The sequence below is a fragment of the Micromonospora globosa genome (genome assembly GCF_000717585.1).
Taxonomy (GTDB): domain Bacteria; phylum Actinomycetota; class Actinomycetes; order Mycobacteriales; family Micromonosporaceae; genus Micromonospora; species Micromonospora aurantiaca.
Genome location: NZ_JNZR01000002.1, coordinates 1 through 57,671, shown reverse-complemented (window position 1 = coordinate 57,671; position 57,671 = coordinate 1). Strand labels below are relative to the sequence as shown.

Below are 57,671 nucleotides of genomic sequence, written 5' to 3'. Positions count from 1 at the left end.
TGCTCCGTTCGTTGTCGAGGGCGGGTCAGGCCGCCTGGCGGGCGGTGGCCCGACGGGGCCGACGGGCGAGCCCGTGCCAGTACGTGAGCTGCCCGCTCCGATAGGCGTCGAGATAGAAGTCGGTGGCCATGCGCCACTCCGCGAGTTCCTCCGCCGTCACCACTGCGGCGAGTTCGCCGGCCCGCTCGGTGGTCGCGTCGGCGATGGTCTGGAAGCAGGCGACGGCGGTGTCGGTCGCGTCGACCAGGTGCACGTCCACCAGGCCCGCCGCGGTGAACAGGTCGTCCGACCGCGAACCGCCGGGCAGCGGGCGCAGCCCGTCGAGGTCCCAGGCGCGGCGTTGCGTCGCCGCGGTCATCTCCGGCCCCGCCAGGGTGTCCGCGAAGACCAGCCACCCGGCCGAGCACAACGCCCGGCGGGCGTTGCGCAGCGCCGCCACCGGGTCCGACAGCAGGGACAGCGAGTCGACGACCAGCGCCAGGTCGTAGAGCCGGTCCGGTTGCCACCTGGTCACGTCGCCCTCCACGAACGACACCCGGGCCATCCCCGGGCCCGCCTCGGCGCGTGCCCGGCGGGCGCAGGCGAGCTGGGCGGCGTTCAGCTCCACGCCGGTGACGGCGCACCCGGTCCGCTGGTTGAGGTACCGTGCGACCGCGCCGGTGCCGGAGCAGAGTTCGAGCACATGGGTCAGCGGGCCGACCCGGAAGGTCGCCGCGACGTCGTCGAGCAGGCGTGCCCCGGCGATGTTGGTGAACTCCCACCCGCCGTGGACCGGCTCGTAGACGGTCGTCCGCCAGAGCGGGCCGGTCACGGTGTCGTAGATGCGGTTCTTGTCGTCCTCGTCCGGGGCGGCGTTCTCCCGCGACGCCCCCGGCGGTGCTCCGGTCATCTCCTGCTCCTCCTGTCACACGCGTCGGCTGATCGCGCGGTCATCGCCCACCCGACCGGATGGGACGGCGTCACATCCGTCATCTGCGGCGGGTGTCGACGGGGCTGCGCACCGGACCGAGCGGCGGCTGCTCGATCACCCCCGCCGGCGCGGTCGCGGCGACCAGCGGGCGGCCGAGCGGCGCGAGCGGCGAGTCGGCGGCCCAGACGTTCTCCGCGAGCCAGTACTCGACTGTGGTGCGGGTACGGGTGAAGAGCACCTGCTCGCCGTCGGCGGACGGCACGGGGTAGCGGACGCCCGGCCCCGCCTCGGTCACCACCCGGCCGGTGCCGTCGGGTAGCTGCTCGTACAGTTCCTCGACCTTCGAGGCGACCATCGTCGACAGGATCCGGCCGTCCGCCGTGGACCGCGGGTTGTTCCGCTCCACGTAGTCCGGACCTGCCAGCGTCAGCAGTTCGCCGCTGTCCAGGTCGATGCGGTAGAAGCCCCAGGTCCAGTTCCCTCCCCGGGTGGACATGAAGACGACGCCGCGCCCGTCGGGGGTGAAGGCCGGCGCCTCGTCCCACCAGCTGTCCTCGGTGAGGTTGGTGATCCGGCCGCTGTCGAGGTCGAGGACGAGCAGGTTCGCCTCGAACGGCTCCGTCTCGCTGCGGAACACCAGGCGCCGCCCGTCCGGCGCGAAGGAGACGGGCGCGTGCAGTCCCCGCAGGTCGTCACGGTCGGCCGTCCAGACGCGCGGCTGCCCGCCCGCCACGTCGACCGTCGCGATCTCCCATCGCGAGGTGGGATCGGGCCGGAGCGCGCAGGCGATCGTCCTGCCGTCCGGGGACCAGGAGGGGAAGGCGGCCTCGCCGGCCGGCACCGGCTGGGACACCCCGGTCGCCAGGTCCAGGATGCGCAGCGCCGAGCGGCCGTCCGCCTCGGTGCCGTACACGATCCGGCGGCCGTCCGGCGCGAAGGACGCGTACCGGGGCTTCTCCTCGGCCGGCACGAGTTCCCGTACCGCCTTCGTCCGCCGGTCCCACACCGCGATGCCCGCGCCCTCGTCGACCAGCCGGTGGAAGAAGAGGTGGTTCCCGTCCCGGGTCCAGGTGGGCCACCGGTCGTCCGCGCCGGTGACGACGAGCGGCCGGCCCACCCCGTCGGCGAGCCGCTGCACCCAGATGACGGACCGCCCCTCGTCGCTGCGGGAGAAGGCGACCGCCGGCCGGGTCGGGCAGATGGTCGGCTTGTAGTCCCACGAGGAGCCGTCGGTGACCGGGATCGCCTCCCCGGTCCGGCTGTCCAGCAACCACACCGCTCCCGCGCCGGTGTCGTACGAGTGGCAGACCAGCCAGCGTCCGTCCGGCGCCCAGGAGCAGGCGCCGGCGCGGCCGGGCTCGGTGGTCACCCGGCGAGGCGCGCCGCCGTCGGCGGACACCACCAGGAAGTGCCGCCTGCCCCAGGGCCCGCCGACGTAGGCGACGGTCCGGCCGTCCGGCGACCAGGAGGGGTACTCCTCCTCGTGTCCGGCCGAGGTCAGCTGGCGGGTCTGGCCGTCGCTGAGCCGGTACAGCCAGATCGCCTTGTGACCACCGCGGGAGGAGGTGAAGGCCAGCTGCTCGTTGTCCGGCGACCACTGCGCCTCGATGTCGTCACCGGTACCCCAGGTGCCCTGCTGCCATTTCCCCGTACGCAGATCGAAGAACCACAGATTGACCGATCCGTTTCGCTTGGAGGAGGCGACGAATCTGGTTCCGTCGGGCGATATCGCCCCGTCCCCGGAACCGTTCGGATCGGCGGCGAGAAGCCGGAGGCGGAATCCGTCCGTTCCCGCTCCGGCGATTCCTGCGCCCCGGGCCGCCCGCTTCACGACACCGGCCGGTCACGACGGACCGAACCATCGGATCGGCGACGGGCCGCTGAACTGAATCGCACGCCAAACCTCCCTGAATCACACGTCACTGGCTTGCGGCGGCATCCCGGCGCAGCGATCAATTCGTACCGGGGCGACGCGAGCCCGAACTTCTCGGATCTTGCTCGCATCGACGGACGACGCTTGAGCAAGATGCGAGTGGAACGCCGTCGTCCGGCGGCCTTGAATGGTGCGGAACCGCCGGGCGTCCGGCCGGCCGACCAGGGAGGGATCTCCACGCGTGAATGGACTTTCGGCCACGAACGGCGTGGTGCACCCGTTACTCACGCCCCCGGCCAGCACGCAGATCTTCGACGGTTCGGCGCTGCCCTGGACCCGGTTGGCGGGACTGCTGGAGGCCGCCCGGTGGACCGCCTCCAGCTGGAACCGGCAGCCCTGGCGCTTCGTCGTCGGGCGCAACGGCGACCGCACCTTCCAGGAGATGCACGGCGCGCTCACCCCGGCGAACCGCACGATCGCCGGCGACGCCGGGGCGCTGGTCCTGGCCCTGCGTCAGGTCCGCGGCGTCGACGGCGCTCCGCTGATCGGCACCGAGTACGAGCTGGGCCTCGCGGTCGCCCGGCTCAGCGTGCAGGCACGGGCCACCGGCTGGCACACCGTGCAGCTCGGCGGCTTCCGCCGTCGTGCCCTGGTGGCGGCGTTCGAGGTGCCTGCGGAGTTCGAGCCGTTCGTCGTACTCGCCGTGGGGCGGGCCACCGCCGACCCCTCCCGGACTCCCGTGCCCCGCTCCCGGCTGCCGCTGGCGGACATCGTCTTCACCGGCAGCTGGGGCGCGCCGTCGGACGGAGAGGGGCTCTCGTGACCGGCACGCCCGACCCGGCCGCACCGGCCACCGCCACCCCGGCCGCCTGCGCGCCGGCCTGGCCCGGCGACTGGGCCACCGACGGCCTGTGGCGGCTGATCTGGTTCGGGCCGGCCCATCAGGGCTGGGAGTTCGGCTCGTACGCCGGTCCGGCACTGCTCGACCGGGCGGTCGAGGAGCTGCCGCTGCACGCCTCGGACCGGGTCCTGCACCTCGGCTCCGACGGCGGGGAGACGTCCCGGTACCTCGCCCTGGGGGCGGGCTGTGCGGTGACCGCTGTGGAGCCGGACCCGGTCCGGCGCGGTCACGCCCGGCGCCGCGCCCGGGCGTTGCCGCCCGACGTCGCCGCGCGCGTACGGATCGCCGGATCCACGTCGGAGGGCACCTCCGGCCCGCCCTTCGACCGGGTGCTGGTGCTGCAACCGGCCCGAACCGGGGACGACCTGGCGGCAGTGCTTCGTCAGGCCGCCCTCGCGGCGCGCCCCGGGGGACGGATCCTGCTCGGCGAGCTGGTCCACCATCGTCCCGGCCGGCCCCGCGGCGCCGCCCCGAACGGGTTGGAGGTCCGGCTGCGGCAGGCCGGCTTCGCCGGACCGCGGTCGGTCGACATCACGGACGAAGCGGTGGACGCGCTGCGCACGGCGCAACTGACCCTGATCCGGCGCCGCCACGAGGTGCTGCGTCACCTCCCGCCCGCCGCCGCCGACCAGTTCCTCGCACTGATCCTCACCGCGCAGGCCGACCTGCGCGAGGGCCGGTCCCGGTTCTGGGCGGTGAGCGCGACCCGGACGTCCCCGGTACCCGGCCGGGTGTGACCCGTCGCCGTGCGGGCGGGCGCCGCGTCAGCCGACCGGCTCGTCCTGCCACACGCTGCGCTGCCAGTCCTGGCCGGACGCGAGCATCCGTTGCAGGTCGATGAGGAAGTTCTCCCAGCCGATCTGGTGTCGATCGGCCGGGCGGCCGCCCAGGTCGTGCTGCACCCGCACGGTGGTGCCGCGCCCGCAGGGACGCAGCGTCCACCTCACGACGCTGTCCCGGTGCCCACGTTCCCGCCAGGTGTACGCCAGCGACCGGGAGGGCTCCAGGTCGACGATGGACCGGGGACCGAGGTCGTCCCCCCAGCCGAAGTCGTACCGGCCGCCGACCCTGGGCGAGACCACCGCGGTGGCGGCGATCCACCGCTCCAGCTCCGCCGGCACCGTCAGCGCCGCGTACACCCGCCGGGCGGGGACGGCCAGTGTCGCCTCTGCCCGGGCCGTGCCGCGCCGGGGCCGCGCGAAGTCGTGCCGGACGACCGGGCGGCCCTCCAGGTGGTTGGCGAGGTTGCCGGCGGCCAGGCACCAGAAGTCCAGGGCGGAGGGGTCGTCGGGGCCGCCGCCCGGAGGCGACCACTGGACGAACCGGACGCCGGTGCGCCCGGTCGGCACCGACACCAGCTCGATCTCCACCGGCGAACCGGCGCCGGCCTCCCAGCAGAGCGCCAGCCGCCGGCCCGGTTGCGCATCGATCGTCCGCAGGGCGCCGCTGGCCCATCTCGGGGTGAAGCTTCCATCGGTACGGAAGCAGCCCGCGTCGGGCTGCGTCTCCACCCGCTCGGCGAACCAGCCGGCCAGCGCCTCGTGATCGGTCAGCGCGGCGTAGACGGCCGACCGGCGGGCGTTGACGGTCGTGGACACCATCAGACGTGCCGGTGCCATGGCAGCTCCCTCCACCGAGCGGTCCGACACGAGGTGGGAAGATCCTCCGGCAACTTCGCATCCCGCCGAGCGCCGCACTAGGACTAATAGTCATAGTGGAAGCCGCAGCCGCCCACCGCAAGGAGGACATCGTGGCAGATCCCCATCGGCCCGGGGCGCCCGGCCTGCCGGCCACCGCGTACGCGGTTCTCGGTCTGCTCTCCTTCGGGCGCGAACTGACCGGTTACGACCTGCGCAAGTGGTCCATGAACATGCGCTTCTTCTACTGGAGCCCGGCGCAGAGCCAGGTCTACAGCGAGCTGCGCCGGCTGCTGGCCCAGGGCTACATCAGCGAGCGGCAGGAGACGCAGCGCGGCTCGCAGACCAAGCGCCACTACCGGATCACCGACACCGGGGTGGCGGCCCTGCGGGCATGGCTGAGCCGGGACGAGGTGGATCCGCCGGTGATCAAGCACAGCGTGATGCTGCGCCTGTTCTTCGGTCACCAGGCGGACCCGGAGGAACTGCACCGCGCGCTGCACGGCTACCTGTCCTGGCTCCGGGAGCAGCGTGCCGACCTGGGCGAGGTCGGGCGTGGGCTGCTGCCCGACTTCCGGTACCCGCATCTGGTGGCCGTGTGGGGCCAGGCCTACTACGCCGCGGAGACCGCGGCGGTCGAAGCGGTGCTGGCCGAACTCGAACGTCTCCGGCCGCCGGCGACGCCGGCCGGGCCCCCTGCACCGCCGGGACCGCAGGACCACTGAGACCCTGGGCGCGCGACCGGGGCCCGTCCGTCCGGACGGGCCCCGGCGGGTCCGGCGTCAGTCCCGGGCGGATGCGCCACCCGGTGCCGGCCGGGAGGCCGCCGCGCCGGCGGACGAGCCGGCGGTGCCCGACGTCGGCGGCGCAGTGGCCGGGCCCCCGGCGGGCGCGGAGGACCCGCCCGCCTCGGGGCCCAGCAGCTGCGCGGCGAGCGCCGCACCGTCGTAGTAGACGCGCCACCGGAAGATCCGCCCGTCCCGGAACTCGAAGGTCTCGGCCACCTCGGCCTTCACCAGCCGGTTGGTCGGCGGGACAGTGCCGCCCGGCACCTCCAGCGGGCCGGTCTGCAGACCTCCGCCGGCGTGCTCACTGGCCACCTTCTCGCCGTCGGCGATCAGGTTGGTGATGAACAGCCGCGCCTCGGGCAGCGCGGTCTTGGAGATCGAGAACCAGCGGCGCAGTCCGTCCGGCCCGCGGTAGATCTGCCCGGCCGGCACGTCGTGCAGTTCGAAATCGTCGGTGACGCTCTCCACGATGGAGTCGAGGTCACCCTGGTTGTACCACTCGAAAATCTGGTGGATGAGTCGGCTGTTGCGCTCCGGTGCGCCGGGGTCCCCGAATCCCAGCAGCCCACTGAGCAACGTCCGGAGTTGTTCGCCGAACACGCGCAGGTCATTCACGTGGCTCTCCTATTCTGCTGTGCCGCTCCTCCATTCGTACGGCCGCCGCGGTCATCGAACTTCTCGCAGCTTGCCGCGCTTTCCGGGCCGGACGCGGACGGCCGGCGGACGGCCGCGCAGCAAGGGGGAAGAAGCCGCACGGGCGGTGCGCACCTACCAATGGATGGAGATCGGTGTGCCACGTCTCCGAACGGAGATCGGTAAACGATTCTTCAAGTCGGCTGAGGAGCGGCCCCGCCGATCTTCCTGGGGAAGCGCCCGCCCACGGCCGCACAACTGTGAGGAAGGACAGAATGCCTGCACTGCTGCATTCCCACGAAGTCAGCCAACTTCTCGAACTGGTCCAGGACCAGCCTGGTTCCACCTCCGTCTTCCTCGACCTGCTCGGCCAGATCAAGGACCGGGTGGCCGCCGCCATCGACGCCGACCCCCTGGTCGCCGAGCGTCTGGGCGGCAACCGGCACCGGCTGATCGACATCGAGTTCCGCGAGGAGGAGCAGAAGGTCGCCGACGCCCAGGTGTCGGTCCGCCTCGCCGAGGCGGTCATCTACGACTACGACCGCAGCGTCCTCATCATCGCCGTGCTGGACCTGCGGGCCGGCGTGGTGGAGGCGATCGTCGAACGGCCGGGCATCCAGCCCGCGCTGACCGCGGAGGAGCGGGAGGAGGCGTACGAGCTGGTCGTCACCGACGACCGGTACGAGGCGCTGCGTGCCCGCGGCCCGGTCGACATGGTGGCCCTGCCGGCCCGGGCGGCCCAGATCGAGGAGAACCCCCGCTTCGGCCACCGGCTCTTCCAGCTCTACTTCTGGTCCCGCGGTGACGCGCCGGCCCGGGTCGGGCAGGCGGCGGTCGACCTGAGCACCCGCGAGGTCGTCCCGACCGACGAGGCGCGGGGCACCGCGTCGGGGCCGCAGACCCAGGCTCCCCACAACTGACGAGGAGACAACCAATGCCTGGCGGTTACATCACCCACGCCAACTGGACCTTCGGATACTCGATCAACACGATGCAGGGCACCGGGCTGCGGCTCGCCCACGCCCACTTCGACGGCCGACCCGTCCTGTTCCGGGGCGAGCTGGCCTTCACCCTGGTCGACCACGGCCCGACCCACGGCGTGGCCAAGAACGGCCTCGGCGCCCGGGGCGGCGGGTCGCCCCTGGTGCCGCTGCTGCCCACGGCGCCCAACGCGGCCGGGAGCGACCTGCCCCCGACGGCGATCGCCACCAACGACAGCCAGTACGACGCGGCCGCCAATCCGACCGGCGCGGTCCACGTCGAGCGGTACGGCCCCAGCGGCATCGAGCCGGCGAAGGTCGCCTTCTGGGCGAAGTTCCAGGCCGGTGACTACCAGTACGTGCACCGCTGGGAGCTCTTCGAGGACGGCGTCATCGCCGCCTCGGTGGGTGTCGGCGGGCGGCCGGCCGCCGGCCCGGTGGCGGGTCTGCCGCACACCCATCACCACTACTACCGGCTCGACCCGGACGTGGCGACGATCGGCGGGAACACCGTCCAGCTCGGCACCCGGGGCGGGGCCGCCGCGACCCAGTGGCAGAACGTGGCGCGTGGCGCCCACACCCTGGAGCCCGGCTCCCGGCTGCGAGTGGCGAGCGAGGCGCCCAAGCCCAACGGCCTGCTCCGTTCCTACGAGCTGCTGCCGGGGTCGAACATCGGCCCGGACGGCCGCACCAGCAGCGCCGACCTCTGGGTCGCGCCCTACCGGGGCAACCTGGACGACGGCTACGAGGTCGGCACCGACGACAGCGTTCTGACCTCGAGGTACGCGGCTGAGACGGGCGCCTCGGTGGGCGAGGAGAACGACCTCAGCCTGTGGTACGCGCTGCGGCAGCACGTCGAGCCGCGGACGGCGGGCGAGGAACACCGGATCGTGCCCTACCGCTTCACGGGCTTCCGGCTGGACCCGCGCGACTTCCTCGACGACACTCCGAACCGGCTGTACCGGACCTCACCGCCCTCGCCGTGAGGCGGGCGGCCTGATCCGAGGTCGAAAACAGGGGTGGGGCCCTCGGCGGCCCCACCCCGTCGTCGCGTCCCCGGACGGTCAGCCCGTCGGCGGCTTGAGCCGGTCGGGGGCCGGCTCCCACAGCTCGATCCGGTTGCCTTCGGGGTCGATCGCCCAGCCGAACCGGCCTTCCGGATAGTCCTCGGGCTCGGGGCTGACCTCCACGCCGGCGGCCCGCAGCTGCGCGAGCATCGCCGCCATGTCCCGGACGCGGAAGTTGAGCCGTACCGCCTGCCCGGTCTCCTCCTCGACGTCGGCGCCGTACGGCGCGAAGACGGTGGGGCCCTGCTCCTGCCACCAGTCCCGGTCCTCGTCCGGAGTGGGCGGTGGCGTGAGGCCGAGGTGGTCGACGTACCACTTCGTCATCGCCGTCGGGTCCTTGACCCGGAAGAAGAGACCACCGATGCCCGTCACACGTTCCACAGGGAACCTCCGTCTGATCCGCCCCGCACCCGGCGGGGCCGGGCGCTCACGTCTCGTGCACTATGACTGTCAGTCATAGTGCACGAGACGCACGATCCACGCCAGCCGGACACGGGTGGGCGGGCCGTCAATCTCCGGAGCCGCGCCCAGCCGGCACCAGACCGGCGAACCGGAGCAGTTCCACCATGCCGAAGACACCGTTCTGACCGGCCAGAGTGGGTCGCCAGGCGGGGTAGGCGGAGCAGTACGACATCGGGTCTCCCTTCAGGATCCCCAGCAACACCTCCGCCACCAGCCGCCCGCCGACCGGGCCGAGCCGGTGCCCGCCGGTGAGCACCTCCGCCTCCTTCAGGATGTAGTACCAGAGGTAGGCGGGACCGTCGAAGTCCAGCAGCTCGTCGGAGAGCGGCACCTCCCCCATGGCGCGTGCGACGTCCTGGCCCGACGGCAGCTGCTGCGCCTCGCTGCGCAGCATGTTCCGCACGGCCAGCGAGCCGAGCGACTTCGCGAGCGCGCCCTCCTTCGCTCCCGGCACCGCGCTCACCGGCAGGTTGAGCAGCGCCGACGTGAGCGAGGCGCCGAACGCCTTGGCCCGCTGGGGTACCCGGTTCGGGTCGGTCCGGAAGAACAGCGACCAGTCGATCGAGTGCTCGGGCAGGATCCGCCCGCCCCGCAGGTCCGCCCGCGGGCTCGGGGGCGCGTTCCGATCGGCCGGGAACAGCGGCGCGCTGAACTTCTCGTTGATCTGGTAGCGGGGCAGGATCGTCGAGTGCATCACCCGGAACGCGGCGACCGCGAACTCCACCGGGATGTACGGCACCGGACGGGGGTCGTAGAAGCGCAGGCCGTTCTCGAAGATGTCGTCGACGATGTGCTGCCCGACGAAGAGCGGCAGGTACTCGTGCACCACGATCCACTGGAAGTGCCAGCGGACCAGCTGCTGTGCCTTGTAGGTGAGTTCGTTGTAGTAGTTGTCGAGGGAGAGCAGATCGTCGAGCCGGCCGGCCGGCGCGTCACCCGGGGCCGCCGGTCGTGACCGGACCCGGTCGCCGACCGCGTCGGTGAGGCTGCCGTCGGCCAGCCCGTCCACCACGCGGTTGTGGAACTTGATGAACGCGAGGTGGATGTGGGCGATCAGCATGTTCTCGTCGTTGCGCGGATCCCCGATCAGCGGCACCCCCTCGGCGGTTCGCGCGAAGTCGGTACCGCCCGGCCCGAGTACCAGTTTGGTGCCGTGCGACGCCTGGTCGTAGAGGTAGGGGTCGACTGTCGGCCCGGCGCCGTAGAGCGCGTCGAGGTCGAGCCGCGGCGGCCGGAACGCCTGGATGGCCTCCGGGTCGACCTGCTGGTTCAGGACGGTGGTGGGGTCGAAGGTGATGTTGTGGTCGATGAACTGGGCGAGGTAGACGAAGCCGGTGTCGACCGGGCCGAGCTTGTCCGGGGTGATCTCCCCCGCGTCCAGCCGGCCTCCCGGAAGCCCGTACTCCTCGGCCAGCGGCAGGCCGGTCGGGCGACGGGGCGGCAGGTTGGGAAACATCCGGCCGAACCGGCCGTGCTGTGCGGTGTTCCCCGGGGGAACGTGGAGGCCGCGGTGCTGTGTGACGCCGTGACGCATGGCAGTCCCTTCATGAGGCTGACGCGAAGGGGCGCGACACCTGGTCGCGCCCCTTCGCCATTGATAGCCACCGTCGGGTGCCGGGGTCTTCTCCCGGCTTGCGGATCCGCCACGCAGCCGCGGACGCGCCCGGCCGCTCAGCCGGCGAGGAAGCCGCCGTCCACGGCGAGCACCGCGCCGGTCACGTAGCTCGCCTCGGCCGAGGCGAGGAAGACGGCCGCGCCGACCAGGTCCTCCGGCTCCGCCACCCGGCCGATCGGGATCCGCTGGGCCAGCATGGCCTGGACCTCGGGGGCCTGCAGGAGCGGCTCCATCATCGGCGTCCGGGTCGCTCCGGGGATCAGCTCGTTGACTCGTACGCCCTGCGGGGCGAACTCGGCGGCCCAGCTCACCGTCAGCATGTGCAGCGCCGCCTTCGCGGCGGCGTACACCGCACCGCCCGGAGAGCCCCGGTGGGCGCCCGCGGTGGTCACGTTGACGACCGACCCGCCGCGCTCCACGAGGGACGGCAGAGCGGCCCGGGTGACGAACAGCGGCGCCTTGAAGTTGATCGCCAGGACCTCGTCGACGTTCTCCTCGGTCACCTGGCCGGCGGTGCCCATGCTCATCACGCCGGCATTGTTCACGACGACGTCGACCCCGCCGTGGCTGTCCAGCACCGCCCGCACCAGCCGGCCGGCCTCACCGGGCCGGGACAGGTCCGCGAGGACCGCCTCGGCCCGCCCTCCGGCGGCCGAGATCCGCTCGACCACGGCGTCGGCGCGTTCCTTGTCCCGGCCGTGCACGACCACAGTGGCGCCCTCGGCCGCGTATCCCGCGGCGATGGCCCGGCCGATGCCGGAGGTGGAGCCGGTGACCAGCGCTACTCTTCCCTTGAGACGGTTCATGACGGCACTCCGATCGACGTGTGGTCCGGGCTGTCGGTCCGGTCCGGCGACGCGGCGGGTCGCGGCGGCCGGATGACGAGGGTGAGCAGCGCGGCGGCGACGAGGATCACGGCCGCGACCTGGAAGGCGAGCACCGTGCCGCCGATGGCGGCGGCGTCCTCGCCGGCGCCGTCGGAGACCATCTGCCGCGACCTCAGCCCCGCGAGACTGACCAGCAGCGCCAGGCCGACGGCACCGCCGATCTGCTGGGCGACGGTCAGCATCCCCGAGCCGAGGCCGGCGTCCTCGGCGGTGGTGGCGGACATCGCGGCGGTGGCGAGGACCGGCACGGCGAGCCCGGCGCCCAGCGCGACGAGCACCATGCCGGGCAGGATGTCCGGCAGGTAGCGTTCGGTCCCGTCGATCCAGGACAGGTAGAGCAGTCCGGCCGCGGTGAGCAGCGGTCCCACGAGCAGCACCCGCCGGGGGCCGAGGCGCCCGACCAGGCGCTGCGAGAGCGAGATGCCGATCAGCAGGCACACGGCCATTGGTACGTACGCCAGGCCGGTCTGCAGCGGCGACCAGCCCAGGCGCTCCTGGACGTGCAGGGTGAGCAGGAAGAACATCGCGAACAGGCCGGTGGTGAAGAGCATCATGGTGCCGTTCGCCGCGCTGCGCGTGCGGTTGGCGAAGAACCGCAACGGCACGAGCGGGTACGCGACCCTGCGTTCCTGGAGCACGAACGCCGCGAGCAGCACCACGGCCACCGCCAGCGGAACGAGCGCGCGAGGGCTGCCCCAGCCGGCGCCGGGCGCCTCCAGCAGCGCGAACACCAGGGCGGCTAGGCCGACCGTGGCGGTGACCGCGCCCGGGATGTCGACCCGTTGGCGAGCGGCCGTCGCGGCGGGCGGAACCAGTGCCGGCACCAGCGCGAGCACGACGACCGCCACCGGCAGGTTGATCAGGAAGACCAGCCGCCAGGAGACCAGGTCGGTGAGCAGACCGGACAGCACGTAGCCGACGATGCCGCCGAGGGCGGCGATGCCGCCCCAGAGGCCGATGGCCTTGGCCCGCTCCGCGCCCTCCGCGAAGATCAGGGTGATCAGGGCGAGCGCGGTCGGCGAGGCCAGCGCGCCGCCGACGCCCTGGAGGAACCGTGCCGCCACCAACTGCCAGGGCTCCTGCGCGACGCCGCAGGCGAGCGACGCCACGGCGAAGACGGCCACACCGGCGAGGAACACCCGACGGTGCCCGACCAGGTCCCCGGCACGTCCACCGAGCAGGATCAGGCCGCCGAAGGCCAGCAGGTAGCCGTTGACCACCCAGGCCAGGCCCGTGGCCGAGTAACCGAGGTCCTCGCGGATGGACGGCAGCGCGACGTTCACCACCGTGTCGTCCACGACCAGCATGAACTGCACGAAGCAGAGCAGTGTCAGCGCCCACCAGCGCCGGCGTACGGGTGAACGGGGTTCATCGGCCGCAACGGCCATGTCTCCTCCTGGGTTAGTGCACGACGTCTCACGTGCGGCGTGACTCGACGACCATGGGCAGGCTGTTGGGCAGGCCGCCCTTGGCGACCGACGGCTTCACGACGTGACCGGGCACGGGCCGCAGGCGCAGCCGGCGGACGAGCGTGGCGAACACGACGAGCATCTCGGTCATGGCGAACTGCTCGCCGATGCAGATGTAGCGGCCGGAACCGAACGGCAGGAACGCGTTGCGGGGCACCTCTGCCGCACGTTCCGGCAGCCACCGGTCCGGGTCGAACCGGAGCGGATCGCGGTAGATCCGGGGGTCGCGGTGGATCGCCTGCGGGCTGAACATGATGGTCGCGCCGGCCGGCAGGGCGTGCCCGCCGAGTTCGACGGCCCGGGTCGTCTGGCGGGTCAGCACCCACATCGCGTACAGCCGCAGCACCTCGCTGAGGAAGCGCCGGGTGTACTCGAGCCTCGGCAGGTCGGCCGCGGTGACCGGCCGGTCGCTGAGCACGTCGGTCAGCTCCTCGTGCAGCCGGCGCTCGACGTCCTCCCGCTGCCCCAGCTCGTACGCCGCCCACACCAGGGCACCGTTCGTGGTCTCGGTCGCGGCGGTGGCGATGGTCATCACCTCGGCGTGGACCTGCAGGTCCGGCATCGGCTCGCCGGTGTCCTCGTCACGGGCCGCGAGCAGCATCGACAGCACGTCCCCGTGGTCGACACCGTCGCGCCGGTACGCCTGGATCATCCGGTCGATGATCTGGTGCAGCCGGTGCAGCGCCCGGTCGAAGCGGCGGTTGCCCGGGGTGGGAAGGGCCGCGAGGGCCGGCATCATGGTGCGGACGGCCACGCCGCTCACCGCGATCGGGATCGACGTGCGGAACTCCTCGACCGCCTCGCGCCCGATGTCGGAGGCGAACAGCGCCTTCGCCGCGACGGTGAGGGCGATCTCGCGCATCTCCTGTTCCATCACGATCCGGTCGCCGTCGCGCCAGCCGGCGATCCGCTCGCCGGCGATGGCGCGCATGACGTCGACGTAACCCGCGACGCGTTCCTTGTGGAACGCGGGCTGCATGAGGCGGCGCTGGCGGTGGTTGAAGTCGCCGGTCGAGCACGAGATGCCGTTGCCGAGCACGAGCTTCGCCTTCTCGACCAGAGGGCCCTTGCCGGCGAAGGCCGGGGCGTCGGTGACCAGCACGCGGCGCAGCAGGTCGGCGTCGTTGACCACGTAGACCGGTTTGCGGCCGAGGTAGATCCGGACCACCGGCGCGGTGTCCCGGGCGCGCTCCATCAGCCGGAGTCCCTGGCTCATCAGCAGCGGTGCGTGCCCGGCTATGGGCAACCGGCCGGGCAGCACCGGCACCTCTGGCTTCGTCGTGTCTGCGGCGACCATCGGATCCTCCCCGGCGGTTCGCGCCCCACCCGGCTGGCAGCGCCGGCCGGGATGCACCGCGGGCGAGCGGCGATCAGCCGACGGGACGGCGGCGCACGGAATCCGTCGCCGCCCGACGCCCTCTATGACTAACAGTCATAGTGGAGTATGACTATCAGTCAGTGCAACCCCGGCGCGCCGTTCACCTGCCGGGCGAGGGGTCGTCCCGCCGGCGCCGGTGGAGCAGCCGCAGTCCGACGACCAGCAGCACCAGCAGGTCGGCCCCGAGCAGCACGAGCACCCACGGCTCGGCCGACGCGCCGTGCGAGTGCCCGCCCCCCGCCGGCTCGACCTGGACACGCGGATCGGGCCGGTCGCCGACGACTGCCGGCGGCGCGTCCCCACGTACGTCGAACCGGATCGTGCCGGCCAGCTCACGGCCGGCGCCGAACTCCGCGTGATAGGCCACCAGGTACGTCCCCTCGCCGGCCGGCGGCACGGCGATGCTGACCTGGCGTCCACGAACGACCGGGCGGCCGACCTGCGGCGCGATCCCGGGCGCGGCGACCGAGAGGTGCGTCCCGGAGCCGGCCGGCGGGCGGTCGAAGGTGAGCGTGACCGAGGACGGCGGCCGGCCGACGACCGCCCGGTCCGCGGGCGCCGCGGAGACCATCCGGACCGGTGCCGCGGCGGACAGGACGCTCAACAGCGGTACGCCGAGCGCGAGCGCCGCCACCGCCGCACCGGCCGCCCAGCCCGTGCGGGCCGGCCGGGCGGCGGGGACGGGCACGTCAGGCCCCCGCGGGAGCGGGACGACGACAGCTGCACCGCATCAGTGCCCGCTCGTGCCACGTCGGACGCAGGTGCAAGCCGATCGCGATCACCATCGGCGCGAAGACCACGGCGTTGTAGAACAGGTGCAGCTCGACGCGCGGGAACACGACCTGGGCGAGGCTGGTCGGCACCGGGCGACCCAGCAGGTACTGACCGGTGAGCGACTGGACGAGCAGCAGCAGGTGCTCCAGGTGGTGCCACACCTGCACGCCGAGGGCGATGCCCCACCACAGCCGGGCGCGGCCGACGAAGCCGTCCCGCAGCAGCCAGAATCCGGCGAGCATCACCAGGGCGTATCCGTAGTGCAGCCACTCCGACTCGATCAGCCACGGGAAGGGCATGCCCAGCAGACCACGGGCGTCGGGCCGGCTCCAGCCCAGGATCCAGATCTGCGCGGCCTGCACGAGGTGCTCGGCCCAGTGGGCCAGCACGACGAACGTGAACACGTTGATCGCGGCGCGGTGCCAACTGGTGTTCCACGCCGTGACGAGCGACGTGGGGTTCACCGGCTGGAGCCGCCGAGGACGGTCGGACATCGGGCCTCCGGGGATCGGCGCTGACGGCGTGGCCGTAGCGGTCGGACGGCTTCGACGGTAGGAGCGGACCGGTTCCGGAACCTCTTCCCGCTTGCTGTCCGTCCCGGCCGGACGGTCCCGGCCCGTGCGGGCTGCCGGCCGGCCGCCGGAGGCGGGTCGCGCGGCCTGCGCCGGACCGGGCATAGTGGCCCGCGGCGCCATCGACCGGCGTCGTCTGCTCGGGGGAAGAGGTGATGGGGAGTGACGACGCGCTCACGTGTCCGGCTGGCCCGGGTGGCCGCACTGGTAGCGCTGGCCGGAGGGACGCTCGCGGTGGCGGCGGCACCGGCGACGGCCGCGCCGGAGACGGTGAGCATCCTGAGCGTGTCGGCGGAGAACGTGAAACCCCGCGAGACGGTACGTGTGCAGTTCCGCGTCACCAACGACGGACGCCGCGCCGAGACGGCGATCGTGGTGGTGGGCGGCGGCCTGCGGTGCGCCACCGGCTGCCGGGCGGAGCCGAATCTCCGGCCCGGTCAGAGCCGGACCTTCGACGCGACACTCGTGGCCCCTGACGCTCGCCCGGGCGAGACCACCGGCCTCAACATCTCGGTCGGCGTGCGGCTCGCCGGGCAGAACAGCTACGCGTACAAGATGGTCTACGTCCACGGGCCGGGCGCCTCGCCCTCCGGCGAGGCCGAGCCGGCGGCGGGGGTGAGGGGGGTCTCCGGCCGGGTCAGCGACGCCGACGAAAAGGCCATCGGCGGGGCGGATCTGACCATCCGGGACAGTGCCGGCCACGAGTACCGGACGACCAGCGACCGCAGCGGCCGGTTCTCGATCACGTCCAGGGCCGGCAGGACGATCGCCGAGGGATCCATCACGGTCCGCGCGACCATGGACGGCTACCGCACCGCCCGCGCGACCGTACGGGGCCGGGCCGGTGACGTCGCGACCGTACGGTTGACCCTCTCCGCGGTGCCGGCGCCGACCACGACGTCGCCGTCGCCCACCGCGGAGGCGAGCCCTCTCGCCGAGGCGGCTGACGACGACACCCCCGCGGCCGCGCCGCCCACACTCACGGCCACCGGCGACGAGGGCGGCAGTACGTCGATGTTCCTGCTGGGCGGCCTGCTGGTCGCCGCGGGCCTGGGCGCGCTCGCACTGGTGATGGTGCGGCGCAGGAGCGCACCGGGCGCGGAGGCGGAGGCGGCCGCTCTCCCGGCGGCCCGGCTGCCGGCCGGCGGAGACCTGGCCGACGCGCCGACCGCGATCCTGCACATCGGGCCGGCCGGCGGAAGCCCGGCTGTCCCGGGTCCGCCGGGGCGCGCGAAGGCTCGCCCTACGCCGTCCGCTGCGGGCCGACGACGCTCCAGCAGAGGCCGGCAGGGTCGCGCAACATGACCTGGTGCGACGGGGCAGCCGGCGGCTCGAGGTGGGCGCCCGCGGCCACCGCCCGCCGCAGCACCGACTCGGGGTCCGTCCGCTCGATGGTCAACACCTCGTCACGGTCTGCGGCCACCGACGGGTCGCCCGCCTCCCACCACTCGCTCACGGTCAGGTGATGGCCGCCGACGGCCAGTTCCGCGTGCACGACATGCCCGTCGAGCAGGCACTCCCGTTGGATGGCCACGGCGTCGAAGACGTCCGTGTAGAAGGCGATCGCCTCGCTTGTGTCGCTGACCGTCAGGTGCGGTCCCGTACGCTGATCCTGTGCCCGCATGAGACTGCTGTCCCTTCGCTACTCGGCGATCCGGGTCCGACCGGTCCAGCGGAAGACCACCGGCTCGACCGCCGCGGCGGCGTTGCCCCGCTCGAAGTGCTCGTACCCGCCGTAGTACAGGATCTTGATCTTCTTCTCGGCCGTGGAAACCCGACGGCTGCGCAGGTCGGCCGGCAGGCCGGCCGGGCCGCCCTCCAGGACGACATCGATGACGCCGGCGGCGTCCCGGGCGACCGGATCAGCTTGCGAAACGTCCTTCATGGCACGACCTCCGTCGCATTCCGCACACCTTACGAGCCGCCACAGGGGGCGACGGCGGCTCGGTCCACACAGGTCCAACGACACCCGATGCCGGGTGAACCGAACGTAGTGCAGATCACATTTCGCCGGCACCCTTAGCGCACCCCTAGATGCGCCCTGGGCAGCGACGATACCCAGAGCAGCCCTGTCGGGCGGCGGGGCTCACTCCCAGCGGAAGAACCGCGTCGCCCCCAGGGAGGCGACGGCGGCCGTGACGGCCAGGGCGATCAGCTGCGGCAGTTCGGGGTCGGCGCCCGCCCACGCCGCGCCGATGGTGTCGACCGTCGCGCCGAGCGGCGAGTAGTCGGCGACGACGGCCAGGGCACTCGGCATCCGGTCGCGGGGCAACCAGGCACCGGCCAGGAAGAGCAGCGGGAAGAACAGCGCGGGGCCGATCGACTGTGCCGCCCTGGCCGACGGCGCCAGCGCCGCGATCAGCAGGCCGACGGCGAACAGACACGCGACCCCGAGGAGGAAGGCCAGCACGAACCCGGGCAGGTTGGCCGGCGCCGGCTGGTCCAGCAGGAACCGCACGGCGATCGCGGTGACCACCGCACCGAGCACGCCCATCACGAGGTTGACCACGACCTGGGCGACCAGCAGCAGCGCGGGCTGCACCGGGGTCGTCGCCAGACGGCGCAGGATCCGGCGTTCCCGGTAGATGCCCAGCGCCATCGGCAGGGTGAAGAGCGCGAGCATGCCGATGGTGAGAGCCAGCGCGAGCGACGGCAGGAACGTCTGCTCGGCGTGCTGCCCGGTGTCGGCGGCCGTACCGGCACGCTGCGGCAGGCCGAAGACGAGCATCAGGCCGATCGGCAGGGCGAAGACGAAGAACAACGACACGGGCTCCCGGAGGAACAGCTTCGTCTCGACGGCGATCAGCTTGGACAGGGCGCTCACGACGACCTCCCGTCGGTCGGGGACTGCGCGGCGGTCCGGCCGCCACGGCCGGTCAGGGCGACGAAGGCGTCGTCGAGGCTGGGCTGCTCGACCCGCAGGTCCGTGTAGGTTGTTCCGCGCCCGTTGAGCACCGACAGGACCGACTGGAGCACGTCCTTCGTGCCGGTCACCGTCACCTCCGCGCCGTAGCGGCTGACCCCGGTCACGTCGGGCGAGGCGAGCAGCAGGGCGTCCTCGACCGGCTCCGCCGGGCGGAAGTGCACCCGGTGCTCGCTGCCGACGCGGGCGAGCAGACCAGCGGGGCTGTCGATGGCCACCACCCGCCCCTTGTCGATGATCGCGATCCGGTCACAGAGTCGTTGCGCCTCCTCCATGAAGTGGGTGACCAGCACGACGGTGACGCCGCGGTCGCGAATCCGCTCGACGAGATCCCAGGTGTCCCGGCGGCCCTGCGGGTCGAGGCCCGTGGTCAGCTCGTCGAGGATGGCGATCTCCGGCCTGCCCACCAGCGCCAGGGCCACCGACAGTCGCTGCTTCTGCCCGCCGGAGAGCTTCTGGAAATAGGTGTTGCGCTGCTCGGCCAGGCCGAGGTCGGTCAGCAGCTCGTCGATGTCGGCCCGGTTGCGGTAGAAGGACCGGTACAGGTCCAGCGCCTCCCGCACCCGCACCTTGTCCGGCAGCTGGCTCTCCTGGAGCTGGGCGCCGACGCGCTGGCGCACCTCGGTGCGGTCGCGCACCGGGTCCAGCCCGAACACCCGGACGGTCCCGCCGTCGGGACGGCGCAACCCCTGCACGCACTCCACCGTGGTCGTCTTGCCGGCGCCGTTCGGGCCGAGGACGCCGAAGATCTCGCCCTGCTCGACGGTGAAGGAAACGTCGTCGACCGCGACCTTCTCGCCGTACCGCTTCTGCAGATGATCGACCTCGATGACCGGCATCTGGGGTGGTCCTCCTTCATGTGCGGTTTGCCGTCGGAAAGGGCGGACCCCTCGGCTGATCGCGGCGTCGGTTCGCGGGAACGGGCCGGACCCGGGCCGACCGACGCCCGACATCATCCGCGCAACCGATGCGCCGATCAACTGATCGGGTGACGAATCGGGGGTGTCGATGTCGGGGAACGATCCTCCACAGGGGTGCCGCCCGGCGACAGGGGTGTCGCCCGGTCACGCCAAGTGTCCGTGCGTCCGTCCGGGCGGGCGGCGGCTCCGGGCGGCTTCTCGCCCACGGATCCGGTGTGGCTCGTCACCGCCGTGCCGGGCACAGCGGCAGCAACTCGTCGAGCCGGGTCAGAACGACGTCCGGGCCGGCCGTGCGCAGCGTCTCCTCGTCGGACTCGCCCCACAGCGCGGCCACCGCCGTCACCCCGGCCGCCCGCGCGCTGGCCAGGTCGCTGGGCGCGTCGCCGACCATCAGCGCCTCCGCGGGCCGGGCCCCGAGCAGGTGCAGCGCCCGCCGTACGATGTCGGGCGCGGGCTTCGGGCGGGGCACCTCGTCCGAGCCCACCACGTGGTCGACGAGCGGCAACAGGTCGAGCCGGCCGAGCAGGTCCCGGGCGCGTACGCCGCTGCGGCCGGTGGCCACGGCGAGCCCGATCCCCCGCCGACGCAGGGTGCGCAGCAGCTCCGCCGCGCCGACGACCGGGCTGACCCGGTGTGCAAGGCGGTTGCTCTCCCGCACGAACGGCTCGGCGAGCGCCGCTGGCAGACCCATCAGCTCCAGCACCTCCGGCAGGTACCGGCCCGGGTGGCGGCAGTACTCCTCGACCGGGGCCATGCCGTCGCCGACCACCTCGGCGTAGGCGAGGGCGAACGCCTCTCTGGCCACGGCGAGGCTGTCGACCAGCACCCCGTCGAGGTCGAGCACCACCGCCCGGACACCGTCGGGTGCCGCCGTCGCCCTCGCGACCACCGATGTCACCTCCCCGCCCGCACGACCGCCACGGCCGGTAGGGGTGGCAGGCCGCGGAGACCCCCGACTACGGTCAGGACCGTTCTCCCGGCCCACCGGCGCGGCGCACTCGCCCACCCGGATCCGGCGGTACCCCACGACCCTACCGGCGTCGCGGCCCCCGGCAGGGCTCGGACCGGGCCGCTGAGAGGATCGCACCATGCCGCTGCTGGGCTGGCTGACGAAGGGCACCGACGAGCACCCGGACGCGATCCGGGTCGACGGCCGGGCGGTGTCCTGGGTGGAGCTTCGCCGCCTTGCCACGGCGGTGGCCGACGAGCTGCGCGGCGTCGACCGGGTGGCGATCGAGGCCACCGCCACCCTGGAGACCGTGGTCGGCGTGGTGGGCGCGCTGACGGCCGGGGCGGCGGTCGTGCCGATCCCGCCGGACGCCGGGCCGATGGAGCGCGATCACATCCTGCGCGACTCGGGCGCGACGGCGCTGCTGGCCCCGGCCGGCGCGGAACGCACCGTCGGTGACGCCGGCCGGCCCGTCGTACCCGTCGACCTGACCCGCCGGTCGGACACCGTCCACCCCGAGCCGGATCCGGCCTGCACCGCGGTGATCCTCTACACCAGCGGCACCACCGGCGCCCCGAAGGGCGCCGTGATCTCCCGCCGCGCGATCGCCGCCTGCCTCGACGGGCTGGCCGACGCCTGGGCATGGACGCCGGACGACCTGCTGGTGCACGGCCTGCCGCTGTTCCACGTGCACGGGCTGGTGCTCGGCGTGCTCGGACCACTGCGGCTGGGCGGCCGGCTGCACCACGTGGGCCGCCCCCGCCCCGACCGGTACGCCGCCGCCAACGGCACCATGTACTTCGGGGTGCCGACGGTGTGGTCCCGAATCGCCGCCGACCCGGACGCGGCCCGGGCGCTGCGTCCGGCGCGGCTGCTGGTCTCGGGCAGCGCGGCGCTGCCGGCGGCGGTCTTCGCCGACCTCGCCACCCTCACCGGTCACCGGGTCGTCGAGCGGTACGGGATGACCGAGACCCTGATCACTGTGAGCGCCCGGACGGACGGCCCACGCCGGCCCGGCACCGTCGGGCTGGCGCTGCCCGGGGTCCGTACGCGGCTGGTCGGCGACGACGGCACCCCGCTCCCGGCCGACGGGGCGACGATGGGCGAGCTTCAGGTCACCGGCCCCACGCTGTTCGACGGCTACCTCAACCGTCCGGACGCCGACGCGGCGAGCCGTACCCCGGACGGTTGGTTCCGCACCGGGGACGTCGCCACCGTCGACCCGGACGGCTGGCACCGGATCGTCGGCCGGGCGTCGACCGACCTGATCAAGAGCGGTGGCTACCGGATCGGCGCCGGCGAGGTGGAGGACGCCCTGCTGACGCACCCGGGGGTCCGTGAGGCAGCCGTGGTGGGCACCCCGCACCCCGACCTCGGTCAGCAGGTCACCGCGTACGTGGTGGGCGACGGGGTGGGCGAGGCCGAGCTGATCGACTTCGTGGCCCGGCACCTTTCGGCGCACAAGCGACCACGCGAGGTGCGCCTTGTCGACGCCCTGCCCCGCAACGCCCTGGGCAAGGTGCAGAAGACGCGGCTCAGCGCAGACGGTTAGGACGCGACCGCCGGGATGCTGACCGCGGTGACCACCAGCCCTTGCTCGACCAGGAACCTGCCCGCGAACGCCCGCACCTCGGCCCCGCCGAACACCGGACCGGGCACCAGCAGCCGGGCCTCGAACGTGCCGGCCGGGTCGAACACGATGTCCGCCTCGGAGAAGTCCAGCCACTGGCCGGTGAGCGGGAACCACGCCTTGTACACCGCCTCCTTGGCGCTGAACAACAGGCGGTCCCAGCAGACGGCGGGGCGGACCGCGCCCAGCGTGACGGTGCGCGACCGTTCGGCCGGCAGGGCGATCGCTCCAAGCACCCCGTCGGGCAGCGGGGCGTGCGGCTCGGCGTCCACCCCGAGGCTGGCGAACGCCGCCGTACGGCCGACGACCGCCGCCCGGTAGCCATCGCAGTGCGTCATACTGCCGACCACGCCGTCCGGCCAGAGCGGGGCACCGCGTGCGCCGGAGACGATCGGCGCCGGGGCGAGGCCCAGCTCGCCGAGGGCCAACCGGGCGCAGTGCCGCACTGTGGTGAACTCCCGGCGGCGTTTCTCCACCGACCGTGCCACCAGCGCCTCCTCCTCGGGGAACAGGGTCACGCCGGCGGGATCGGTGAAGGACTCGGACACCGCCACGGTGGGGGGCAGGATCTGCTCGATCACGTTGGCCGATGGTAGGCGCTGCGGCACCCCTCGCCGCGGCGGGCCTCGGCGATAGGTGCACCATAGGGGTCGGGTACGGGTGCCGGCCTGCACGGGACAGGTGCCACTCTGGGCGCCGTCCCGGTCCTGCGGGCGGGGCACCTGGATTTGGGGCGGATGGACGCGGGAATGGCGATGCTTACTGGCAAAGTGGTGCGGTTCGACGAGGTGCGGGGCTACGGGTTCATCGCCCCGGACGACGGCAGCGACGACGTGTTCGTGCACGCGAACATGCTCGACGGCGACAAGTGGGCACTGACGCCCGGCGTCCCGGTCGAGTACGACGCGGTGGAGACCGAGCGCGGGCCCAAGGCCGTGCTGGTGCGGGTGTCCGGCGTCGCCCCGGGTGCGGATCGCGTCCCGGCGGCCGGTGCCGGGCTGTCCGCCCGGGCCGGCGTCACGGTCGGCGGCGGGCGCAGCAGGGACAGCGGGCAGGCCACGGGCGGCGCGGAGGACGACGAGGGCCTGTGCGACGTCCTCTCCGAGCGGGCCTTCTCCGCGGAGACCACCGAGGCGCTGGTGACCTCCGTGTCGGACCTGACCGGAGCGCAGATCGTGGCGGTACGTGCGAGGATGCTGGAGCTGGCCCGGCGGCACGGCTGGGTGGAGGGCTGACCGTGGCGGGGGCGGGTCACCGCCGCCCGCTGTCCGGCCGGCTCAGCCGCGGGCGATCAGCAGGGACTTCCTGATCCGCCCGAAGGCGCTGCGCGGCAGCTCGTCGACGAAGTGCACCCGCCGGGGGCGCTGGCCCGCCGAGAGGTACCGGCCGACGTGGTCGATGAGCACCTGCGCGGTCACCCCCTCGGCGACGACGTAGGCGGTGACCTGCTCGCCGAGCGCGTGGTGCGGCGTGCCGACGACGGCGGCGTCGCGCACGCCGGGGTGACTCAGCAACGCCTCCTCGATCTGCCCGGTGGGCATTCGCCGGCCCCGGCTGTGCACCACGTCGAGCCCGCACCGCCCGATGATCCGGTACGTGCCGTCGGGGGCCACGCTGGCCAGGTCCCCGGTGGCGTGCCAGCGACCGGCGGCGAGGCTCCGCCCGCCGACGTACCCGCTGAACAGCGTCGGCCCGCAGACGCTCAGCTCGCCCGCCGACTGGCCGTCGGCCGGCACCGGCCGGTCCTCGCGGTCCAGCACGCGCGTCTCGACGCCGGGCAGGGGGGTGCCGACAGCGCCCGGAACCGAACGGTCGCCGGCCCGCCCGGTCAGCGCGACGAGCGTCTCGGTGGTGCCGTAGGCCTGCACCGGCCGGTGCGAGGTGAGCAGTCGGAGCCGCTCGGCCACGGCGCGGGCCAGCGGACCGTCCGCGGAAACGAGGATCCGCGCCGCGGACAGCGGCCGGGCCCGGTGGCCGTCCAGCGCTATCCTCGCCCACTGGTCGGGCGACGCCAGGTGCATGGAGCCGACCGGCCCGGCGGTGCCGGCGTCATCGAGGTGGACGAAACGGCTTCCGGCCCGCAGTGCGCCGAGCAGGCCGACGACCAGACCGTACGCCCGGAACAGCGGGGTGCCCTGGACGACCACGTCCTCCTCGCTCCAGTGCCACGCACGGGCCAGAAGGTCGAGGTCGGCGGCGATGGCGCGGCGCGAGATGCGCACCCCTCGTGGCGGCCCTGATGCGCCACCGGTGTAGAGGATGACGGCGTCGCTGCCCGGGGCGGGCTCGGGGTGCCGCGTCGAGGCGTGTTCTCGCAGGTCGACCGGGATCGTGGACAGGCCGTCGGCCCCGGACGGGGCACGGCCGAGGATCACCGTCGCTCCGGACTGCCGCAGGATGCGGCGGCGTTCGCGTTCGTCGGCGCCGGGAGGCAGCGGTACGAGCGGCGCCCCGGCGAGGAGGGCGCCGAGCATTCCGACCACCGCTTCCAGCGTCGGTGTGCCGTCGACCGCGACCGCGGTCGCGCCCCTGATCCGATCAGCGACGGCGGTGACGCAGCCCAGCAGGGCCTCGCTGGAGAGGGCTTTTCCGGCCACCGTGACCGCGTCGGCCCGATCCGCACCGAATCCACGCAGCACCGGCAGCAGTGTCATCTCCGCTATCCCCTGCGCGGGGCGGCAACGAGTCGCGGCGGCAGCTGGGACATCACGACGGCCACAGAACCCTTCAGGTCTCGGGCCTGCACGGCCCCATGTCCGGCTATCCAGACGGTGGAGACCGGGTGCCCCGAAATTAGGGCCGGGCTATCGTCGGGCACAACCCCTAGCCGCCGAGTCCGAATCCCCCTGTCCGGGCCTACTGGCCAGCTAGGACCGGATCCCGGCCGTCCGGACACAACGGCCGGCCCGAGCGCTCACTCCGGCTCGGCGAACAATACAGAGACCGCATTTGTCTTCAGCGAGCGAAAACCGATCGGAAAACGTCTTTCTCAATGCCCGGCAACTCGCCGTCACGACTTTATCGCATTGACGCGTCCCGCATGAGATCAGCCTTCAGGCCGAATGGGACCGCAGACCTCCGCAACCAACAGGACACTCGGACGCATAATTCCTTTTCATACATAATCGCAGAATCTCCCAAACGTCCGAATCGTGGCCCGCCGACGCACACCAAGCCTCGACCGCCGGCAGGATCGGACAGGCATCGATCGCAGTTCCGGCATCAATGCCTTACATCGCAACAATCGAGCGCCTCCGGCAATTGCCGGAGGCCCGACCAGGCCCCGCAGCCCCACCCCGGGGGCGGACGACACCTCCACACCAGCTTCCGGCACCAGGCCCGCCCGCGCCGGGATCGGCACGGGCGGGGTCACGAACGCCGAGTTCAACGACGATGACGCCCAGCTCGACGTCTCCGCACGCCGCAACCGCGGGCGGCTTCGAACACCTCGGCGAGAGCGACCGGCAACGCCCGGACGCCGGATTAGCACGGAAAAGCCCATTCGCCAATCATCAGGCGGGCCGAATAAGCGGAACCATCGGCTCATGGGAGCGCTCTGTCACGGTACGGGACCAGCCGGCGACTTTCCGTCGCCACCCCCGGTCCGGGTCACCCGAGACAAGTAACCCATGTTTGCTCATCCTTTACACAACTCGGCTTGCCGCCCAATTGCCCAACTGCCATACTCCCACCATCAAGGAGGTCGATAGGAAGTGTCGACCCCGCGAGAGCTGGGGAATTATCGCCGACGCACACGGGAACACGGCTCGCAGCAGCCAACCGGTCAAGTCGGTCGATGGCGCACCGGCAAAGCTCGACACCCGTCGATACTTGCCGATAATGGAATGGGTCAAGAATTGCCGGTCTCCAATTTGGTCGAGCTGTCGGGCCGCACCGGGCACGCGGCCCTCCCCCGGAGGGGGCGGTGATGGAGCTGACCGAGCGTTCAAGCCAGCTCGGCCTGCTGGAGCGCCGACTCGCAGACCTGCTCCGCGGCGGCACCTCGCCGACCGACCGGCCGGTGACCGTGCTGACCGGCCCGGTCGGCTCCGGCAAGACCGCGCTCTCACAGACCTTCGCCCGGCGCGCCTGCGACGCCGGAGCACGGGTCATCGGCGCGAGCGCCTCCCGCGCGGAGCGCAGCGTACCGCTGGAGGTCGTCCGGCAGCTCGTCCGCGCGGTGCCGTCGTGCGCCGCGGACGCCCCCGACATCCGGGCCCGCCTCGCCCGGCTGCTGGACGCGGGCGCCCTCGCATGGAGCGACGCCGATCCGGCGGACGCGGAGAACGCCCGGCTCACCGCCGCCATCGGGCGCGCCCTGCTCGAACTGACCTCGCGGGGGCCGCTGGTCATCGTGGTGGACGACATCCACCACGCGGACGTGCCGTCGCTGCGCTGTCTCGATTACGTGGCCCGGCGGCTCTCCGGCCTGCCCGTGCTGATGGTCCTGACGGAGGCGCCACGCACCCGGCCGTGGCAGGCGGACGTGCACGCCGAGATGCTGCAACCGGCGAAGCTGCACCGCATCCGCCTGCCGCTGCTCACCGCCGAGGGGACGTTCCAGCTGCTCGCCCAGCGGCTCGACATCCCGCTCGCCCGCAGCATCGCCGAGGAGAGCCACCGGATCAGCGGCGGGAATCCGCTCCTGGTGCATGCGCTCGCCGATGACCAGGCAGCCGCGCCACGGTCCGCCGACGCCCCGGCGGTCGGCGAGTCGTTCCGGGAGGCCGTGCTGAGCTGCCTGTACCGCTGCGACCGCCTGGTGCTCAACGCCGCCCGGGTGCTCGCCGTGACCGGCGAGCCGCTGCACGGCAGCCTGCTGCCGCATCTCGTCGACGCCCGGTTGCACCCCGCGCTGGGCGCTGTCGACAAGTCGACCAGCGCGGGGCTGATCGACGAACAGGGGTTGCGCCATCCGGCGGTGACCCAGGCCGTGATCGACGGGATGACCGCCGAGGAACGCGTACGGCTGCATCTGGGAGCAGCCCGCCTGCTGCACGACGACGGCGCGCCCCCGGCCCGGATCGCGCCGCACCTGGTGGACATCGGCGAGCTGGCCGAACCCTGGATGGCGCAGACCCTGCTGGACGCCGGCGAGCAGGCGCTGCTCGACGGCGAGGTGGAGACCGCCCTACGGTACCTGCGCCGGGCGCACCGCAGTGGCGTCGGCGAGTGTCTGCGGGCGCGGATCCGCTCCGCGCTGGCGCGCGCCGAGTGGCGACTCGACCCGCAGGCCACGATCCCCCACCTGGTCAGCGTCGCCACCGCCATCCGGGCCGGGCACCTCGGCAGCCAACAGGCCGCCGGCCCCATCCAGTACCTCCTCTGGCACGGTGAGATCGACAAGGCCGTCGACCTGGTCAGGCACCTGAGCGAGCGGTCGGATCCCGCCGATCCGCAGTCCGCGGCCGAGCTGCTCGTCATCACCGGCTGGATCTCGACGCTCTATCCCGGGGTCATGGTCGACCGGCCCGCGCCCGCCGTGGCCGCGCGGGATCCGCTCACGCTGGCCCGGGTCAAGCACGGGCTCAGCGGAGTCATCCTGCTGTCCGGCGTGCTGGCCCGGGGTGACGCGGGCGTGGTCGAGGCGGCCGAGCGGACACTGTCGACCACCGGGCCGGACGACGAACCGCACATGTGGAGGGTCATCTGCGCCCTCATCGCCATGATCTACGCCGACCGGCTCGACCTGGCCGACGACTGGTGCGACCGGCTGGACCGCCACCTCGCCACCCCACACCACCCCACCCCCTCGGCTACGCTCACCGCCCTGCGGGCCGCCGTCGCCGGCCGGCTCGGCGACCTCCCCCGCGCCGGCAAGCTGGCCGACGAGGCACTGGGGCAGCTCTCGCCGAAAGGCTGGGGGGTGGTGATCGGGATACCTCTCGCCGTCCGGATACGGGCCCTGACCTTCATGGACCAGCTCGACACGGCGGCCGCCTGCCTTCAGGTGCCGGTGCCGCCGGCGATCTTCGAGACCCCGCTCGGGCTGCACTACCTGCACGCCCGCGGGACGCACGCCCTCGCCGCGGGAAGCCCCGAGGCCGCGCTGGCCGACTTCCAGCTCTGCGGGCAGCTGATGCAGCGGTGGCGGCTGGACTTCTCGGGCCTGGTGCCGTGGCGCACCGAGTCGGCTCGGGCACTGCTCCGGATGGGCCGCCGTCAGCAGGCGCGCAAGCTGGTGCGCGACGAGTTGGCCCGGCTGCGGCCCGTCCATGTCCGGTACCGGGCCGCGGCCCTGCGGGTTCTGGCCGCGACCGAGGAGGGACAGGAACGGATCCCGCACCTGCGCAGCGCCGTACGGCTGCTGCGGCAGTGCGGCGACCGGATGGAACTGGCGCACAACCTTGCCGACCTCGGTCACGCCTACGAGCAGGCCGGCGACCGGCGGCAGGCCCGCGCCGCGACCCGGTCGGCCCGGGCTCTCGCAGAGGAGTGCGGCATCCCGACGTTGTGGCCCAGCGCCCTGTCCACCAGAGACGGTGCCACCGGCGGCCGGGCGGGTGCGGCGGTCGTGGTCCAGGGCCTGACGGACACCGAATCCAGGATGGCCACCCTGGCCGCCCAGGGTCACACCAATCGTGAGATCGCCGAGAAGCTCTTCCTGACGGTCAGCGCGATCGAACAGCGAATGACGCGCATCTACCGGAAGCTGGACGTCAACTCGCGCAGCGAACTCGCCGGACGGCTGCGGTTCGACCGCCCCGGTACGACGGTGCTGGATCCGCTGACGCGGGGCACGGACCCCCCGGGCGGCCGTCCGTCCGGCCCTCGGCCGCGCTGATCCCGATCGGGCTTACGCACGGAACAGCCACCGGGTGTCACGCGACCGTCGCCCTCGCCGGCCGTCGCGAAGAGTCTGCTCACCACCACTGTGGGTACCACCAGGCGTGCGCCGGGAGTCGCGGTGTGGCACCATCAAGCCGTACGCCCCGACACCGGCCGCTCACCGGCGTGTCGCCTCCCCCGGGCCGATCGGCTCCAACACCCCTCACCCCGAGTCGCGCAACCCCTAAATGCCTTCTGGGGCCGCAGGTTTGGGTGCGAAACGATGGGGTCTCACGCCCGTTGTCGCACCATCATGCCGGTGCCAGACTCGCCTCGACACGCGGACCGTACGGCAAGAAGACCGGTCCGACGAAGGATTTCAGGTCCACCCGGCGTGGCCGCCCGGCGCGCTCCACCCCTACCCGTCGAGACGCGGGCGGAGGGGCGGCTGTCTCCGGCAGGGGTGGCGGTGTCGGGCCGCACCGGCGTTTCCAGGCCCGCGCCGCGTACAAGGAGGGCTTACGCGCAGGTGTTGGTTCAGCAAGAGGAACAGATCACCCGTCTGCGGCGCGTGTTCCACGCGTGCGAGGAGCAGCAGCGCGGACACGTCGCGCTGGTCACCGGTGCCGTGGGCAGCGGCAAGACCAGCCTGCTGGAGTCGTTCGGCGAGTGGACGGCCGGCTCCCGCGGGCAGGTGATGAGCGCGACCGGCTCGCGGGCGGAGCGCGGTCTCCACCTGGGAGTCGTCGGGCAGCTGTTCCACAGTGCACGACTCGCCCCGGAGACCGCCGCCCACGTCGAGAAGCTGCTGCGCGACGCCACCTCCGCGGTGCCGTTGCCCGAAGTCGGCGGCGAGGCGTCCGACGGAGACCGGGCCTGGGCACCCCTGCTGCACGGCCTCTTCACCACCCTGATCGACCTGACTGCCAACGGGCCCCTGGTCCTCCTCGTCGACGACGTGCACCACGCGGACCCGGCCTCGCTGCACTGCCTTCTCTACGTGACCCGGCGGCTGCGCCACGCCCGGATCATGGTCGTGTTCGCGGAGGCGTCGACGCTGCGCCCGCCGCACCCGCTGTTCCGCGCCGAGCTGCTCAGCCAGCCGCACTTCTCCCGGATCGGCCTGCCACCGCTGACCGTCGACGCCGTCGCCCGGCTGGTCGAGGGCGCCGTCGACGACGCCGACACCCGCGCGACCGCGGAACACTACGTCCGGATGACCGGAGGCAATCCGCTGCTCACCCGGGCGCTGCTCGACGAACGGGCCGGTGGCGAGGGCAGCGACCACGACGTTCCGTCCGTCGGTGACGCGTTCGACCAGGCCGTGCTCGGGTGCCTCTACCGCCACGAGCCCGGGGTACGCCGGGTGGCCCAGGCGCTCGCCGTGCTCGACCGGCCCGCGTCGACCGAACTGCTCGGCCACCTCCTCGACGTGATGCCCGCGACCACGGTCCCGGCGGTACGGGTGTTGCGTACCTCGGGCCTGATGGAGTGCGACCAGCTACGCCACTCGCGCATCCTGCGCTCGATCCTGGCTGACATGTCGGCCGACGAGCGGCGCAGCCTGCACCAGCGGGCCGCCGAGGTGCTGCACGACCGCGGCGCCGAGGCGAGCGTGGTCGCCGAGCACCTCGTTGCCGCCGGTGCGGCGGTGACCGGCTGGAGGGTGCCGGTGCTCCAGGACGCCGCCGGTCACGCGCTCTCGTCGGGCCGGCCCGACGTGGCGACAGCCTGCCTGCGGCTGCTCGCCCGCGCGCCGGTGGACGAGCAGCAACGCACCGCCACCACCGAGATGCTGGTGAATGCCCGCTGGCAGATCAACCCGTTGACGGTGAACGGGCAGCTGACGGAGCTGGTGCAGACGGCGCGGGCCGCCGGCTGGTCCACCGATGCGAGCCTCTCCGCCGTGCCGTACCTGCTCTGGCAGGGCCGCATCGATGAGGCTGCCGAGGCCGTCAGCGGCTTCTCGGCGGACGAGGAGCAGGGCCCGGCCGCCCCGCCCGGCCGCCTGCGGATCATGCAGCTTCTGATCTCCCTCTCCCACCCGGACCACCTGGCGAACGTGCGGCAGACCCCGGCCACCTGGAGCCGCGCGGCCGGCGCCCCGACCACCGTCAGCCCGCTCCTGCAGGCGGTCACGGTGCTCGGCGCCGCGCTGACGCCGACCGCCGACAACGACACGGTGACGACCGCCGAGCAGATCCTGCAGCGCCACCACACGGACGACGGCGCCCTCGGCCTGCTGACCGCGCCCCTGCTGGCGCTGCTCTGGGCCGGCCGGTCGGACCGGGCCGCGGTCTGGGGCGACGTGCTGCTCGACCGGCCGGTGGCTCAGCACGCGCCGGGCTGGCGGGCCGTGATCCGGGCGATCCGGGCGGAGGCGGCCCTGCGCGTCGGCGATCTGCCCGGTGCCGAGCACCACGCCCGTGCGGCCCTGGAAGACATGCCCGCCCCCGCCTGGGGTGTGGCGATCGCCGGACCGCTGTCCACCCTGATCGCGTCCGCGACGGAGTCGGGCCGGTTCGCCGAGGCCGACCGGTGGCTGGCCCACCCGACCCCGCCCGGCATGTTCCGCACCCCGTTGGGCCTGCACTACCTGGCCGCACGCGGCCGGCACCACCTGGCCGTACGCCGGCCGCACGCCGCCACCACCGACCTGCGGCGCTGCGGCGAGCTGATGCGTACGTGGGGGATCGACGCGGCCGGACTGGTGCCGTGGCGGCTGGAGCTGGCCCGGGTGCAGCTCAGCGTCGGCAACAAGACGCAGGCGATGCAGCTCCTGCAGGAGCAGTTGCGGGTGCCGCACGGGGTCGACGACCGGACCCGGGGCCGTACGCTGCGCCTGCTCGCCACCACCGCCGCCCAGGACCACCGGCGCAAGCTGCTCTCCGAGGCGGTCAACCTGCTCCAGTCCAGCGGCGACCGGTTGGAGCTCGTCCGCGCCCTCGGCGACACCGGTCAGACACTCCAGCGCGCCGGAGACTCCGCCCGCGCCCGGCTGCTCGTCCGCCGCGCCTACCAGCTCGCGCAGGACTGCGGGGCGTCGGTGCTGGCTCAGCGGCTGATCCGCCGGGAGCCGGGCAGCGGACTGCCGGCGTACCCGGCCGCCGCCGAGCTCCAGGAACCGGACGACGGGCTGAGTGACGCCGAGCGGCGCGTCGCCGCGCTGGCCGCACAGGGCCACACCAACCGCCAGATCTCCAGCCGGCTCTTCATCACGGTGAGCACTGTCGAGCAGCACCTGACCCGGGTCTACCGCAAGCTCGACGTGAAGCGCCGGACCGACCTCCCGTCCCGGCTCGTCATGTACGCCGAGACACTGGCCGACGAGACACAGAGCGCCACGTCCTGACGGCTGTCGCAGGGGCGCGGTGGAACCGCCCCCTGCGACAGCCACCGCGACCGGCGACGACGCAGCGAGGGCCCGAACCGCAGAAGCGGTTCGGGCCCTCGGCGGACGCATCCCGGGCCGGTCAGTCCATGGCGCGGCGCATGAAGCCACGCATGCCGATCGCCGAGAACGCCACGAAGACCCCGGTGAGGACACACATGCACAGCCAGAGCGGCAGCGACTCGACCCCCGGCGGGCCGACGAGCGACCGGGTCGCCTCGCTGATGTAGGTCAGCGGGTTCAGCGAACAGATCACCTGATACCAGCGCAGCGAGTCCAGGCCGAGCAGCGGGAACTGGGTGGCACCGGTGAACATGATCGGGGTCATCACCACTGTGAACATGATCTGGATGTGCTGCGTGGGCACCAGGGTGCCGAAGGCGAGACCGACCGCCGCGCCGACCAGCGCGCCGATCGCCAACACCCCGACCACCTTGAGCACCACCGCCCAGGGCCAGGTGACACCGAGCATGAGCATGCCGACCGGGATCAGCACCACGCCGGCGATCAGGCCGCGGATGCCGCCGAAGACGATCTTCTCCAGGGCCACCAGCGGAATCGCCATGGGCGACAGGAGGCGGTCCTCGATCTCCCGGGTGAAGGAGAAGTCCATCATCATCGGCAGCGCGGTGTTCTCCAGGCCGATCAGGAAGGCGTTCAGCGCGATGACGCCGGGCAGCAGCACGTTGGAGAAGTCGTCGCTGGCGTAGCCCAGGTCGCTGAGCACCTTGCCGAAGATCAGCAGCATGAACAGCGGCTGGATGAAGACCTGGAGCAGGAAGCCGACCAGCTCCCGGCCGGTGACGAACAGGTCCCGCGAGAGCACCGCCCGAAACGTGGCGAACTGGTCCAGCGCGCGCACCGGCGGCGGCGACGAGGCCGGCGACGGCGCGGACGGGGGGGCGGGGGCGGCGACGCTCACCGAAGTTCCCTTCCGGTCAGGTGGATGAAGACATCTTCCAGGCTGGGCTGGCCGATGTTCAGGTCACGGACCTCGCAGCCCAGGTCGGCGAGGATCTTCATCGCCATCGGGATGGCGTTGGCCGGCTGGCCGCTGGTGTAGACCCGGAAGGAGAGCGGGGCATCCGGGTCGGCGGGGGCGTCGGGGGCCGGCGCGGGCATCGGCATCGCCGGCATGCCCGGGAACGCCGGCGCGGCGACGGGCGCCGGGGCGGTCACCTTGAAGTGTTCCACCTGCTCCACGTCCGGGATCGCGTCGAGCGCGGCCCGCACCTGCTCGGCGGGGGCGCCGGGGGTCACCACGAGGGTCAGGGTGCTGCTGCCCGGCAGCGTACGGGTCAGCGCGGACGGGGTGTCCAGGGTGAGCAGCTTGCCGTGGTCGACGATGCCGACCCGGTCGCAGAGCTTCTCCGCCTCGTCCATGTCGTGCGTGGTGACCACCACGGTCACCCCGGACCGCTTCAGCTCGGCGACCCGGTCGTGCACGAAGAGCCGGGACTGCGGGTCGAGGCCCGCGGACGGCTCGTCGAGGAAGAGCACCCGGGGCGAGTGCATCAGCGCGCGGGCGATCATCGTGCGCTGGGCGAGGCCGCCGGACAGGAAGTCGGTGCGGTGGTTCGCGAAGTCCTTGAGCCCCATCTGGTCCAGCAACTCGTCCGCCCGCCGGATGCGCTGCGCCCGGGGCACCCGGTGGTAGGCCGCGTGGAACAGCAGGTTCTGCCGGACGGTCAGCGCCCGGTCCAGGTTCACCCGCTGCGGTACGACCGCCAGCAACTGCCGGGCGACGGCGGGCGAGCCGATCACGTCGGCGCCGCACACCTGGGCCCGGCCCGAGGTGGCCCGCACCCGTGTGGTCAGCACCCCGATCGTCGTCGTCTTGCCCGCACCGTTCGGCCCGAGCAGGCCGAAGACCTCACCGGCGGCGACGGAGAAACTCAGCCCGTCCACCGCCGGTGGCATGTTGGGCTGGTACCGCTTGACCAGCTCCGTGACCACCACTGCCTCGTCCACGTCGTCATGCTCCGTCCTGGAACGTCGGTCCGATAGATGTATGTGCGCCGATAGGGGGCGCTAGGGGCACGCCAGGGGCGGAACCGGTCACAGGCCCCGCGCGACCAGCCAGCGCTGGACCGTGCCGGCGAGTTCCGGACCCCGGTCGGCGACCATGCTGAAGTGGTCGCCGGCCGCGTCGACGGCCTCGTGCGGGTAGGGCCAGCGCGACCGCCAGCCGTCCGGTTCGCCGTCCCACTCCCCCAGCGGCTCGGTGGCCCGCACCAGCAGGGTCGCCGCCGCCGTCTCGGTCGGCTGCCAGTCCAGGAACAGCGGCAGGTAGCCCGCCCACGCCGTCGTGCGCCAGTCGTCCATCGGCGTGTACGCGGTGTCCCGGTCGATCATCCCGTCGAGAAGCTGCGGCACCCACCCGCCGAGCACCTCGCTGTCAGCCGGGTAGGTGTCCATGAGCACTACCGCGTCCGGCGGGCGGCCCTGGCGTTCCAGCTCCCCGGCGAGCAGGTTGGCCACCATCGCACCACCGGAGTGACCGGCCAGCACGAACGGGCCGGCGCCGACGGTACGCAGAACCGTGTCGGCGTGCACCCGCAGCAGCGCGTCGAGGTCGGCGGGAAGCTCCTCGCCCGCGCCGAACCCGGGGTTGGGCAGGGCCCACACGTCACGTACGCCCCGGAAGCCGGCGGCCAGCCGGGCGTACTCGTGCGCGCCGGACAGCAACGACATCGTGCAGCAGCACACCAACTGCGCCCGGGCACCGCCCTCGGCCAGCCGGAGGATGCCGGCCGGGCGGGTGAGCTGCGCCGGCTCGCGGAAGCTGGGGCGGAACTGGGCGAGCTTGACCAGCAGTTCGGCATACCCGGCCGGGTCCTCGCGCGCCTTCGGCTGGTTGAACAACCCGCCGAGCAGTCCGCCGCCGGCACCATTCCCGGCAGATCCCCCGGCGTCGTCCGCGCCGTCCCCGGCCGCCTCCGCGCCGAGGAGCTGGCCGATCAGGTGAACGGCCAGCGCCGTAGGCGTGGGGTGGTCGAAGAGCAGGGTCGTCGACAGATCCGCCCCGGTCTCCTGGCGCAGCGCGTCGCGCAGCTCCAGTGCGGTCAGCGAGTCGAAGCCGAGTTCCAGGAAGTCCCGGTCGGCCTCGACCGCGTTGGGTGAGGCGTGCCCGAGGACGGTAGCCACCCGCGCCCGGACCAGGTCCAGCAGGATCCGGTGCCGGTCGCCGGCCGGGACGCCGGCCAGCCGCTCGCGCAGCGCGCGAGCGGGATCGGTCGCCGCGGCATCGCCGGCCTCCGGCTCGGCACCGGCCGTCGCCTCGGGCACGCCGCGCAGCAGCGCGCTGGGCCGTACGGCGGTGAAGGCCGGCACGAACGCGGGCCAGTCGAGGTCGGCGACGGCCAGTTGGTCGTCGCCGCGGACCAGGGCCTGCCCCAGCGCGGACAGGGCCACGTCGGCGGGCAGCGGCCGGACCCCCCGGCGGCGCAGCTGCGCCGCATCGGTGACCTCGTCCGCCCAGGGCACCCACGCGACGACGGTGGCCGGGCGGCCAGCGGCACGCCAGCCGGCGGCCAGCGCCTCCAGCCCGGCGCCCACGGCGGCGGCGACCGCCGCTCCCCCGCTGCCCCAGACGGCGGCCGTCGAGGTGAAGACGACGAACTCGTCGATCGGTAGGCCGGCGCAGGCCCGCCCGAGCAGTTCCACCGCGGTGGTACGGGCGGCCACGGCGTCGGCCAGGTCGTGCGGATCCAGCACCGCCACCGGGTCGCCGGCCCCGTCGGAGTCGGCGACGTGCAGGACGGTACGGATCTCGCTGCCGGTGGCGGCCAGCCGGTCAAGCGCCTCGGGCAGCCCGTCCAGGTCGTCGACGGCGGTGACGGTGACGTCCGGGCCGAGCGGGTCGGCGTCCGCCACCGGCCCCACGAGGACGAGGTGCGACGCGCCCCGCTCGGCGAGCCAGCGCAGCAGGTGTGGGGTACGCACCTGCGCGGAACCGTGCACCAGGACCGCGCCGCGGGGCCGCCAGTCCGTATCGGTGGCGCCGGCCGGGGCCCGGTGGAGCCGCCGGGCGTACACCCCGCCGGCGCGTACCGCCACCTGGTCCTCGTCGCCGCCGGACGCGACGACCCGGGCGAGCGCGGCGAGCGCGACGTCGTCCGGCTCCGCCGGCAGGTCGACCAGCCCGCCCCACAAGCGCGGCTGCTCCAGCGCCAGCACCCGGCCCAGCCCCCAGACGTACGCCCCGGCCACGCCGGGAGCGGCGTCGTGCGCGTCGACGGCCACCGCGCCCCGGGTCACGGTCCACATCGGCGTACCGTTCCCCGCAGCGGCGAGGGCCCGCACGAGCGCGGCTGTCCCGGCGAGCGCGCCGGTCCCCGTGCCGGCCGCCCGTTCCTCCGCCGCCAGCAGCGAGACCACGACCGACCAGGTGCCGTCGGCGAGCAAGGCCCGGGCCACGGCGTCCAGGTCGTCGCCCACGGTGACCAGCGTCGGGTCCAGGCCCTCGGCGCGCAGCACGGTGAGCACCGCGGTGGCGTCGGTGCCTGCCCCGGCCACCAGCAGGCATCGACCGGCCGGCGTGGTAGGGGCTGACAGGTCGACGCGTTCCCAGTCGGCGCGGTAGCGCAGCCCGTCCAGTTCCGATCCGCGACGCCGCCGGTCCCGGTAGGAGGCGAGGGCGGGCAGCAAGTCGGCGAGCGCGTCCTGCCGGTCGGCGGGCAGGCCGAGCGCGGCGGCCAGCTCGGCGGGTCGTCCCTGCGCCACGGCCGCCCAGAACTCCTCGTCTTCGCCGGTCGCGGCGGGCGGGACGAGATCCACGGTGGGCGGGTCCGGCCAGAAGCGCTCGCGGTGGAAGGCGTAGGTGGGCAGTTCGACGCGCGCGGCGTCGCTGCCGTCGAAGGGAGCCGCCCAGTCGACTCCGGCACCGCGCAGGTCGACCGCGGCCAGCGCGGCGAGCAGCGTGGTCGTCTCCGGCTGGTCCCGGCGGGCGAGCGGCACGAAGGCCGCCGGTTCCATGTCGGGCAGGCACTCCCGGGCCAGCACGGTCAGGGCGCCGTCGGGGCCGAGTTCCACGAAGGTTCCGACGCCGCCGGCGGCGAGGGTGGCGACGCCGGCGTGGAAGCGGACGGTGTCCCGGACGTGGTCGACCCAGTAGCCCGGGTCCGTGGCCTGGGCGGCGGTGAGCGGCTCGCCGGTGCGGTCGGAGACGATCGGAAGGTTCGGCGGGTGCCAGGCGACCTTCTCCGCGACGATCCGGAAGTCGGCCAGCATGGCGTCCATCCGGGCGGAGTGGAAGGCGTGGCTGACCCGCAGCCGACGGGACCGCCGGTCCTCGGCAGACAGCCGCCGCCCCGCCGCGAGCACGGCCTCCTCGTCGCCGGAGAGCACCACCGACCGGGGGCCGTTCACGGCGGCCAGGGACACCCGCTCGTCGAGCAGCGGGACCACCTCCGCCTCGGACGCCTGTACCGCCAGCATCGCCCCGCCGGGCGGCAACTGCTGCATGAGCCGGGCCCGGGCGGCCACCAGGGTCGCCGCGTCGGCCAGCGACAGCACCCCGGCGACGTGCGCCGCGGCCAGCTCGCCGACCGAGTGGCCGAGCAGGAACTGCGGGCGTAGCCCCCAGGCGGTGACCAGCCGGTATGCGGCGACCTCGTAGGCGAACAGCGCCGGCTGGGTGAACTCGGTACGGTCCAGCAGATCCGCGTCGGGCGAGTCGGCCCCGGCGAAGACCACCTCCCGCAGCGGCCGGCTCAAGTGCCGGTTCAGCTCCCCGGCCACCTCGTCGAAGGCGGCGGCGAAGACCGGGAACCGGCGGCACAGCTCGGCGCCCATGCCGGGGCGCTGGGCACCCTGCCCGGTGAAGAGGAACGCGACCTTGCCGGCCCTGCGGGCCACGCCTCGCACCACGCCGGGGGTGTCGCGCTCCTCGGCGACCGCGTGCAGGCCGGCCCGCAGCGCGTCGCGGTCCCCGCCGATCACCGCTGCCCGGTACGGCAGGGCCGCCCGGGTGGTGACCAGCGAGTACGCCACGTCGGCGGCGGTCAGGTCGGGGTGATCGGCCAGATGCGCCAGCAGCCGCCGCGCCTGCCCGGCCAGGGCCGGCGCGGAGCGGGCCGAGACGATCCACGGTGCCGGCGGGGCGGGCGTACCGGCCGGCCGGACGTCGTCGGTGTCCGTCGCGACGGCCTGCTCGATGACGACGTGTGCGTTGGTGCCGCTGATCCCGAACGCGGAGACCCCGGCCCGGCGTGGCTGCCCGGTCTCCGGCCAGGGCTGCGTGCCGGTCAGCAGGGACACCGCCCCGGCCGACCAGTCGACATGCGGGGTGGGCTCGTCCACGTGCAACGTGGGCGGCAGCACCCCGTGCCGCATCGCCAGCACCATCTTCATCACCCCGGCCACACCCGCCGCCGCCTGCGTGTGCCCGATGTTCGACTTGATCGAGCCGAGCCAGAGCGGCCGGTCCGCGGACCGACCCTGCCCATACGTGGCGATCAGGGCCTGCGCCTCGATCGGATCACCCAAAGTGGTACCCGTGCCATGCGCCTCGACCACGTCCACCTGGTCGGCACTCAGCCCCGCGTTCGCGAGAGCCTGCCGGATCACCCGGCGCTGCGACGGGCCGTTCGGGGCGGTCAGCCCGCTGCTCGCGCCGTCCTGGTTGACGGCACTGCCGCGCAGCACGGCGAGGACCGGATGGCCGTTGCGGCGGGCGTCGGAGAGCCGCTCGACGAGCAGCATGCCGGCCCCCTCGGACCAGCCGGTGCCGTCGGCGGCGGCGGCGAACGACTTGCACCGGCCGTCGGTGGACAGGCCCCGCTGCCGGGAGAACTCCACGAAGACGGTCGGGGTGGCCATCACCGACACCCCGCCGACCAGCGCCATCGTGCATTCGCCCAGCCGCAGCGCCTGGCAGGCGAGGTGCAGCGCGACCAGCGACGAGCTGCACGCGGTGTCAACGGTGACCGCCGGCCCCTCCAGCCCGAGGGCGTACGAGATCCGGCCGCTCGCCACGGCTGCGGCGCTGCCGGTGCCGAGGTAGCCCTCGACGCCGCCGGTGACCCCGGTGAGCAGAGCCGCGTAGTCACCCTGACTGCTGGTGGCCGCGTAGACGCCGGTCGGCGCGCCGCGCAGCCGGGTGGGGTCGATGCCGGCCCGCTCGAACGCCTCCCAGGCGGTCTCCAGCAGCAGCCGCTGCTGCGGGTCCATGGCGAGTGCCTCGCGGGGGCTGATGCCGAAGAACGCCGGGTCGAAGTCCCCGGCGGAGTAGAGGAACCCGCCCTCGCGCACGTACGACGTGCCCCGGCTGTCGGGGTCGGGGTCCGGGTCGTAGAGCGCGCCCAGGTTCCAGCCCCGGTCGTCCGGGAACGCCGACATCGCGTCGCTGCCGGCGGCCACCAGGTCCCAGAGCTGCTCGGGTGACCTGACACCGCCAGGGAACCGGCAGCTCATGCCGATGATCGCCACCGGTTCGCTGAGCGCGGCGGTGAGCTGCTGGTTCTGCTGCTTGAGCTTCTGGTTGTCGAGCAGGGACGCACGCAGCGCGCCGACGACCTCGTCCAGGGAAACAGTCATCGGGCGCTCCTCAGGGCCGGCCGGGTCACGAGTCGGAGCCTTCCAGGGCCATCCGGACCAGGCCGGCGACGTCGAGTTCGCGGATCTGGGTCTCGGGTGCGGGCGACGTGACCGGGACGGCGGGCGCCACGGCCGGCGTGCCGGCACTCGTACGGGCCAGCTGGAGCAGCTGGTCGAGCAGGCCCGCCTGCCGCAGCTCGTCGAGCGGGATCGCGGCGAGGGCCCGGCGCACCGACTCCTCGTCGCCGCCGTCGCCGTCGTCCCCCTCGCCGCCCGCGAAGAGCTGCTCGTACAGGTGGCCGGCCAGGCCGTCCGGGGTGGGGTAGTCGAAGACGACGGTGGTGGGCAGGTCGTGCCCGGTCGCCGCGGTGAGCAGGTTGCGCAGTTCCACGGCCGTGAGCGAGTCGAAGCCGAGGTCCAGGAAGCCCCGGTCGGTCTCGATCGCGTCGGCCGAGGGGTGGCCGAGCACCTTCGCCGCGTCGACCCGCACCATCTCCAGCAGTGCGGCCCGCCGCTCGTCGTCGGGCAGCGCCCGCAGCCCGGCGAGCAGATCCCGGGAGCCGGGCGCGACCGCGTCCGGCGCCTCGGCGGGGGTGGCGGCCAGTCCGCGTACGGCCGGCAGGTCGGCCAGCAGCGGACTGGGCCGCAGCGAGGTGAACAGCGGCTGGAAGGTGGCCCAGTCGACATCGGCGACTGTGACGCAGCTGTCGCCGGCCGCCAGGGCGTGCCGCAGCCCGGCCATCGCCACACCGGGTGGCATCACCTGCAGGCCACGGCGACGCAGCTGCTCCGCCGCACCCTCGGTGTACATGCCCGACTCGGTCCACGGTCCCCAGGCGATGGAGGTGGCCGCCAGGCCCCGGCCGCGTCGCCGCTCGGCGAGCGCGTCCAGGTAGGCGTTACCGGCCGCGTACGCGCCCTGTCCGCCGCTGCCCCACACCGCCGAGATGGACGAGAAGAGCACGAACACGTCCAGTTCGGCGTCGCCGAGCAGCTCGTCGAGGTGTTCGGCGCCGCTGACCTTCGGGGCGATGACGTACGCCAGGTCCTCCAGGGTGGTGTCGGCCAGCGGCACCACCTCGCTGACCCCCGCGGCGTGCACCACCGCGCGCAGCGGCGGCCCCTCCCGCCGGAGATCGGCCAGGAGGTCGGCCACGGCGGCGCGGTCGGCGGCGTCGCAGCGGACCACCCGGCAGTCCACGCCGAGCCCGGCCAGCTCGGAGAGCAGCTCGGCGGCGCCCGGGGTGTCGGTCCCCCGCCGGCTGGTCAGCACCACCCGTTGCGCGCCCTCGGCGGCCACCCAGCGGGCCACGTGCCCACCGAGCGCGCCGGCGCCTCCGGTGATCAGCACCGTGCCCCGGGGCTGCCACGGCGTGAGCTCCCCGTCGGTGGTGGCCGGTACGAGCCGCCGCACCAGCACCCCGGACTCGCGGACTGCGAGCTGGTCCTCCACGCCGCCGCCGGTGAGGATGCCGCCGAGGCGCATCGCCGTCCACGGCTCCAGGTCGGTGGGCAGGTCGACCAGCCCGGCCCAGCGGGCGGGCTGCTCCAGCGCGGCCACCCTGCCCAGGCCCCACAGCATCGCCTGCCGCGCGTTGGCCGGGGCGTCGCCGTCGCCGAGGCCGACGGCGCCCTGGGTGACGCACCAGAGCCGGACCGAGGCGTCGAGGTCGACGAGCTGCTGGAGCAGGTGCACGGTCGCGGCGAGGCCGCGCGGCAGCGCCGGGTGCTCGGCGTGCGGGGCGTCGTCCAGGCCGAGGAAGGACAGGATCGACAGTGGCCCGTCGCCCGCGCCGAGCGCCTCGGTGAGCACGTCGGCGAACCCGCCGCACAGCTCCTCGGAGTCGGCGGCGGTGTCCACGGGCACGATGCTCACCTCGGCGCCCAGGGCCCAGGTGCAGGAGTGCAGGTCGGGGTCGTCCGCCCGGTCGGCGGGCAGCAGCACCAGCCACCGGCCGGGGTCCTGCTCCTGCGGGGTCTCCGCGATGGGCTCCCAGACCACCCGGTAACGGGTGCCGTCGACCAGGGCCTGCTCCCGGCCGCGCCGGCGCCACGCCGACAGGGCGGGCAGCACGGTGCCGAACGGCTGGTCGCGATGAACGTCGAGGTCGCGGGCCAGCGACTCGAGGTCCTCGGCCTCGACCGCGGCCCAGAAGCGGCGCTCAACCTCGGTGGCCTCGTCGGCGGCCACGAGGGCGGCCCAGGGCGGCGGCTCCGGCCAGTAGCGCTGCCGGTCGAACGCGTAGGTGGGCAGCTCGACCCGCTGGGCGCCGGTGCCGGCGTAGAGGACGGACCAGTCCGGGGAGACGCCATGGGTGTGCAGCGCGGCGAGCGCGCGCAGCAGGGTGGTCGGCTCGGCGCGGTCCCGGCGCAGGGCGGGCACCACCAGTGGGGCCCGGCCGCCGGCCGGGGCCTCGGCCAGGACGGCCTGGGCGAGGGCGGTGAGCACGCCGTCCGGGCCGATCTCGACGTAGCCGGTGACGTTGCGCTCGCGCAGTGCCACGACGGCGTCGGCGAAGCGTACCGCCTCGCGGGCGTGGCGCACCCAGTAGTCGGGCGTGCCGATCTCCGCCGCGTCGACCGGCGCGCCGGTGACGGTGGAGACCATCGGGATGCTCGGAGCCGCGTACCGCAGCCGTCCGGCGACGGCGGCGAGGTCGTCGAGCACCGGATTCATCAGCGGACTGTGGAACGCGTGGCTGACCGTCAGGCGCCGGACCCGGACGCCCCGGCCGGCCCACTCGGAGGCCAGTTCCTCGACGGCGTCGCCGGCCCCGGACACCACGACGGCGGAGGGGCCGTTGACGGCGGCGACGGAGACCCGGTCGGCCCGCTCGCCGAGCGTGGCGGTCACCTCGGCCTCGGTGGCGGCGACGGCGAGCATCGCCCCGCCGGCCGGCAGCGCCTGCATCAGCCGGCCCCGGGCGGCGACCAGCTCGGCGGCGTCGGCCAGGGAGAGCACGCCTGCGGCGTGGGCGGCGGCGATCTCGCCGATCGAGTGCCCGGCGACGGCGTCGGGACGGACCCCCCACGCCTCGAACAGCCGGAACAGCGCCACCTCCACGGCGAACAACGCCGGCTGGGTGAATTCGGTGCGGTCCAGCGCCTCGGCCTCGGGCGTGCCGGGCTCGGCGAAGAGCAGTGGCTTGAGCGGGCGGGGCAGGTGCGCTTCGAGGGCGGCGCAGGCCTCGTCCAGGGCGGCGGCGAAGACGGGGAACGCCTCGGCCAGCTCGCGACCCATCCCGGCCCGCTGGGCGCCCTGCCCCGAGAACAGGTACGCCACCTTCGGCCGGGGCACCGCCACGCCGGTGACCACCAGCGGCGCGTCCTTGCCGGTGCCGAGGGCGCGCAGCCCGGCATCCAGCGCGATCCGGTCGGTGGCCAGCACGACGGCCCGGTGCTCCAGGGCGGCCCGGGCGACGGCCGACGACCAGCCGACGTCGACCGTACGTGGCGCCTCCAGCCCGGTGAGCTGCTCGGACCAGCGCTGCGCCTGGGCGGCCAGCGCGGACGCCGAACGGCCCGACAGCAGCACCGGCACCACCGGCAGCCGCGCCGGGTCACCCGTCGGCTGCTCGGCTTCGACCGGCTCCGGGGCCTGCTCCAGGATGGTGTGCGCGTTGGTGCCGCTGATGCCGAACGAGGAGACGGCGGCGCGGCGCGGGTGGTCGGTGACCGGCCAGGGGCGGCCCTCGCCGAGCAGTTCGACCGCGCCGACGCTCCAGTCCACCTGGTCGGTCGGCTCGTCGACGTGCAGGGTCTGCGGCAGGTAGCCGTGCCGCAGCGCCAGCACCATCTTGATGATCCCGGCGACACCGGCGGCGGCCTGGGTGTGACCGATGTTCGACTTGATCGAGCCGAGCCAGAGCGGCTGCTCGGCGGGCCGCTCCCGGCCGTACGTGGCGAGCAGGGCCTGCGCCTCGATCGGGTCGCCGAGCTTCGTGCCGGTGCCGTGCGCCTCGACGGCGTCCACGTCGGCCGGGGCGAGGCCGGCGTTGGCGAGCGCCTGCCGGATCACCCGCTGCTGCGACGGGCCGTTCGGGGCGGTGAGGCCGTTGGAAGCGCCGTCCTGGTTGACGGCGCTGCCCCGGATGACCGCGAGCACCGGGTGACCGTTGCGGCGGGCGTCGGAGAGCCGCTCGACGAGCAGCAGGCCGAGGCCCTCGCCCCAGCCGGTGCCGTCGGCGGCGGAGGCGAACGCCTTGACCCGGCTGTCCGGGGCGAGGCCCCGCTGCCGGCTGAAGCCGACGAACACCCCGGGGGTGGACATGACGGTGACGCCGCCGACCAGGGCGAGGGAGCACTCCGAGCGGCGCAGCGCCTGGCAGGCCCAGTGCAGCGCGACCAGCGACGACGAGCAGGCGGTGTCCACCGAGACGGCTGGCCCCTCCAGCCCGAGGGTGTACGACACCCGGCCCGAGAGGACGCTGCCGGCATTGCCGGTCATCAGGTGCCCCTCGGCGCCCTCGGCGCTGAACATCAGGTTGCGGTAGTCCTGGTAGTTGGTGCCGACGAAGACGCCGGTGGCGCTGCCGCGCAGCGTGTGCGGGTCGATCCCGGCCCGCTCGATCGCCTCCCAGGACGCCTCCAGCAGCAGTCGCTGCTGCGGGTCCATGGCGAGGGCCTCGCGGGGGCTGATGCCGAAGAAGCCGGCGTCGAAGTCGGTGGCGCCGGTGACGAAGCCACCCTCCCGGGCGTAGCTGGTGCCCTCCTTGTCCGGGTCGGAGTCGAAGAGCCGGTCCAGGTCCCAGCCCCGGTCGGTGGGGAACTCCCCGATGGCGTCGCCGCCGGAGGCGAGGAGCTGCCACAGCTGCTCCGGGGTGTCCGCCCCACCCGGCAGGCGGCAGCTCATCGCCACGATGGCGATCGGGTCGTCGTCCTCGGCCGCGGTGGCCGGGGCGGGGGTGGACACGTCGGGCACGATCCCGGTGAGCAGTTCGCCGAGGTGCGCGGCGAGCACCGTCGGGTTCGGATAGTCGAAGGCGAGCGTCGCGGGCAGCCGCAGGTCGGTGGCGGCGGCCAAGAAGTTGCGCATGTCGACTGCCGTCAGCGAATCCAGGCCGAGGTCGCGGAAGGGCTGGGTGGCCGGGATGTCGTCGGCGGCCCCGTAGCCGAGGGCCGTCGCCGCGCACTGCCGCACCAGCTCCAGCAGTGTCGCGGCGCGCTCCCCCGGCGCGAGCGCGGCGAGCCGCCGGGCGAGGGCCGATGGTACGTCCGTCTCCTCCTCGGCGGCCTCCTGCCCGGCCGGCTGCGTCGCCTCCTGGGCCTCGGCGAGGTCGCCGATCAGCGGGCTGGGCCGCACCAGGGTGAACGCGGGGGCGAAACGGGCCCAGTCGATGTCGGCGACGACTGTGGTGGGCTCGTCGCGGCGCAGCGCCCGGGCGAGGGCCTCGACGGCCAGTTCCGGGTCCATGCCGATCATGCCGCCCCGGCGCAGCCGCTCCTGGGCGCGTTCGTTCTCGGCGGGCAGGCCGGCCCCGCGCCAGGCACCCCAGGCCACCGAGAGGGCGGGCAGTCCCTCGGCCCGGCGCCGCTCGGCGAGGGCGTCGAGGAAGGCGTTGGCCGCCCCGTACGCGCCCTGCCCGGCGTTGCCGGTGGTGCCGGCCACCGAGGAGAAGAGCACGAAGGCGTCCAGGTCGAGGTCGCGGGTCAGCTCGTCCAGGTGCAGCGCGGCGACGCACTTCGACGCGGCGACGGTGTGCAGGCGCTGCGCGGTGACGGTGTCGACGATGCCGTCGTCGAGGACGGCGGCGGTGTGCAGCACGGCGCTCAGCGGGGCGTCGGCGGGGACGGCGGCGAGCAGGTCGGCCACCTGTGCCCGGTCGGCGACGTCGCAGCGGGCCACTGTGACCCGTACGCCGAGGTCGGTCAGCTCCGCCTCCAGCTCGGCGGCGCCCGGGGCGTCCGGGCCGCGCCGGCTGGCCAGCAGGACGTGCGCGGCGCCGGAGCGGCCGGCCCAGCGGGCCAGATGCCCGCCCAGTCCGCCGGTGCCACCGGTGATCAACACGGTGCCGCGCATCCGCCAGGTGTCGTCCGCGTCGCCGGAGGCGGCCGGCTCGGGTTCGGTGATCCGGGTGAGGCGGCGGACGAAGACGCCGGAGGCGCGGACGGCGAGCTGGTCCTCGCCCCGGCCGGACTGCTCCGCGCCGTCGTCGCCGAAGGCGTCTTCGCCACCGCTGGCGCCGAGCGCCGCGCAGAGCAGCGCGCCGGCCTGCGCGTCGAGCACGTCGGGCAGGTCGAGCAGGCCGCCCCAGCGGGCGGGGTGTTCCAGGGCGACGGCGCGGCCGAGCCCCCAGACGGAGGCGGCGGCGGGGCGTGGCGCCGGGTCGTCTGCGCAGGCCACGACGGCTCCCCGGGTGGCGCACCACAGCGGCGCCTCGACGCCGAGCAGCCCGAGCGCCTGCACCAGCAGGGCGGTGCCCGAGACGGCCAGCGAGGTGGCCGGGTGCTCCGGGTGCGCCCGCTCGTCCAGGCCCAGCAGCGAGAGCACGGCGACGGGGCCGCCGGGGCCGGGGAGCGCGGCGCTGAGGCGCTCGGCCAGCGCCGCCGGATCGCCGGTGGCGTCCAGCTCCACCGGGACGACGTCCGCGCCGAAGTTGCCGAGGGCCGACAGCACGTCGGTGACCAGCGGGTCGTCTTCCAGCGCCGCGGGCACCGGCACGAGCCAGGTGCCGGCGAGCCAGGTCAGCGGCAGGTCGGGCAGGGCTCGCCAGGTGACCCGGTAGCGCCAGCGGTCGATGTCCGGGGCGGCGTCGGCCGCGGCGAGGAAGAGCGGCGGCGCGGGCCAGTACCGGTGCTCGACGAACGTGGTGTACCCGGCAGCCACAGCCGTCCGCACGGCCGCGTCGAAGAGCACAGTCTGCCGCAGATTGTCGTACCAGTAGTCAGCGGTCATCACCGCCGGGTCGACCCAGTCCCCGGTGAGAGTGGACACGAGCCGGGTATGACCGGCCCGCGGACTGACACCGGCCAGATCCGCGCGAAGCTGCTCGGCGACCTCCTGCACCGCGGGTGAATGCGACGCGTAGTCCACCGGGATCAACCGGGCACGAACACCCTCGGCCCGGCACGCCTGCACAAGGCCGGCGACACGCTCCGGCGGACCGGACACCACGACGGTGGACGGACCGTTGACCGCCGCGACCCCGACACCCGCAAACGCGGGCAGCCGCTCGGCCACCGCGTCGACCGGCAGGTCCACCGACGCCATGGTCCCCGTACCACGCAGCACGGCCAGAGCACGCGAACGCAGCGCCACCGTCCTCGCCGCATCCTCCAGACTCAGAATGCCCGCCACACACGCTGCACCGATCTCACCCTGCGAATGGCCGATCACCACCTCCGGCACCACACCCGCCGCGCGCCACACGGCCGCCAGAGCGACACCGACGGCCCACAGCACCGGCTGCACGACCTCGACCCGCTCCAGCCACGACTCGTCCTCACCCGTGAGCACCGACACGAGATCCACATCGAGATACGGCGCCAAAGCCCGCCGGCACTCGGCCAAACACTCGTCGAACACCGGCACACGACCCACCAGGCCCGCCGCCATCCGCACCGACTGCGCACCCTGACCCGGAAACACGAAAACCGGACCCGCACCCGGACCCGACGCCGCCCCCGCGACCACATTCCCCGCCGGCTCACCGGCAGCGAAAGCGTCCAGCCCAGCGAGCAGCCCCTCAGCAGACGACCCGACGACGACCACCCGATGATCGAACGCCGACCGGGTGGTCGCCAACGACCACCCCACCGCCACCGGATCGACCTCACCCCGCTCACGCACATGCCCCGCGAGCCGGACAACCTGCCCAGCCAACGCAGCCCTCGACCGCGCCGACACCGGCCAGACAACCACATCCGAAGCGACCAGACCGGACCCGGACACGGACTCGACAACACCCGACTCGACCGGCTCGGTCGGCTGCTCGATGATCACGTGGGCGTTGGTGCCGGAGATGCCGAACGAGGAGACGGCGCCCCGGCGTACCCGGCCCGTCTCGGGCCACGGGCGTGCCTCCGTGGCCAGTTCCACCGCGCCGGCCGCCCAGTCGACGTGCGGAGACGGCGCGTCGACGTGCAGCGTCGCCGGCACGAGGCCGTGCCGGATGGCGAGCACCAGCTTGATCACGCCGGCCACGCCCGCGGCGGCCTGGGCATGGCCGATGTTCGACTTCACCGAGCCGAGCAGCAGTGGCGGGGCCTCGCCACGGTCCTGCCCGTACGTGGCGATGAGCGCCTGCGCCTCGATCGGGTCGCCCAGCTTGGTGCCGGTGCCGTGCGCCTCCACGACGTCGACGTCGGCGGTGGAGAGCCGGGCGGAGGTGAGGGCCTGGCTGATGACCCGCTGCTGCGCCGGCCCGTTGGGCGCGGTCAGCCCGTTCGACGCGCCGTCCTGGTTGACGGCCGTGCCGCGTACCACCGCCAGGACGCGGTGGCCGTTGCGGCGGGCGTCCGACAGCCGCTCGACCAGCAGCCAGCCGACCCCCTCGGAGAACCCGGCGCCGTCGGCGGCGGCGGCGAACGACCGGCACCGCCCGTCGGTGGAGAGTGCGCGCTGCCGGCTGGATCCGATGTAGAGGCCCGGAGTGGCCATCACCGTCACCCCGCCGGCCAGCGCCAGGTCGCACTCCCTCGCCCGCAGCGCCTGCACGGCGAGGTGCAGCGCCACCAGAGACGACGAGCAGGCCGTGTCGATGGAGACGGCCGGTCCTTCGAGCCCGAGGGCGTACGACACCCGGCCCGACGCGACGGCCGCCGCGCCCCCGGTCATCGAGTGCCCCTCGTCGCCGTCGGGCGACATCATCAGCAGGGTGCCGTAGTCCTGCCCGTTGGTGCCGACGAACACCCCGGTCCGGCTGCCGCGCAGCGAGGCGGGATCGATGCCGGCGGCCTCTACCGCCTCCCAGGAGGTCTCCAGCAGCAGCCGCTGCTGGGGGTCCATGGTCAGCGCCTCGCGGGGCGAGATGCCGAAGAAGGCGGAGTCGAAGTCGCCGGCCCCGTCGACGAACCCGCCCTCCCGGGCGTACGAGGTGCCCGGGTGGTCGGGGTCGGGGTGGTAGAGGCGCTCCAGATCCCAGCCCCGGTCGTCGGGGAAGGGCGCGACGGCGTCCCGGCCCTCCCGCAACAGCTCCCACAGGTCGTCGGGGTTGCGCACCCCGCCCGGCAACCGGCAGCTCATCGCCACGATCGCCACCGGCTCCAGTTCCTGGGACTGGGCCTCGCTGAGTCGGCGGCGGGTGTCGTGGAGATCAGCCATGACCCGCTTGAGGTAATCGCGGAGCTTGTCTTCATTGGCCATCGGAGTGCCGCTTCCTCGAAAGAGACGGGAGAGAGCTGGAGCTGGGGTCAGGAGATGCCGAGGTCCTTGTCCACCATCGCGAACAGTTCGTCGTCGGTGGCGTCGTCGAGATGCCGGCCGATGTCGGCGCCGCCGCTGTCCTGGCCGAGCCGGGAGAGCATCGCCTGCAGGCGTACGGTGGCCCGCACCCGGGCCGCCTCGTCCCGCGCGACCACGTCGAGGCCCTCGGCGATCCGGTCCAGATCGTCGAGGAGCGCGTTCGGGGTGACCACGTCGTCATGGGCGACCTCGGCGTAGAGGTACTCCGCCAGGGTCGTCGGGGTCGGGTAGTCGAAGACCAGGGTGACCGGGAGCGCCACGGCGGTGGCCGAGCCGAGCCGGTTACGCAGCTCGACGGCGGTGACGGAGTCGAAGCCCAGCTCCCGGAACGCCCGATGCTCGTCCACCGACTCGGCGGACGGGTAGTTGAGCACGGCGGCGACCTGGCTACGGACCAGGCCGAGCAGCACGGCGAACCGCTCGGTGGCGGGCAGCCCGGCGAGCCGGTCCCGCAACGACTCCGGGCCGTCGCCGACCTCCACACTGGCCACCGCCTCGGCGGCGGCGAGCCGCCGGACGTCCGGCAGGTCGCTGATCAGCGGACCGGGCCGGGTGGCGGTGAACGCGACGGAGAACCGTTCCCAGGCGATGTCGGCGATGGTGAGGAACGCCTCGCCGTGGTCCACGGCCTGGTGCAGCGCGGTGATCGCCGCCTCCGGGGTCATCTCGGGTACACCGTGGCGGTGCAGCAGATCGCCGAGCGGCCCGTCGGCCATACCGCCGCCAGCCCACGCCCCCCAGGCGATGGAGGTGGCGGTGAGGCCGAGGCCGCGACGGTGCTGGGCGAGCGCGTCGAGGAACGCGTTGCTCGGGGCGTAGTTGCCGACGCCGGAGCTGGCCACGCTGCCGGCGAAGGACGAGAACATGACGAACGCGGACAGCTCGTGGTCGAGGGTCAGCTCGTGCAGGTTGTACGCGACGTCGACCTTGGCCTGCAGCACCCGTTCGATCTGCTCGGGCCGGATGTCGTTGATCATGGCGTCGTCGAGGACGGCGGAGGCGTGCACGACCACGGTGAGCGGGTACTCGGCGGGGATCTGGTCGATCAGCTCGGCCAGGGCTTCGCGGTCGGAGGCGTCGCACTCGGCCACGACGGCCTGGGCGCCCAGCGCGGTGAGGTCGTCGACGAGCTGCTGCGCACCGGGTGCGGCCATGCCCCGGCGGCTGACGACGACGATGTTCTCCACACCGCTGCGGGCCAGCCAGCGGGCGGCGTGCCCACCGAGCGCGCCGGTGCCGCCGGTGACGAGCGCCGTGCCGTACGGCTGCCACGGGTTGGCGGGCTGGCTGTCGCCGAGCGGGACGCGGGTGAGCCGGCGGGCGAGCAGGCCAGTCGGCCGTACCGCGATCTGGTCCTCGTCCCCGGCGGTGGTGAGGGCCGCGACGAGCAGGTCGGCGCAGCGGTCCTCGACGGCCTCGGGCAGGTCCACGAGCCCGCCCCAGCGCTGCGGGTGCTCCAGCGCGGCGACCCGGCCGAAGCCCCAGACCAGCGACTGCACCGGGGAGCGCAGCAGGTCGGCCATACCGACGGACGCGGCGCCGGAGGTGACGCTCCACATCGGCGCGCGCAGGCCGATGTCGCCGAGGGCCTGGAAGAGCGCGACGGTGGCGGCGAAGCCGCCGGGCACGGAGGGGTGCAGCGGGTGGGCCAGTTCGTCGAAGGCGAGCAGCGAGACCACGCCGGCGACCTCGGCGGTGGCGTCGCCGCCCGGTGCGGCGGCCAGCGCCTCCCGCAGCAGCTTCCCGAACTGGTCGCGGTCGACGTCGGGCGTGGACACGGCCACCGGGACGAGGGTCGCGCCGGCCGCCGCGAACGCCTCGACGCAGGTGTCCTGCCATGGCTCGATGATGTCGCCGGTCGGCAGGACCACGACCCAGGTGCCGTCCATGCCCCGGTTGGCGACGCCGGTCAGCGGCTTCCAGGTGTCCTGGTAGCGCCAGCTGTCGATGTCGGCCTGCCGGCGCCGCTGCCGGCGCCAGGAGGCGAGCATCGGCAGGGCCGGCAGCAGCGCGTCGAGGACCTCGTGTGCCGGGGTCTCCTCGGTGGCGATGGTCTCGGCGAGGGCCGTGACGTCCCCGCTCTCGACTGCGGCCCAGAAGCCCGCGTCGCCCGGGTCGCCGCTCATGCCCGACAGCAGGCTCTCCAGGTCGGGCCCGCCGCTGCCGTCGAGCCAGTACCGGTGGTGGTCGAAGGCGTAGGTGGGCAGGTCGACGGTGGCCGCGCTCGACGAACGTGGTGTACCCGGCAGCCACAGCCGTCCGCACGGCCGCGTCGAAGAGCACAGTCTGCCGCAGATTGTCGTACCAGTAGTCAGCGGTCATGGTGAGCGGGTCAGCCCACTCGCCCGTGAGGGTGGAGACCAGCCGGGTGTGGCCGGCCCGCGGGGTGACGCCGGCCAGGTCCGCGCGAAGCTGCTCGGCCACCTGCTGCACGGCCTCGGAGTGCGACGCGTAGTCCACGGGGATCAGCCGGGCGCGGACGCCCTGCGCCTGGCACGCCTGCACGAGGTCGGCCACGGGCTGCGGCGGGCCGGACACCACGACGGTGGACGGCCCGTTGACGGCCGCGACACCGACACCCGGGAACTCCCCCAGGCGCTCGGCAACCGCGTCGGCCGACAGGTCGATCGACGCCATCGTCCCGGTCCCCCGCAGCACCGTCAGCGCCCGCGACCGCAACGCCACTGCCCTCGCAGCGTCCTCCAGGCTCAGGATCCCGGCGACACAGGCCGCGCCGATCTCGCCCTGCGAGTGACCGATCACCGCGTCCGGGACGACGCCCGCCGCGCGCCACACGGCCGCCAGGGCGATGCCGACGGCCCACAGCACGGGCTGCACGACCTCGACCCGCTCCAGCCACGACTCGTCGTCACCGGTCAACACCCCGACGAGGTCCACGTCGAGGTACGGCGCCAGGGCCCGCTGGCACTCGGCCAGCTTCGCGTCGAACACCGGCGTACGACCGACGAGCCCGGCCGCCATCCGCGCCGACTGCGCCCCCTGACCCGGGAACACGAAGACGGGACCTGCGCCGGCGCTGGTGACCGTACCGCTGACGAGGTTCCCTGCCGGCTGGCCGGCGGCGAGGGCGTCCAGCCCGGCCAGCAGCTCGTCGGCGGTCGACCCGACGACGGCGGCACGGTGGTCGAACGTCGAGCGGGTGGTGGCCAGCGACCAGCCGACCGCCGCCGGATCGATCTCGCCGCGTCTGCGCAGGAAGTCCGCGAGCCGGGCCGCCTGCCCGCCCAGGGCGGTCCTCGACCGGGCCGACACCGGCCAGAGGGTCACGTCCGAGGCGACCAGGTCCGGCCGGCGCGCGGGCTCGACGGCGCCGGTCCCGTCCGCCTGCTCGCCGTCGACGGTCGCCGCCTCGGCGACGCGCGGGCGGTACTCCTCGAGGATGACGTGGGCGTTGGTGCCGCTGACCCCGAAGGAGGAGACGCCGCCGCGGCGGGGGCGGTCCAGCTCCGGCCACGGCTTGGACTCGGTGAGCAGGGAGACCGCCCCGGACGTCCAGTCCACGTGCGGGGACGGCTCGTCGATGTGCAGGGTCTCCGGCATGACGCCGTTGCGCAGCGCCATCACCATCTTGACCAGACCTGCGACGCCGGCGGCGCTCTGGGTGTGGCCGATGTTCGACTTCACCGAGCCCAGCCACAGCGGCCGGTCCGCCGGGCGGTCCTGCCCGTACGTGGCGATGAGCGCCTGCGCCTCGATCGGGTCGCCGAGGGTAGTGCCGGTGCCGTGCGCCTCGACCATGTCGACGTCGGCGGTGGAGAGCCGGGCGTTGGCGAGGGCCTGGCGGATGACCCGCTGCTGGGAGGGGCCGTTGGGGGCGGTGAGCCCGTTGGAGGCGCCGTCCTGGTTGAGGGCGCTGCCCCGGATCACGGCGAGGACCGGGTGGCCGTTGCGTTCGGCGTCGGCCAGCCGCTCCACGACGAGCACGCCGCCGCCCTCGCCCCAGCCGGTGCCGTCCGCGCCGGCCGCGAAGGCCCTGCACCGGCCGTCGACGGACATGCCGCGCTGCCGGGAGAAGACGACGAACACGCCGGGGGTGACCATGACGGTGACGCCACCGGCGATGGCCAGGTCGCACTCGCCGCGGCGCAGCGCGTTCACGGCGAGGTGCAGGGCCACCAGCGAGGAGGAGCAGGCGGTGTCCACGGTGACGGCCGGGCCGTTGAGGCCGAGGGTGAACGAGATCCGGCCGGACGCGACGCTTGTGGTGTTGCCGGTGCCGATGTACATGTCGACGCCCTCGGGCACGTGCGGCAGACCCATGCCGTAGTTCGAGGTGCTCAGCCCGACGAAGACACCGGTGGAGCTGCCGCGCAGCGACAGCGGGTCGATGCCGGCCCGCTCGACGGCCTCCCAGGACGTCTCCAGCAACAACCGCTGCTGCGGGTCCATGGCGAGGGCCTCACGCGGCGAGATGCCGAAGAGGGACGGGTCGAAGTCGCCGGCACCGTCGAGGAACCCGCCGATGCGGGTGTAGCTCTTACCCGGCTTGTTGGGATCGGGGTCGTAGAGCGCCTCCAGGTCCCACCCCCGGTCGTCGGGGAACTCGGTGAGCGCGTCCCGGCCGTCGGCGACGAGCTCCCACAGGTCCTCCGGCGACCGGACGCCACCGGGGAAGCGGCAGCTCATGGAGACGATGGCCAGCGGCTCCTGATCCCGGGCCTCGACGGTCTGCAGCTTGCGCTTGGTGTCGTGCAGGTCTGCGGTCACCCGCTTGAGGAAGTACCGCAGCTTGTCGTCGCTCATCGGGTGGCCCCTGCCTCGATCCGAAGGTTGGTCATCTCAGGAGATTCCAAACTCTTTGCTGATGAAGTCGAAGATCTCGTCGTCGCTGGCCGAGTCGAGGTCTGGCCGGTCCGGTTCGACGGAGGGCCCGGCCGCAAGGTCGGACGCCTTGGCGAGCAGGTCCTGCATCCGGGCGGTGAACCGGGCGCGGGCCGCCGGGTCGAGCGGGATGGCGGTGAGCAGGCTCTCCACCGTGTCGATGCCCTGGAAGAGCGGTTGGGTGGAGGGCGCCGCGTCGGCGGCGATCTCGCTTGTCAGCTTCTCGGCGAGCGCCGTCGGCGTCGGGTAGTCGAAGACGAGCGTCGCCGGCAGCCGCAGGCCGGACAGGTTGTTGAGCCGGTTGCGCAGGTCGACGGCGGTGAGTGAGTCGAATCCCAGGTCGGTGAAGAGCCGGTTCGGGTCGACCGCGTCAGGGCCGGCGTGGCCGAGGACGGCGGCGATGTTCGCCCGTACCACGTCGAGCACCACCTTGAGCCGCTCCGGAGCGGCCAGTCCGGCGAGCCGCTGGCCGAGTTGGACCCCGCCGGAGCGGGCACCGGTGGCGTCCACGGAGCGCCGCAGCGGCACCCGGACCATGGCCCGGAGGATGGGCGCGAGGGTGCCGCCCTCCGCCTGCCCGCGCAGCGTCCCGACGTCCAGGCGCATCGGCAGGACGGCCGCCGCGTCGAGCCGCCACGCGGCGTCGAAGAGATTCAGCGCCTGCTCGGTGGCCAGGCCGGTGGCGCCCTGCTCGGCCATCCGTCGCACGTCGTCGTCGCCGAGGTGACCCGTCATGCCGCTGGCCTGCTCCCACAGGCCCCAGGCGAGCGAGTTGCCGGCGAGCCCACGTGCCCGGCGGTGCGCCGCGAGGGCGTCGAGGAAGGCGTTCGACGCCGCGTAGTTGGACTGGCCGGCGCTGCCCAGCGTGGCCGCCGCCGAGGAGAACAGGACGAAGGCCGCGAGGTTCGCGTCGGCCGTGAGGCGGTGCAGGTGCCAGGCGGCGTCGATCTTCGGCACGGCGACCGCGTCCACCCGGTCGGGGGTCATCGACTCCAGCACGCCGTCGTCGAGGACGCCGGCGGCGTGCACCACGGCGGTGAGCGGGTGCGCCGCGGGCACCCCGGCCAGCAGCGCCGACAGGGCCTCGGGGTCGGCGGCGTCGCAGGCCACGACGGCCACCTCCGTACCGGTGCCGGCGAGTTCGGTGACCAGGTCGCCGATCCCCTCGGCCGCCGCGCCGCGCCGCCCGGCCAGCAGCAGGTGCCGTACGCCGTGGCTGGTGGCGAGGTGGCGGGCCAGGATGCGGCCCAGCACGCCGGTGCCGCCGGTGATCAGCACGGTGCCGGCCGGGTCGATCCCGCCGGGCAGCGGCTCGACGGCGGCCGGAACCCGGCCGAGCCGTGGCGTGCGGACCTGCCCGTCGCGCACGGCGAGCTGCGGCTCGCCGGAGGCGATGGCGGCGGCCACCGCGGCGGCGCTGTCCGGGGCGTCGTCGAGGTCGACGAGCTGGCACCGGCCCGGGTGTTCGAGCTGGGCGGTGCGCAGCAGGCCCCAGACGGGGGCCTGGCGCAGGTTCACCGGCTCCTGCTCCCCTGCCGCGACTGCGTTCCGGGTGACGAGCACCAGCCGCGAGTCGGCGAACCGGTCGTCGGCGAGCCAGGTCCGCAACGCGGCGAGCGTACGGTGCGTGGTGGCCCGCGCCTGTGCGGCGAGCTCCGGGTCCGTCGGGTCCCCGGCGTCGCCGACCGGGACGATCACCGCCTCGGGCGTCGGCTCACCCCCGGCGAGCAGGTCGCCCAGCGAGTCGAGCCCGACGTCGGTACGCACCCGGGCACCGGCCGCCTCGCAGGCGGCGCTGAGCGCCAGGTCGTCGCCGAGCGCCACCCAGCGGGTGGCCGCCGGCACTGGGCCGGTTGGCACCGGCAGCACCGGCCAGTCCACCTGGAACAGCGACTCGTGCCGGCCGGAGCGGGCCGCGCCGAGGGAGTCCCCGGAGACGCGGCGCATGATCAGCGAGTCGACGTGCAGCACCGGGGCGCCGGTGGCGTCGGCCACCTGGAAGGAGACGCCGACCTCGCCGGCCGCGGCGACGCGTACGCGCAGGGCGGTGGCCCCGGCGGCGAGCAGGGAGACCCCGGTCCAGGCGAACGGCAGACGGGGCACGCTGGCGTCGGCGCCGTCGCCCATCCGGCCGAGGAAGCCGCCGATCGACATGGCCTGCAGCGCGCCGTCCAGCAGTGCCGGGTGCACGCCGAAGCGGCCGGCCGTGGCGTGGTGGTCGGCGGGCAGCTCGACCTCGGCGAAGACCTCGTCGTCGCGGGTCCACGCGGCGCGCAGGCCACGGAACGCCGGTCCGTAGCCGAAGACGGTCGCCTCGATACCGGAGTAGAAGTCGTCGGACTCGACGCGTGTCGCGCCGGGCGGCGGCCAGACCCCTAGGTCGAAGGCGGGCGCGGCGTCGGCCGGCTGCGGGCCGAGCAGACCGGTGGCGTGGCAGGTCCAGGCGACGTCGGCGAGGATCTCGTCCGAGCCGTCCCGGTAGGGCCGGGAGTAGAGCTGGACGGTACGCCGCCCGTCGTCGTCCCGGTCGCCGACCGTCAGCTGCACCTGGAGCGCGCCGAGTTCGGGCAGGACGAGCGGGGCGAGCAGGGTCAGCTCCTCCACCGTCGGGCAGCCGGCCTGCTCACCGGCGTACGTGGCCAGTTCGACGAAGGCGGTGCCGGGCAGCAGGATGTTGTCCATCACCCGGTGCTCGCCGAGCCACGGGTGGGTACGCACCGACAGCCGCCCGGTGAAGACCATCCGCTCGCTGTCGGGGAAGGTCAGCGCGGCGCTGAGCAGCGGGTGCCCGGCGTCCTGGAGGCCGGCGGAGGCGACGTCCTGCGCCCGGTGCACCGGCGGCTCGACCCAGTACCGCTGGTGGTCGAAGGCGTACGTGGGCAGTGCGACGGTGTCGGTCTCGGCGAGTACGGCCGTCAGGTCGACGGGCAGACCGATCGTGTGCGCGGTGGCGAGGTTCGTCAGCAGCCGCGTCGCGTCGTCGTCACCGCGGCGCAGACTGCCCAGCGTGTGCCCGCTCACGCCGGCGTCGTCCAGGATCGCCGTGACCGGCATCGCCAGCACCGGGTGCGGAGAGATCTCCACGAACGTGGTGTGACGTCCGCCGTCATCGACGCCGGGTCCACCCAGTCCCCGGTGAGCGTCGACACGAGGCGGGTGTGGCCCGGCTGCGGCGTCACGTCGGCCAGGTCGGCGCGCAACTGCTCCGCGACGTCCTGCACCGCCGCCGAATGCGACGCATAATCCACCGGAATCAACCGCGCCCGCACCCCGTCGGCCTGACACGCCTCCACCAGGTCGGCAACCGGCCGCGGCGGACCCGACACCACCACCGTCGACGGACCGTTCACCGCCGCAACG

At 73.7% G+C, this 57,671-nt stretch carries 31 protein-coding genes and 4 pseudogenes; 10 read left to right on the top strand and 25 right to left on the bottom strand.

From position 1 onward, the window contains the following. Positions 1-25: 25 nt before the first annotated feature. Positions 26-889 carry a class I SAM-dependent methyltransferase gene (locus IF06_RS0102815; RefSeq protein WP_030268732.1) on the bottom strand — a complete coding sequence of 288 codons (864 nt, stop codon included), beginning with the start codon at positions 887-889 and terminating at the stop codon, positions 26-28. A 79-nt stretch (positions 890-968) separates the two neighbouring features. Then, positions 969-2,741 (bottom strand): DPP IV N-terminal domain-containing protein, encoded by a 1,773-nt coding sequence (locus IF06_RS0102810; RefSeq protein WP_013285670.1) that lies wholly within the window; start codon positions 2,739-2,741, stop codon positions 969-971. A gap of 283 nt (positions 2,742-3,024) precedes the next feature. Here IF06_RS0102810 and IF06_RS0102805 point away from each other — a divergent pair, with 283 nt between their 5' ends. Continuing rightward, positions 3,025-3,606 carry a nitroreductase family protein gene (locus IF06_RS0102805; RefSeq protein WP_013285669.1) on the top strand — a complete coding sequence of 194 codons (582 nt, stop codon included), beginning with the start codon at positions 3,025-3,027 and terminating at the stop codon, positions 3,604-3,606. Next, positions 3,603-4,421: a class I SAM-dependent methyltransferase gene (locus IF06_RS0102800; RefSeq protein ID WP_013285668.1), complete on the top strand. Its 819-nt coding sequence runs from the start codon at positions 3,603-3,605 to the stop codon at positions 4,419-4,421. The genes IF06_RS0102805 and IF06_RS0102800 overlap by 4 nt, the downstream gene beginning before the upstream one ends. A 27-nt stretch (positions 4,422-4,448) precedes the next feature. Here IF06_RS0102800 and IF06_RS0102795 read toward each other — a convergent pair whose 3' ends face one another. Beyond that, positions 4,449-5,303, bottom strand: coding sequence for an SRPBCC family protein (locus tag IF06_RS0102795; RefSeq protein WP_013285667.1), 855 nt, complete (start codon positions 5,301-5,303; stop codon positions 4,449-4,451). Between the two features lie 131 nt (positions 5,304-5,434). Between IF06_RS0102795 and IF06_RS0102790 the strand changes: the two genes are divergently transcribed. Then, the gene (locus IF06_RS0102790) at positions 5,435-6,046 is read left to right on the top strand and encodes a PadR family transcriptional regulator (protein ID WP_013285666.1); all 612 of its coding nucleotides are present in this window, start codon (positions 5,435-5,437) and stop codon (positions 6,044-6,046) included. A 57-nt stretch (positions 6,047-6,103) separates the two neighbouring features. On the opposite strand, the gene IF06_RS0102785 is transcribed toward IF06_RS0102790, so the two are convergent. Next, on the bottom strand, positions 6,104-6,724 hold the full coding sequence (locus IF06_RS0102785) for a nuclear transport factor 2 family protein (RefSeq protein ID WP_030268730.1): 621 nt from the start codon (positions 6,722-6,724) through the stop codon (positions 6,104-6,106). Between the two features lie 293 nt (positions 6,725-7,017). Here IF06_RS0102785 and IF06_RS0102780 point away from each other — a divergent pair, with 293 nt between their 5' ends. After that, positions 7,018-7,662 (top strand): hypothetical protein, encoded by a 645-nt coding sequence (locus IF06_RS0102780; protein ID WP_013285664.1) that lies wholly within the window; start codon positions 7,018-7,020, stop codon positions 7,660-7,662. 14 nt (positions 7,663-7,676) lie between these two features. Continuing rightward, complete coding sequence (locus tag IF06_RS0102775) at positions 7,677-8,708, top strand: hypothetical protein (protein WP_030268728.1); 1,032 nt, start codon at positions 7,677-7,679, stop codon at positions 8,706-8,708. A gap of 78 nt (positions 8,709-8,786) precedes the next feature. Here the strand turns inward: IF06_RS0102775 and IF06_RS0102770 are convergent, their stop codons facing one another. From IF06_RS0102770 to IF06_RS0102740, 7 genes are all read right to left on the bottom strand, one after another. Beyond that, a complete protein-coding gene (locus IF06_RS0102770) occupies positions 8,787-9,170 on the bottom strand; it encodes a VOC family protein (RefSeq protein WP_013285662.1) in 384 nt (127 codons plus the stop codon). Between the two features lie 127 nt (positions 9,171-9,297). After that, on the bottom strand, positions 9,298-10,707 hold the full coding sequence (locus IF06_RS0102765; protein WP_225319672.1) for a peroxidase family protein: 1,410 nt from the start codon (positions 10,705-10,707) through the stop codon (positions 9,298-9,300). Between the two features lie 215 nt (positions 10,708-10,922). Next, positions 10,923-11,672: an SDR family NAD(P)-dependent oxidoreductase gene (locus IF06_RS0102760; RefSeq protein WP_030268726.1), complete on the bottom strand. Its 750-nt coding sequence runs from the start codon at positions 11,670-11,672 to the stop codon at positions 10,923-10,925. Beyond that, positions 11,669-13,141 carry an MFS transporter gene (locus IF06_RS0102755; RefSeq protein ID WP_030268724.1) on the bottom strand — a complete coding sequence of 491 codons (1,473 nt, stop codon included), beginning with the start codon at positions 13,139-13,141 and terminating at the stop codon, positions 11,669-11,671. The genes IF06_RS0102760 and IF06_RS0102755 overlap by 4 nt, the downstream gene beginning before the upstream one ends. A 28-nt stretch (positions 13,142-13,169) precedes the next feature. Beyond that, positions 13,170-14,519, bottom strand: a complete 1,350-nt coding sequence (locus IF06_RS0102750; protein WP_030268722.1) for a cytochrome P450 — start codon at positions 14,517-14,519, stop codon at positions 13,170-13,172. A gap of 181 nt (positions 14,520-14,700) precedes the next feature. Continuing rightward, on the bottom strand, positions 14,701-15,288 hold the full coding sequence (locus IF06_RS0102745) for a copper resistance CopC family protein (RefSeq protein WP_013285657.1): 588 nt from the start codon (positions 15,286-15,288) through the stop codon (positions 14,701-14,703). Between the two features lies 1 nt (position 15,289). Continuing rightward, positions 15,290-15,868 (bottom strand): hypothetical protein, encoded by a 579-nt coding sequence (locus IF06_RS0102740; RefSeq protein WP_013285656.1) that lies wholly within the window; start codon positions 15,866-15,868, stop codon positions 15,290-15,292. A gap of 240 nt (positions 15,869-16,108) precedes the next feature. Here IF06_RS0102740 and IF06_RS0102735 point away from each other — a divergent pair, with 240 nt between their 5' ends. Further along, positions 16,109-17,251: a carboxypeptidase-like regulatory domain-containing protein gene (locus tag IF06_RS0102735; RefSeq protein WP_030268720.1), complete on the top strand. Its 1,143-nt coding sequence runs from the start codon at positions 16,109-16,111 to the stop codon at positions 17,249-17,251. Here IF06_RS0102735 and IF06_RS0102730 read toward each other — a convergent pair. From IF06_RS0102730 to IF06_RS0102710, 5 genes are all read right to left on the bottom strand, one after another. After that, a complete protein-coding gene (locus IF06_RS0102730; protein ID WP_013285654.1) occupies positions 17,190-17,570 on the bottom strand; it encodes a VOC family protein in 381 nt (126 codons plus the stop codon). The genes IF06_RS0102735 and IF06_RS0102730 overlap by 62 nt on opposite strands. Positions 17,571-17,588: 18 nt before the next feature. Continuing rightward, the gene (locus IF06_RS0102725; protein ID WP_013285653.1) at positions 17,589-17,831 is read right to left on the bottom strand and encodes a DUF5988 family protein; all 243 of its coding nucleotides are present in this window, start codon (positions 17,829-17,831) and stop codon (positions 17,589-17,591) included. A 201-nt stretch (positions 17,832-18,032) separates the two neighbouring features. Further along, entirely contained in the window at positions 18,033-18,770 is a 738-nt protein-coding gene (locus IF06_RS0102720) for an ABC transporter permease (protein WP_013285652.1), read from the bottom strand. After that, positions 18,767-19,708 (bottom strand): ABC transporter ATP-binding protein, encoded by a 942-nt coding sequence (locus IF06_RS0102715; RefSeq protein ID WP_013285651.1) that lies wholly within the window; start codon positions 19,706-19,708, stop codon positions 18,767-18,769. The genes IF06_RS0102720 and IF06_RS0102715 overlap by 4 nt, the downstream gene beginning before the upstream one ends. A gap of 304 nt (positions 19,709-20,012) precedes the next feature. After that, complete coding sequence (locus IF06_RS0102710; RefSeq protein WP_013285650.1) at positions 20,013-20,678, bottom strand: HAD-IA family hydrolase; 666 nt, start codon at positions 20,676-20,678, stop codon at positions 20,013-20,015. Between the two features lie 199 nt (positions 20,679-20,877). Here IF06_RS0102710 and IF06_RS0102705 point away from each other — a divergent pair, with 199 nt between their 5' ends. Beyond that, positions 20,878-22,290, top strand: a complete 1,413-nt coding sequence (locus tag IF06_RS0102705; protein ID WP_013285649.1) for an acyl-CoA synthetase — start codon at positions 20,878-20,880, stop codon at positions 22,288-22,290. On the opposite strand, the gene IF06_RS0102700 is transcribed toward IF06_RS0102705, so the two are convergent. Continuing rightward, entirely contained in the window at positions 22,287-22,949 is a 663-nt protein-coding gene (locus IF06_RS0102700; RefSeq protein WP_013285648.1) for a 4'-phosphopantetheinyl transferase family protein, read from the bottom strand. The genes IF06_RS0102705 and IF06_RS0102700 overlap by 4 nt on opposite strands. Positions 22,950-23,105: 156 nt before the next feature. Between IF06_RS0102700 and IF06_RS0102695 the strand changes: the two genes are divergently transcribed. Further along, positions 23,106-23,603, top strand: coding sequence for a cold-shock protein (locus IF06_RS0102695; protein ID WP_030268717.1), 498 nt, complete (start codon positions 23,106-23,108; stop codon positions 23,601-23,603). Positions 23,604-23,645: 42 nt separating this feature from the next. Here the strand turns inward: IF06_RS0102695 and IF06_RS0102690 are convergent, their stop codons facing one another. Further along, complete coding sequence (locus tag IF06_RS0102690; protein ID WP_013285646.1) at positions 23,646-25,022, bottom strand: AMP-binding protein; 1,377 nt, start codon at positions 25,020-25,022, stop codon at positions 23,646-23,648. Between the two features lie 1,274 nt (positions 25,023-26,296). Between IF06_RS0102690 and IF06_RS0102685 the strand changes: the two genes are divergently transcribed. Together IF06_RS0102685 and IF06_RS0102680 are read left to right on the top strand one after the other, a co-directional pair. After that, on the top strand, positions 26,297-29,152 hold the full coding sequence (locus IF06_RS0102685; RefSeq protein WP_013477266.1) for an AAA family ATPase: 2,856 nt from the start codon (positions 26,297-26,299) through the stop codon (positions 29,150-29,152). A gap of 513 nt (positions 29,153-29,665) precedes the next feature. Next, positions 29,666-32,488, top strand: coding sequence for a helix-turn-helix transcriptional regulator (locus IF06_RS0102680; protein ID WP_030268713.1), 2,823 nt, complete (start codon positions 29,666-29,668; stop codon positions 32,486-32,488). Between the two features lie 121 nt (positions 32,489-32,609). On the opposite strand, the gene IF06_RS0102675 is transcribed toward IF06_RS0102680, so the two are convergent. The 7 genes and pseudogenes from IF06_RS0102675 to IF06_RS31930 all read right to left on the bottom strand — a co-directional run. After that, the gene (locus IF06_RS0102675; protein ID WP_013285643.1) at positions 32,610-33,449 is read right to left on the bottom strand and encodes an ABC transporter permease; all 840 of its coding nucleotides are present in this window, start codon (positions 33,447-33,449) and stop codon (positions 32,610-32,612) included. Beyond that, on the bottom strand, positions 33,446-34,498 hold the full coding sequence (locus IF06_RS0102670) for an ABC transporter ATP-binding protein (protein WP_013285642.1): 1,053 nt from the start codon (positions 34,496-34,498) through the stop codon (positions 33,446-33,448). Before IF06_RS0102670 ends, IF06_RS0102675 begins: the two co-directional genes overlap by 4 nt. Before the next feature lie 87 nt (positions 34,499-34,585). Further along, positions 34,586-40,066, bottom strand: a pseudogene (locus tag IF06_RS34690) (type I polyketide synthase); the annotation flags it as partial. Positions 40,067-40,091: 25 nt separating this feature from the next. Next, the gene (locus IF06_RS0102660) at positions 40,092-49,370 is read right to left on the bottom strand and encodes a type I polyketide synthase (protein ID WP_030268706.1); all 9,279 of its coding nucleotides are present in this window, start codon (positions 49,368-49,370) and stop codon (positions 40,092-40,094) included. Between the two features lie 47 nt (positions 49,371-49,417). Then, positions 49,418-49,804: pseudogene (locus tag IF06_RS34925) on the bottom strand (phosphopantetheine-binding protein); the annotation flags it as partial. Between the two features lie 55 nt (positions 49,805-49,859). After that, positions 49,860-54,197, bottom strand: a pseudogene (locus IF06_RS31935) (type I polyketide synthase); the annotation flags it as partial. A 72-nt stretch (positions 54,198-54,269) separates the two neighbouring features. Then, positions 54,270-57,671, bottom strand: a pseudogene (locus tag IF06_RS31930) (SDR family NAD(P)-dependent oxidoreductase); the annotation flags it as partial.

What these genes read in the sequence shown, in the direction of transcription:
- IF06_RS0102815 (WP_030268732.1), bottom strand. Translation starts at nt 889, where the DNA reads ATGACCGGAGCACCGCCGGGGGCGTCGCGGGAGAACGCCGCCCCGGAC.
- IF06_RS0102795 (WP_013285667.1), bottom strand. Translation starts at nt 5,303, where the DNA reads ATGGCACCGGCACGTCTGATGGTGTCCACGACCGTCAACGCCCGCCGG.
- IF06_RS0102660 (WP_030268706.1), bottom strand. Translation starts at nt 49,370, where the DNA reads ATGGCCAATGAAGACAAGCTCCGCGATTACCTCAAGCGGGTCATGGCT.
- IF06_RS0102780 (WP_013285664.1), top strand. Translation starts at nt 7,018, where the DNA reads ATGCCTGCACTGCTGCATTCCCACGAAGTCAGCCAACTTCTCGAACTG.
- IF06_RS0102755 (WP_030268724.1), bottom strand. Translation starts at nt 13,141, where the DNA reads ATGGCCGTTGCGGCCGATGAACCCCGTTCACCCGTACGCCGGCGCTGG.
- IF06_RS0102775 (WP_030268728.1), top strand. Translation starts at nt 7,677, where the DNA reads ATGCCTGGCGGTTACATCACCCACGCCAACTGGACCTTCGGATACTCG.
- IF06_RS0102750 (WP_030268722.1), bottom strand. Translation starts at nt 14,519, where the DNA reads ATGGTCGCCGCAGACACGACGAAGCCAGAGGTGCCGGTGCTGCCCGGC.
- IF06_RS0102730 (WP_013285654.1), bottom strand. Translation starts at nt 17,570, where the DNA reads ATGCGGGCACAGGATCAGCGTACGGGACCGCACCTGACGGTCAGCGAC.
- IF06_RS0102715 (WP_013285651.1), bottom strand. Translation starts at nt 19,708, where the DNA reads ATGCCGGTCATCGAGGTCGATCATCTGCAGAAGCGGTACGGCGAGAAG.
- IF06_RS0102740 (WP_013285656.1), bottom strand. Translation starts at nt 15,868, where the DNA reads ATGTCCGACCGTCCTCGGCGGCTCCAGCCGGTGAACCCCACGTCGCTC.
- IF06_RS0102705 (WP_013285649.1), top strand. Translation starts at nt 20,878, where the DNA reads ATGCCGCTGCTGGGCTGGCTGACGAAGGGCACCGACGAGCACCCGGAC.
- IF06_RS0102690 (WP_013285646.1), bottom strand. Translation starts at nt 25,022, where the DNA reads ATGACACTGCTGCCGGTGCTGCGTGGATTCGGTGCGGATCGGGCCGAC.
- IF06_RS0102695 (WP_030268717.1), top strand. Translation starts at nt 23,106, where the DNA reads ATGGACGCGGGAATGGCGATGCTTACTGGCAAAGTGGTGCGGTTCGAC.
- IF06_RS0102725 (WP_013285653.1), bottom strand. Translation starts at nt 17,831, where the DNA reads ATGAAGGACGTTTCGCAAGCTGATCCGGTCGCCCGGGACGCCGCCGGC.
- IF06_RS0102760 (WP_030268726.1), bottom strand. Translation starts at nt 11,672, where the DNA reads ATGAACCGTCTCAAGGGAAGAGTAGCGCTGGTCACCGGCTCCACCTCC.
- IF06_RS0102685 (WP_013477266.1), top strand. Translation starts at nt 26,297, where the DNA reads ATGGAGCTGACCGAGCGTTCAAGCCAGCTCGGCCTGCTGGAGCGCCGA.
- IF06_RS0102765 (WP_225319672.1), bottom strand. Translation starts at nt 10,707, where the DNA reads ATGTTTCCCAACCTGCCGCCCCGTCGCCCGACCGGCCTGCCGCTGGCC.